The sequence below is a fragment of the Paraburkholderia ginsengiterrae genome, assembly GCF_001645125.1.
GTDB classification, from domain to species: Bacteria; Pseudomonadota; Gammaproteobacteria; order Burkholderiales; family Burkholderiaceae; genus Paraburkholderia; species Paraburkholderia ginsengiterrae.
Genome location: NZ_LXKA01000349.1, coordinates 57,672 through 115,342, shown reverse-complemented (window position 1 = coordinate 115,342; position 57,671 = coordinate 57,672). Strand labels below are relative to the sequence as shown.

Sequence of the window (57,671 nt, the reverse complement as noted above, 5' to 3'; positions counted from 1 at the left end):
GCCGGCCGAACATCCGCCCGCCTTGCCCGAATTTGCCGTTGTCGATGTTAAAGCCGTTCTCCAGCCGGAATTGCGCTTTCAGGCCACCGCCCAGATCTTCTGAGCCGATCATCCCCCAACGCGGCCCCGATTCGTTGCCGCTGGTCGCTTCCCATGCCGAATGGCCTTGCTGGTTGTTCGTGTAGGTCTCGCCGGTATCGACGACACCGTACAAAGTGACGCTGGATTGAGCATTGGCCGCGCCCGGCAGCGTCAGAGCCACGCCGAGACCCATGGCTGCCCGCTTCCAGTTTCTGCTCACTTTGCCGCTTAATTTGCTGATTACTTTTCCGCTTTCGTTGTTGCTCACCTGTGTCTCCTCCACCTTCTGTCTGACTATTGATGTCGTTATCGGATTTGTCTGCGTACTGCGACGGGTGCGTCGGCACCGCGCCGTCAGTGGAGAAATGTTATATAGACAACTTCATATTCAAAAATGAAATGTTTAACTGAGACCCAGTGGAAAATCGAATAGCATTGAAGGCGTCGAGTTGTCCGCATGCAGGACATGCTCATGTAAGCAAAGCGTAGGGGTTTCAGTTCATGCGGGCAGCGCGAGATTGCCAGCCGGTTCCATGCGTGATACAAGTCGGCCAATACATTCGGACATCGAATAGTTCAATGGCAAACAGTGAAAAAACGAGTGACAAGGCGAGTGCCAAAAACAGTGCAAAGGCGCGTAGGCCGCTGTTCGATCTGGATCTGCTGAAGGCGATTGTGATGGTCGCCGATTGCGGCACATTCACCGCCGCGTCCGCGCGGCTCCATTCGACCCAGTCCACCGTGAGCCAGAAAGTGCGGCGACTGGAGGAGATGGCCGGACACAAACTGCTTGATCGCGGAAGCCGCGACGTGCGCCCGACCGATGCCGGAGAAACGCTGCTCGGCTACGCGCGCCGGATGCTCGCGCTTAACGATGAAATGATCGAAGCATTGTCGGGCGCGACTGTGGGTCTGACCGTCCGGCTCGGCGTGCCGGAAGATTTCGTGGGCGGACCCACGACCCATGCGCTCGCAATGTTCAGCCGCAAACACCCGCAAGTAAAACTCGAAGTGACGAGCGGCTTGAGCCGCGACCTGGCCAATAGCTACGATCGCGGCGACCTCGACCTGATCCTCGTCAAACAGCGGCGCAACAGCCGGGAAGCCGTCGCGACCTGGCCCGAACAGCTGCGCTGGATCGACAGCGCGAAAAACCCTTCGATCCAGCTCGATCCTGTTCCACTCGTCGCGTTCCCGCCGCGCGGCTTGTACCGCGACGACATGATCAATACGATCGAGGCGCTCGGACGCCGCTGGCGGATCAGCTTCATCAGTTCGAGTCTGAGCGGCATTCAGGCGGCTGTCGCCGACGGACTCGGCATCAGTCTCCTGCCCGCCCGCGCGGTCACGGCGGAGCACGTCGTCCTCACGGCGAAAGGCGGGCTGCCGCCCATCGAGACGATGGACATCGCGCTCCTGCATCGTCCGACCGCCGATCCGGTCGTCAAGGAACTCGCGCGCGCTCTGTCACGGATGTTCGGCCCGCAGCGCCGCTGAGCAATTTCGCGCCGCTGTTGGCCAGCAACATCACCGTCACGTTCACCGCGAGGCACAGCAGCCCCAGGTTCACGCCGCCCAGGTCGACTTGCCGGGCATAGAGAACGATGGCCAGCACTTGTCCCGTGAGAATGCCGACCGCAACCGCCGCGGCTCGAACCCGCAACGACAGCAGAATGATCAGAACGCCGGGAAAGAACTGCGTGACGCCGTAAAGCGTGGTGTTCACGAGCGTCAGCATCAGGTTCGGTGTGAGCAGCGTCATGACGATCGACGCCAGCAGGTACATCGCAATCACCACCTTCGCCGTGCGTTTTTGCCGGTTTTCCGGCAACCGCGGCAGCAGGTTGCGGGTGACGATCGGGCCAATGGCCAGGCACAGACCGGCCAGCACCAGCAGACCCGACAGCGACGCCGCCGCGGCCACCAGACCCAACAGCCAATCCGGCAGCAACCGGGTAGTGGCCGCGAAGAAGGCTTCGTTGGGCGAGGCCAGATGCAGGTTCTGACTCAGCGCGTAATACGACGCCAGTACGAGGAACGGGTACATCAGCATGTAGAGCGGCATCACCATCTGCGTACGCCGGATCGTGTCGCCGCTTTTTGCGGTGAAAAAGAACTGCACGCCGACAGGCAACATGTAGAAGCCGAGCGACTGGAACAGAATGGTGCTCATCGAGAACGTCAATTGGCGGGTGGTCATGGTGTTGCTCACCTGCTGACTCGCTGCATGGAACACGTGCACGACGCCCACCTGCCAGGCCACCGCTGCGCCGGTCACGACAATCGCCACGACCATCAGGATGTCCTTCAGGATTGCTATATAAGTCGAAGACCTGACACCTGAGATCGCCACATAGGTAAACGCCAGCAGCCCCGCGATGAGAATCAGATAGACGGGTGGAAAATTCCAGCCGAGTCCCTTGAACGCGGCCACGAGGCCGGTGAATTGCAGTTCGCCCCACGGCAGCAGGAACAGGATCGCCGACACGGCAACCACCAGTTCCAGCACACGGCTGCTGTAGTAACCCTTGAACAGGTCGGGCAGCGTGATGGCGTTGTAGCGCTTGCCGGCGCTCCAGATTTTCGGGCCGATGAAGTAACCCAGCGGATAAGCCAGCAGGATGTATCCGAGAAACCAGACGCCATACGTCGGTCCCTTCGCGTAAATGCCGCCTGGAAAACCGACCATGGTGCCGATGCTGTAGATCTCGCCGGCAGTCAGGAAAAAAACCAGGCACGCGCCGAACTGGCCCGAGGCCACGAAGAAATCGTGTACGTCCTGCTTGCCATGCCCCTTCTTCGAGCGCACGGCGAGATACAGCGAAAACAGAATGAAACCGAGAAAGACTGCGGTGGCCATTGTGCGTCTCCTCAAAAGGCACGCATTCAATATGCGCGTGCCGATTCGGACGCGGTTAGTGCCAGTTGCCGCGGATCAATGAGTCCACTTGTTCACGACGTGTCTGGTGCAGGCGAAGATCGCAGCCGCGATTGCAATGAGTCAATGGCCCCCCGGCAATGTCGCCATGCTGCGCAACGGCGCGCGCGGCATCCGCGAGAGCGTTATGTGACGCGGGATTGGGCGCGCTTATGCGGGATCACCATACTGCCGATGAACGTGGCTGGCAACCCGGCCGGGCATTCACCGTCGTGCCGCTTTCATTAGAAATTCCACTGCCGGCTATTCGAATATTTAAAGGCCACACCAGCCTGAACGCTGTCTTCCGTAGACGGCAAACGTCTGACCGTATAGCCGCTATACTCGACAGCATCAAATCATGGGGACGGCATGGAATCGATCCATGTGTCCGCTGGTCCATTCCGCTCACGAATAGCAGCTTGCCGATGAAAGCGCCCTCCCCCTCCTCTCGCGACCCGCTGCCTACCGACAGCGAAGCCACATCAATCGAATTCGACGACCCGTCTATCGACAATCTGAATGCGGGCTACCCGCCTGCCGGCACGACCACACCACATTCTTCACGCGCCCGCAGTCTCGCACTGGCCGCGAGCCTCGCGTTAATCGCCTTTTCGTTGCGCACGCCGATTACGAGCGTCGGGCCGATCCTTGTCGAAGCCGTTCGCGCAACCAGCCTCAGCCCCGCGGGTGCGAGCGTGCTCACCACGCTGCCGTCGTTGTGCTTCGGCCTGTTCGGTCCGCTTGCGCCGCTGCTGGCCCGCCGCGTGGGCAGCGAACGGGCCCTGCTCGTCCTGCTCGTGTTGCTGACAGCGGGCGTCGCAATGCGTGTCGTGCCCTCATGGCAGGCGCTCTACGCGGGCCAGATTCTTGCGTGCTTCTCGATCGGCTTGATGAACGTGCTGATGCCCGGCGTCGTCAAACGCGACTTTCCGCAGCATGTTGCCTTGATGACCGGGATCTATAGCGCCGCGATGTGCGCGGGCGCAGCGGCGGCCGCCGCGGCGACCGTGCCGGCCGCGCGCGCGGCGGAGCAGCTCGTGGGCAGCGGGGCCAATGGCTGGACATGGGCGCTCGCGCTGTGGGCGATTCCCGCCGCGTTGGCCACACTGGTCTGGACACGCCATATTCCGCCGCGCGGCATGCACGCCGGGCGGCGCATACACACGGTCCGCGGCTTGTGGCGCGACCCACTGGCGTGGCAGGTCACGTTGTTCATGGGCTCGCAGTCATCGCTGGCGTACATCGTCTTCGGCTGGCTCGCGACTGTGCTGCGCATGCGCGGGATGAGCGCGGTCGATGCGGGTCTGATGCTGTCGCTGAGCGTGATCGCGCAAACCGTGCTGTCCATGCTGCTGCCTCTGCTCACCGCACGCCTTCGCGATCAGCGCGCGGTGAGTGTGCTGGGCTTGTTGCTGACCGGGGTGAGCCTGCTGGGCTGCTTCTTCGCCCCGCTGTCGACCACGTGGATCTGGGTCCTGCTGCTGGGCGCCGCGCAACGCACATCGTTTACGATGGCGCTCACGGTTATCGGTTTGCGCTCATCCGATTCGCACGTCGCCGCGCAGCTGTCGAGCATGGCGCAAGGCGTCGGCTATCTGATTGCCTCGTGCGGTCCGTTCGTGGCCGGATCACTGCTCCATGCGACCGGCTCGCTGTACAGTATCGCCGCGCTTTGCGTGGCCGTCTGCCTCGTGTCGGCGTGGTTCGGCTATGCCGCGGGCCGGCCCATGCACGTCAACGCGCAGATCGAATGACACGTCGGGTGGGTATCCGGTCTCTCCGGCGAAACCGGATACCCACCGCCGCCAATACGCCGCGAAGATAACGCCCTCAGAGGAACCAGCGGTACTCGCGCGCGCTGACCTCGTTCATGAAGTCCAGGTGGTCCTGGCGTTTGTTCTCGCAGTAGACCATGACGAACTCCTTGCCCAGGCCTTCGCGCACCGCCGGATGATCCTGCATGGCGGCCACGGCCGTCAGCATGTCTCTCGGGAAATCGATTCCGCTCTTGCGGTCCACGTTGAGCGGCGCAATCGGTTCGCGTGCCACGTCCAGGCCGTGCTCCATGCCGGTCAGAATCGCGGCCAGCACCAGATAAGGGTTCGCGTCGGCGCCTGCCAGACGGTGCTCGATCCGCAGATTGCGATCATTCGATTCAGGAATGCGAATAGATGCGTCGCGATCCTCGTAGCCCCAACTCGCCTGGCTGGCCGCATTCGTCGTCCAGCCATAGCGGCGAAAGGCATTGTGATTGGCCGCGAACACCGGCATGCAATGCGGCAGCAGCGCGAGGCATCCGGCCACCGCGTGACGCAACGGGCGTTGATTGTCGGCCGCCAGCAGATTGTTGCCGGCCGCGTCGTACAGGCTCACATGCACATGCATGCCGCTGCCCGGCGCGTGCAGATAGGGCTTGCTCATAAAGCTGGCACGGTAGCCGTGCTTCATCGCCACGCCGCGTGTGCTGCGGCAGAACAAGGCGGACCAGTCCGCCGCGCGCATGGCGTCTTCGTTGTGGCCGAAATTGATCTCGAACTGGCCCGGGCCCAGTTCAGCGGTGATCACGGTGGCATCCACGCCCTGCTCGCGCGCGGCTTCGACCATCTCATGCAGCACACCGGAAAAGCGCGACAGCCGCTCGATGTGCATGTTCGGCTGATCGTCGCTATCGCCGCACAGCGGATCTCGTGGACATTGCGGCAGACCGTCCCGCAGTGCTGGGTCGAACAGGTAGAACTCCAGCTCGAAGGCCACCGTCGGGCGGATGCCGCGCCGCTCGAAGCGCTTGAGCACCTGGGCCAGCACTTCGCGGGGTTCGAACTCGATGGGCGCCTCCGTGCCGTCCGAGCTGATCAGCATCTGCCCCAATGGCTCGCTTTCCCAGCGCACGGGTTTAAGCGTGCCGGGTATCAGACGGCGCGGCGCATCGGGATCGCCGTCGTTGAAGCAGTAGTCGCCGATCGGGTACAGGCCGCCCTGCGTGCCCAGCAGAATGCAGTTCTGCGGCAACTTCAGGAGACTGCCGGCGGCGACCTTCTCGAGCATCTCCACCGGGTAGCGCTTGCCGTAGAAATGCCCGGGGATGTCGAGGCAAATCAGGTCGACGTAGCGGACTTCGGGATACGCCGCGCGAAAAGCGCGCACTTCGTCGAGCAGGTCTGTGGAAACGGAAGCCACGGTGCGGTCCTTCTCAAGAAAAGAGTGATGGTGAAAAATTTAGCAATCCATATTTTTAAACGCAGCATCGTCCGATGCTTCGCGTGCCATGCGAACGCTAGGTGAACACCCAGAGCACCCGCGTCGGCTCGTCTGAAAGGTTGGCATAGCGAAACTGCGCGTGCGCCGGCACCTGGAAACCGTCGTTAGGACCCAGGGTGACCGGCTCGTCCTCGCTTCCCAGCCAGATGGTCAGCTCACCTTCGAGCACGAAGCCGCCCTGCTCGTCGCTGTCGTTCAACGGCCTGTCGCCGCTGCTGGCGCCCGGCGCCAAATGGCTTTCCAGCATGGAAAAGCCCGCCGACATATTCGGCGACACCAGCACGTCCGTAATGCCCTCAGCGTAGTAAAGGGTACGGCGTTCATCGGGCCGCGTGACCCACGGCAGCGCGCGCGGCTTGCTCAGACTGTAGAAATAGGTCGTCGGCGCACCCAGCGCTTCGCCGATGGCGGTCAGATCGCCCACTGTCGGGCGCGACAGGCCGCGTTCGACCTGGGACAGAAAACCCACCGAGCGGCCGATCTTCTTCGCCAATGCGCCCAAAGTCATTTTCTTGTGTTTGCGAAGGTCGCGAATCAATATCGCAAGACCTTCCATCTCTTCCTGCTGGTTCATTTTTCGCCTCTTTTCTCACACCCTGTCGCGCAGACGATACCAGGTCTTCCCCAGCACCTCCAGCGGCGCGGCCAGCAACTCGCCGCCAGGAAAAGGCGGATTGTCGATGGACTGGTACAGGTTCAGCAATTCGTCGTCACCGAGGATGGCGTCGGCCACGGCGCGTGCGGCGGCGAGCGTAGGCAGCACACCATGCCCTGAAAACCCTTGCAGCCAGTAGCGCGCGTTCTGCCGGCCGACATCCGGCGTGCGCTTCATGCTGATGTCGATATGGCCGCCCCACGCAAACTCCAGTTTCACTCCGCGCAGTTGAGGAAACGCGCGCTCCAGATACGGCCGGGTGGCCGCCACGATGTCTTTTGGAATGCCGCCCGCGTACGTGCAGCCGCCGCCGAACAGCAGCCGGTTGTCCGGACTGAGGCGGAAGTAGTCAGGCACGAACTGATTGTCGATCACGCAACTATTGCGCGGCAACAGCGAACGGGCCAGATCCGGCGTGAGCGGCGACGTGGCCACCTGATACGTGCCGACCGGCAGCATGCGACGCGACAGCTTGCGGTCGAGCCGGTCGATATACGCGTTGCAGGCAAGCACCAGCACATCCGCCCGCACCTCGCCCTTGTCGGTACGCGCGACATACCCGCCGGGCGTTTCGCGGTAGTCGAGCACGCGGCTCTGTTCGAAGATGCGCCCACCCGTCTGCTCGATAGCCGCGGCGAGGCCCTGGGCCAGCTTCAGCGGATTCAGGTGGCCCGCTTCGGGATCGTAAAGCGCCGCCTGGTAGCGCTCGCTGCCGATCCAATGGGGCATCTCCTCGCGCGGGATGAAGCGCATCAGGTCGTAGCCCCACTTCTCCACCGCCTCGCGCTGCGCTTCCTGCAGCAGGGCCACGCGGCGCGGCAGCACGGCCGCCCACAGGCTGCCGGGGCGATAGTCGATATCGAAGCCATGGCGTTGCGGCAACTCGCGTATCTCCCGCGCCGCCCAGCGCATGCTGTCCCATAGCTGGCGCGCTCGCTCGAGGCCAAGCGCCGCCTCCAGCGGAGGCATGTCGCACGACCAGCCGAGCAGCGCCTGCCCGCCGTTTCGCCCCGATGCCGCCCACGCCACCCGGCTTGCTTCCAGCATGACCACGCGCTTGCCCGCGAGGCTCAGGCGCAATGCAGTGTGCAAGCCACTGAAACCCGCGCCGATCACCAGCACGTCTGCGTCTTCGCGGCTGCTCAGGGCCGGGCGCAACGGGATCGGCGCCGGATAAGTGCCGGCGTAATAGCTCGCGACATGCTGGTCGGACTGGACGAACATAAGGGTTCCGTGAAAAATTCGACTGGTAATTTCATGAAAATTATCATCAAATTTTCATGACCGCAAGCTGGGAGTTGCACGCAGATGGACCTGAACGGTCCATGGCATCGCGCCCGCCTTCCCAATCAGCCGGACTACTGAGCATTCAAGTGGCCATTCGCATCGGGGTTAATTACGAATAACAAACGGCATTGCACACATCATCAATACAATAATTACATTTAGCCAACACATCGAAATTCGCTGTTATTCCCTATGAAATTCGCTCCAGGGATTAACACGGATAAACGTGCGTTCATTCATGCAAGCGTTTAACAGTCGGCGTACACTCGCTCGGAGCCCATGCCACGGGGCTTGCGGGACTACGGAGCCGCTCGTCGTTCAAGGCGGGCAATCGCAGACTCAGGAGAACAATCAATGAGCTGGACACGGGAACAGAGAAACGTCACGATCGCCGCCTACCTGGGATGGACACTCGACGCATTCGATTTCTTTCTCATGGTGTTCGTGTTGAAAGATATCGCGCAGGAGTTCAATACAAATATCCCGGAAGTCGCCTTCGGCATCTTGCTCACCCTGGCGGCGCGTCCGCTCGGCGCATTGATTTTCGGCTGGCTCGCCGACAAATACGGCCGCCGTCCCACGCTGATGGTCAACATCGCGTGCTTCTCCCTGCTCGAATTGCTGTCCGGCTTTGCGCCTAGTCTGACCATCCTGCTCGTGCTGCGCTTCCTGTTCGGTATCGCGATGGGCGGCGAATGGGGTGTGGGCGGCGCACTGACCATGGAAACCATCCCGCCGAAGTCGCGCGGCATCGTCTCGGGTCTGCTGCAGGCCGGCTATCCGAGCGGCTATCTGCTCGCCTCGGTGGTATTCGGCTTGTTCTATCAGTACATCGGCTGGCGCGGCATGTTCTTCGTCGGCGTGCTGCCGGCGCTGCTCGTGCTGTATGTGCGGGCGCATGTGCCGGAGTCGCCGGCCTTCAAGACGCTCGAAAAGAAACCCCGCCTGGGTCTTGTCGCCACGCTCAAGCAGAACATCGGCTTGTCGCTGTACGCGATCGTTCTGATGACGGCGTTCAACTTCTTCTCGCACGGTTCACAGGATCTTTATCCGACCTTCCTGCGGGTGCAACATCAGTTCGACGCGCACACGGTGTCGCTGATCACGATCACGCTGAACATCGGCGCGATTTGCGGCGGGCTGTTCTTCGGCTGGGTGTCGGAGCAGATCGGCCGCAAGCGCGCGATCTTCATCGCCGCCCTGATCGCGCTGCCGGTGCTGCCGTTGTGGGCCTTCTCGAGCACGCCGGTGCTGCTCGCGCTTGGCGCCTTCCTGATGCAGATCTCGGTACAGGGCGCGTGGGGCGTGATTCCGGTGCACCTGAACGAAATCTCGCCCGATGAAATTCGCGCGACGTTCCCCGGCCTCGTGTATCAGCTCGGCAATCTGATCGCGGCGGTGAACGGCCCGCTGCAGGCGAAGGTCGCCGAAGCGCAAGGCAACAATTACGCGCTGGTGATGGCCGCGGTAATCGGCATCGTGGCGGTGGTGATCGCCGTACTGATTCCGTTTAGCCGCGAGCGCCGCGGCATCGACATGACACAGACGGCGAAAGAGGTTGCGACCTAGCTTTAAGCGTTCGAACTAAACAGCTATTGTGCCCGCGCGTTATCGGGCACAATAGGCACAAAGGCGGCTCGAACCGCCGCGGCGCGAAGCACACGCCATCAAGCAAACGCAGGGCCAAACACAGGTAGCACGCCATACGAGGCCGTTCCGATTTCGATCGGAACGGCCTTTTTTTATTTCCGCGCGGTTTGACGTCCCGCGAGCATCGGAAAGCGGACCTCCGTCGGGTCTTCTAGAGGAGTTCGTCGACACCGCCCCCTTGATCGCACGCATCATCCTTCTTATCCTGAAAAAAACGGCTGTTTCAAATAATCATTTGAATCGCTTGTTTGCGAGCCGGGCGACCGGCAACTGGGAGACGCAATATGGCAGTTCGCACAACAGGCCGGCATGCCGGCGATACGAAGTCCCGCATCCTCGACGCTGCTGAAACGCTGTTCATCGATTGCGGCTATGAAGCGATGTCGCTACGGCAGATTACTTCGCGCGCCGAAGTCAACCTCGCGGCGGTCAACTATCACTTCGGCAGCAAGGAGTCACTGATCCACTCGATGCTGTCGCGCCGCCTCGACCGGCTCAACCAGGAGCGGCTCAAGCTGCTCGACCGCTTCGACACGATGCTCGGCGACCGCCTGACCTGCGAGCACGTGCTCGGCGCGATGTTCATTCCCGCGCTGCGCCTGTCGCGCGATCCGCGCGTGGGCGGCAAGGCATTTCTGCGGCTGCTGGGCCGTGCCTATACCGACCCGTCGGCCTTCATTCGCGACTTTCTGAACGTGCACTATGCGTCGGTGGCGGTGCGCTTTTTCGACGCGTTCCAGCGCGCGTTGCCGCATCTGCCGCGCGAGGAACTCGGCTGGCGCCTGCACTTCGCGATCGGCGCGCTCTCGGGCGTGCTGGCCGGCACCGATACGGACAGCCTGATCTCGGAGTTCTCGCAGGGCAAGTCGATGAACGACCTGCAATTGATCGCCCGCCTCGCCTCGCTGATGGTGGCCGCGCTCAAGGCGCCGCTGCCGGACGGCACGCAACTGGCCGCGTTCGCCGCGGTGCTGGGCGATGCTACCGAAAGCGGCACGGACTGTGCCGTCGACGGCAGCGCGCAAGGCACGGGGGTTGCTGCACCGGGGGAACACGGAGCGGCGCCGGCAGTGTCGGAAGGCGAACGTCATGGCGGCAACCTGCAGGCGGGTCCTGTCGAGCACGCGTTGCACGGCACGGCTTAGAAACGAAGCGAACAAAGACAAGGAAGCCTTGCGGGCGGCGCCTTCATCAACCGTCCGCAACATGAAGGCCGCCAACCCGGGCGGCCCATCCTGATCGCACACCTGGGCGGCGCGGCAGTTCAGCCACCCGACAAGAAGATCAACCGAACATAGAACGCGAGCCGTCCGTGCCCCGTGGATGCGTTCGCACGCCTTATCGAAACAGGAGGAGACGTCATGCTGTGGTTCACCCTGGTCCTCGTCATTGCCGCTTTCGCGCTCGTCTATAGCCGGGCGCGCGCTTCATGGTGGCTCGCTTTCATGATCGTCTGGGTGGCGGCCGCGCATGCGACCGGCGCGACGGGTCCGGTGGCCACCGCACTGCTCGCGATCGTGTTCGTCCTCCCTGCCCTCGTGCTCACGCTCAAGCCGCTGCGCCGCGCATGGCTGACCAAGCCGGTGCTCGACCTGTTCCGCAAGATCCTGCCGGAGATGTCGCCGACCGAGCGCGATGCGATCGAAGCCGGCACGGTCTGGTGGGATGCCGAACTGTTCTCGGGACGCCCGCACTGGGACACGCTGCTCGGCTACGGCCCCGCCACGCTGACGGCCGAAGAGCAAGCCTTCCTCGACGTCGAATGCGAGCAACTGTGCGATCTCGCGAACGACTGGGAAACCACCATGGTGTGGCAGGACCTGTCGCCGCAAACCTGGCAGTACATCAAGGAGCGCGGTTTTCTCGGCATGATCATTCCGAAGCAGTACGGCGGCAAGCAGTTCTCCGCGTACGCGCACTCGCAGGTCATCATGAAGCTGGCCACGCGCTGCTCGGCGGCTGCCGTCACGGTGATGGTGCCGAACTCGCTCGGCCCCGCCGAATTGCTGATGCACTACGGCACCGAGGAGCAGAAGAACCACTATCTGCCGCGCCTCGCGCGCGGCGAGGACATTCCCTGCTTCGCGCTGACGAGCCCTTACGCCGGTTCCGACGCGGCGGCAATTCCGGACGTCGGCATTGTCTGCAAAGGGATGTTCGAAGGCCGCGAGACGCTGGGTTTTCGCGTCACGTGGGACAAGCGCTATATCACGCTCGGGCCGGTCGCGACCGTGCTCGGCCTCGCGTTCCGCGCGCTCGATCCCGACCGCCTGCTCGGTGCGAGCGACGAGCCCGGCATCACCTGCGCGCTGATTCCGACCGACCATCCGGGCGTGAATATCGGCCGCCGCCACTGGCCGCTCAATGCCGTGTTCCAGAATGGCCCGAACTCCGGCAAGGACGTGTTCATTCCGCTCGACTGGGTGATCGGCGGGCGCGCGCAGGTCGGCAACGGCTGGCGCATGCTGATGGAATGTCTCGCGGCGGGCCGGGCGATTTCGCTGCCGTCGTCGAATGTGGGGATGGCGAAGATCGCCGTGCGCGGCACCGGTGCCTATGCCGCGATTCGCCGCCAGTTCCGCACCGCCGTCGGCAAGTTTGAAGGCGTGCAGGAAGCGCTCGGCCGCATGGGCGGCAACCTGTATGTGATGGATGCCGCGCGCCGCCTGTCGGCGCAGGCGGTGGATCTCGGCGAAAAGCCCTCGGTGATTTCGGCGATCGCGAAGTACCACATTACCGAACGCGCCCGCATGGTCGTCAACGACGGCATGGATGTCACCGCCGGCAAGGGCATCTGCATGGGCCCGTCGAACTTTCTCGCGCGCGCCTATCAGCAGGTGCCGATCGCGATCACCGTGGAAGGCGCGAACATTCTCACGCGCTGCCTGATCATCTTCGGCCAGGGCGCGATCCGTTGCCATCCGTACGTGCTGAAGGAAATGGCCGCGACGCGCGAAACGGATCGCGCCAAGGCGCTGCGCGATTTCGACGCGGCATTCTTCGGTCACCTGAGCTTCACGCTCTCCAACGTGGTACGCAGCTTTGCGGACGGCATCACGGGTGGCGCGTTCATCGCCAAACCGCGCACCGCGTACGCGCCGCTGCATGCGTACTACCGCGCGGCCACGCGCCTGTCCACTGCGTTCGCGCTCCTCGCGGATGTCTCCATGTTCGTGCTCGGCGGCGATCTGAAGCGCCGCGAACGCCTCTCGGGGCGTCTCGGCGACGTGCTCTCCCACCTCTATCTGATCTCGGCCACGTTGAAGCGTTTCGAAGACGAAGGCCGTCAGGAAGACGATCTGCCGCTCGTGCGCTGGGGCGTCGAAGATTCGCTGTACCAGGCGCAACAGGCGCTCGACGGCGTGCTCGCGAACTACCCGAACCGCTTCGCCGCCGGTCTCGTACGCGTGCTCGCGTTCCCGTTCGGCCTGCCTTACCGCAAGCCGTCCGACCGCCTCGGCAGCGAGATTGCCGAGCTGATGCAAACGCCTGGCGCCGCGCGTAACCGACTGGTGTCCGACTCCTATGTGCCGCATCCCGACGTCGATGCGCTAGGTTACGGCGAGCTGGTGTTCGAGCTGAACCCGCGCGTCACGCAGATCGACCAGAGACTGCGCGATGCGGTGAAACAGGGCCTGCTCGAACCGATGCCGCAAAGCCTGCCGCAACTGGCCGCATGGACGGATACCGCGCAGGCAAAAGGCCTGATCGACGCCGACGAACGCCGCGTGCTCGACGACTACGCTCGCTATGGCGCGCAGGTCGTGCAGGTCGACGATTTCCCGGCCGATTTCGACATGCTCGCCAGCTTGCAAAAACGCAAGTCGGCGCTCGACAAGGCGCTGGAACTCGCGGCCTGAGCGGAGCGCGGGGCGTATGAAAAAACATCCCGGTGAGGCGTGCCACACGCGCCAAACCCGGTGCACACTGACACACGTCCGGCGTCCCCTTGGGGACGTCCTCAGGGCGCCCCCCAAGGGGACTTCTTTCGGGCGCAGCCAGCGGAGCAACGAATAATATGAACGACTCTTACCTGAACTTCGTCAACTCGCCCTTCGGCGCGCGCCTCGCGCGCTCGCTTGGGCTGCCCAAACCCGAGGTGCTGCGCCGCTATCGCGCGGACCGGCCGGAGTTCGACGGCATCGTGGCGATCGGCGCGGGCCGCGAGCCGCATCTGCTCGACGCGCTCGCCACGCTCGTCGGCGGCATCGGCGTAACGAGCGTGGCGCATGCCAGCGCGGGACTGTGGGTACCGCTCGCGAATCGCCACGGCCTCATGACAGGCCGTTTCGAGGCGGCCGACTCCGGCTCGTCGAGCAAGCTCGCAGCCCTGCTGTTCGACGCAAGCGGCATCGAAGACAGCAGCCAGCTCGAACCGCTGCACGCATTCTTCCACGACACGCTGCGCTCGCTCGGCAAGTGCGGACGCATCGTCGTGCTGGGACGGCCGCCGCAGACCTGCGTGAATCCGCGTCAGTGGACCGCGCAACGCGCGCTCGAAGGCTTCACGCGTTCGCTCGGCAAGGAAGCGCGGCGCGGTATCACCGCGAATCTCGTGTATGTCGAGCCAGGCGCCGAGAGTGGTATGGAAGCGACACTGCGCTTTTTCCTGTCGCCGCGTTCGGCTTACGTGTCGGGTCAGGTCGTGCATATCGCCGCACAGGTCGGCGATGAAACCGGCGGCGAAATGGATGGCGAAACGGGCGGCAAAACGGGCAGCAAAGCGTCCTCCACGTTCGACTGGGCGCAACCGCTGGCCGGCTTGCGCGCGGTCGTGACGGGCGCCGCACGCGGCATCGGCGGGTCGATTGCGAGCGTGCTGGCCGCCGAAGGCGCGCACGTGATCGGCATCGATATTCCCTCTGCGCGCGACGCGCTCGACGCCACCATGCGCCAGCTCGACGGCACCGCGCTCGCGTTCGACATCGCCGCGCCGGAAGCCCCCGCGCAGATCGCCGCCGCGCTTGACGAACAGGGCGTAGATATCGTCGTGCACAACGCCGGCATCACGAAAGACAAGACCATCGCGAAGATGACCGAGGCCGCGTGGCAAAGCGTCATCGACATCAATCTGTCAGCGCAGGAGCGCATCGACGACGCGTTGCTCGCCGGCGGCATTCTGCGCGACGGCGGCCGCATTATCGGCGTGTCGTCGATCAGCGGCATCGCGGGCAATCTCGGCCAGACCAATTACGCCACCTCGAAGGCCGGGGTGATCGGCCGGGTGCAAAGCATGGCACCGCATTTGCGCGCACGCGGCATCACGATCAACGCCGTCGCGCCGGGCTTTATCGAAACGCAGATGACCGCGAAGATTCCCCTCGCGATCCGCGAAGCCGGCCGCCGCATGAACTCGATGAGCCAGGGCGGCCAGCCGGTCGACGTCGCGCAGACCATCGCGTGGCTCGCGCATCCGGGATCGGCCGGCGTGAGCGGCCAGATCGTGCGCGTGTGCGGACAAAGCCTGATTGGAGCGTGACCATGCGCGAACCGGGTGATCCGTTCGGCGGCATGCAGGTTGCGAGCGCGGCGCGGCCGAAGACCGTCGTCATCGACACCTTGCCTGCGCCCGCCAAGCTCTATGCGCGCGCGCTGTCGGGCATCATCAAGCGCGGCCGCGAGACGCATCTGCCGCCGCTGCGTCTGGTACGCCCCGCCGTCGCCATCGACCCGGGGCCGGTGTGGCGCTATGCGCGCGTCTGCGGCTTCATCCCGGAGCACGGCGTGCCGCTCACGTATCCGCACCTGCTCGCCTTTCCCCTGCATCTGCTGATGCTGACCGATCCGGCCTTCCCGTGGCCGGCGCTCGGGCTCGTGCATCTGGCTAACCACGTGCGCCTGCGCCGCCCGCTCACCTACAAGGACATGCTGCGCGTGGAGGTGGAATTCGGCGCGCTGCTGCGTCACGACAAAGGCCAGGCGTTCGTACTGCATACGCGCATGTACCGGCGCGGCGAAGCGGTATGGGATGGCGACAGCGTCTATCTGAAGCGCGGCGTGGCCGCCGGCGGCAGCGCGCTCGATCCGCTCGAACTAGGACCGCTCGAACTGCAACGCACCGCGCGCTGGCAACTGCCGTCGCAACTCGGCCGCGACTACGCGAACGTCTCCGGCGACTACAACCCGATTCATCTGAGCGCGCTCTCCGCGAAGGCGTTCGGCTTTCCACGCGCGATTGCGCACGGCATGCGGGCGCTGGCGCGCGCCGCCGCCGCGCTGCAACCGCCGAAACCGCTGGCCGAAGCCACGCTGTGCGCCGAGTTCAAGCTGCCCATGCACCTGCCGGGCGAGGTCTCACTATGGAGCGCGTCGCCTTCGCTGATCGAACGCGACATCGAAGTGCGCGATCTTGCCGGGCAGAAACCGCATTTGCGCGGCCGCATGCAGTGGCGGCTGCAATAACCAGAACCAGAGATCGACCCAAAGGAGCCATGCATGTCCAACCCGCAGCCAGCCGTACGCCGCGTCGCCATCCTGGGGGGCAACCGCATTCCGTTTGCCCGCTCGAACACCGCCTACGCAAGCGCGTCGAACCAGGACATGCTGACCTTCACGCTGCAAGGCCTGATCGACCGCTACAACCTGCACGGCGAACGTCTGGGTGAAGTCGCGGCCGGCGCGGTCATCAAGCATTCGCGCGACTTCAATCTGACGCGCGAAGCCGTGCTGTCCACCACGCTCGCGAAAGAGACACCCGCGTATGACGTACAGCAGGCTTGCGGCACCGGGCTCGAAGCGGCGATCCTCGTGGCCAACAAGATCGCCCTCGGGCAGATCGAGGTGGGCATCGCGGGCGGCGTCGATACGACCTCCGATGCGCCCATCGGCGTCAACGAGAAGATGCGCAAGATCCTGCTCGAAGCGAACCGCGGCAAGAGCACGGGCCAGCGCGTCGGGGCGCTGGCCAAGCTGCGCCCCGGCATGTTTTTCAAGCCGCTGCTGCCGCGCAACGGCGAGCCGCGCACTGGCCTCTCCATGGGCGAGCATTGCGAACTGATGGCCAAGCGCTGGAACATTTCGCGCGAGGCGCAGGACGTGCTCGCCTTCGACAGCCACCGCAAGCTCACCCAGGCGTACGCGCGCGGCTTCGTCAACGACCTGATGACGCCGTACCGCGGCCTCGCGCGCGACAACAACCTGCGCGCCGACCTGACGCTCGAAAAGCTCTCCACGCTGAAACCGGTGTTCGACCGCGACGCCGGCACGCTGACCGCAGGCAATTCGACGCCGCTCACCGACGGCGCCTCCGCCGTGCTGCTTGCAAGCGAAGACTGGGCGGCGAAGCACGGGCTGCCGGTGCTTGCGTATCTGAGCTGGTCCGAGACCGCCGCCGTCGACTTTTTCGACAAGAAGGAAGGCCTGCTGATGGCGCCCGCCTACGCCGTGCCGCGCATGCTGGCGCGCGCCGGCCTCACGCTGCAGGACTTCGATCTGTACGAAATCCACGAAGCGTTCGCCGCCCAGGTGTTATGCACGCTCGCGGCGTGGCAGGATGACGAGTATTGCCGCACGCAACTCGGACTGCCGGGCCCGCTCGGCACGATCGATCGGGCAAAATTGAACGTGAACGGCAGCTCGCTCGCGACCGGTCATCCGTTCGCGGCGACCGGCGGTCGCATCGTCGCCAGTCTCGCAAAAATGCTCGCGCAACTCGACAAACCGGCCGGCACGGCGCGCGGGCTGGTCTCGATCTGCGCGGCGGGTGGCCAAGGGGTCGTCGCGATTCTGGAGCGTTGACCACGTCCAACGTTGCGGCGCTGGATTCGCCGTATGCTTTTGCTTCACACGCTACATGCTGCACGCTGCACGCGGTCCAACCCGCCGCGTCGATTGATTCAATGACTGGCCGCAAATCCGGCACACTAACAGAGGAAGCCACGGCTTCAGGAGACGACCGATGACCCAGCCCAACCACGACCCGCTCCCGCCCGGCGCAGTAGCCGCGGCGCCGAATCGCGCGCCCAACACCGACGGCATCTGGTACGCGTCGTATCCGGCGGACGTGCCGCGTGAAATCGACGTTGCGCAATACGAATCGGTCGTGCAGTTCTTCGACGAATGCATCGAGAAGTTCCGCGAGCGCGTCGCATATGTGAGCGTGGGCGCGAACCTGACCTACGGCGAACTGGGCCGCAAAGCCACGGCATTTGCCGCGTATCTGCAAAGCATCGGCGTGAAGCCGGGTGAGCGCGTGGCGATCATGCTGCCGAACACGTTCCAGTATCCGGTGTCGCTGTTCGGTGTGCTGAAGGCCGGCGGCGTGGTGGTCAATGTGAATCCGCTCTACACCGTGCGCGAACTCGCGCATCAGTTGAAGGACAGCGGCGCGCAAACCATCATCGTTTTCGAGAACTTCGCGAAAACTGTAGAGGATGCGCTACCTGGCACCAAGATCCGCAACATCATCGTGACGGGGCTGGGCGACCTGCTCGCCGACGGCTTGAATCCGAAAGGACGCCTGCTCAATTTCATGCTGCGGCACGTGAAGAAGATGGTGCCCGCGTACAACCTGCCGCAGGCGGTGCCGCTTCTCAAGGCGCTCGCGACCGGCTACACGCGGCCGCTCACGCCTGTGCGCCTCACCCACCACGACATCGCGTTCCTGCAGTACACCGGCGGCACGACCGGCGTCGCCAAGGGCGCGATGCTCACGCACAAGAACATCATCGCCAATCTGCTGCAGGCCAAGGCGTGGTCCGAAGGGCAGTTGAGCGGCGACATCGAAACGGTGCTCACGCCGCTGCCGCTCTATCACATCTACTCGCTGACCGTGAACGCGATGATCTTCATGGGGCTGGGCGGACGCAATATCCTGATCGCCAATCCGCGCGACATGAAGCGCGTGATGATGATCATCCGTCACGAGAAATTCACCGGCATGACCGCGGTGAATACGCTCTACAACGCGTTCCTCGAAAACGAAGAGTTCTGCAAACGCGACTTCTCGAACCTGAAGCTCGCCATGGCGGGCGGCATGGCCACGCAGAAAGCGGTCGCCGAGCGCTTCAAGGCGGTCACCGGCAAACCGATCATCGAAGGCTACGGGCTGACTGAATGCTCGCCGATCGTATCGATGAATCCGGTCGACCTGAGCAACATGCGCGACTTCGAGGGCTCGATCGGCCTGCCCGCGCCCTTCACCCAGGTGCGCTTCAGGAAAGACGATGGCAGCTGGGCCAACATCGGCGAAGCGGGCGAATTGTGTGTGAAGGGCCCGCAGGTGATGAAGGGCTACTGGAACCGTCCGGAAGAAACCGCCAAGGTGATCGACGAGGACGGCTGGCTCGCCACCGGCGACATCGGCGTAATGGACTCGGCCGGCTTTATCCGTCTGATCGACCGGAAAAAGGACATGATCCTGGTGTCGGGCTTCAACGTCTATCCGAATGAAATCGAAGACGTGATCGCGGCCCATCCCGACGTGCGGGAAGTCGCGGCAATCGGCGTGCCCGACGCGGCGCAGGGCGAGAAAGTGAAGGTGTTCATCGTCAAGCGCAATCCAGCGCTCACCGCGGAACAGGTGATCGCGCATTGCCGCAAGAATCTCACGGGCTACAAGGTGCCGAAGCTCGTGGAGTTCCGCGACGAGCTGCCGCAAACCAACGTCGGCAAGATCCTGCGCCGCGCGCTGCGCGACGAGGAACTCGCGAAGCAAAAGCCTGCCTGACAGACAAGGCGCTTCGCTTCGCGTCGTCTTACGGAGAGATTCATGACGTACCGCATGTCCGCACGCTCGCGCCGCACGCCATCGAGCAGATTCCTGAGCGCCGCCCTGCTCGCGGCGTCGGGGGCGTTGGTGGCTTTTGCGGCCATCACCGCGCCCGCGGCCTTCGCGCAAAACGACGACACGCCGCCCGCGCTCGACACCGCCAGCGCCGTCAAGCCGCCTGCCACGCCGGCCAAGCAGGCCGGCAAGCTCACGCTGGATCAGCAGGTCAAATGGCTGCGCGCCGCGCAACAGAGCGGCGCGCTGGAAAAGCTCGACGACGAGCAACTGGTCGCGCTGTTCCAGTCGCTCGATCCGCTCGCGTTGCCGCGCTATATCAAGGAAGGGCCGAACGGCTACCCGTCGTACGAGTTCACCATGGCGCGCTCGGAACGCATTCACGGCCAGTGGCCCGACAAGCCCGATCACATGCTGGTGCGCCTCGCGCACGAGCCGCTGCGCATCTACGCGAAGTGGCTGCCCGACGGCGCGCACGCCGGCCAGGAAATCATCTACGACGAGTCGAAGCGCACCGACGAAATGTATGGGCACCTGGGCGGCATCATGAATGTCATGCCGCTGTGGACTTCGCTGAACGGCGCCCTCGCCCGCGCGCAATCGAACCATCAGGTACGCGATCTCGGCACCGAATACATTGCGAACCAATACCTCGCGGAGGGTAAGAAATATATCGAAGCCGGTGTGCCGCGTTCGACCCAGGTGGATGTCAGGACGGTGGACGGCGTGCGCGTGGTGGCCTTCACGTTCGAGTCGCCGACCGGTCAGCCGCAGTTCTACGCGAAGAAGGAAACACTCGGCCTCGATCTGCGGCATCCCTATTTCCGCACTGTCGAGTCCTACGGCAACGACGGCAGGATCTTCGAGAAGATCGTCTTCGAAAACATCACGCCGAAAGCATTCGACGACTCGACCTTCGATCCGCAAAACAAGGCCTACAAGTTCTAACCCAACGCGCGCGGTCCGAATGCAAAGGCGACATGCGCGAGTTGCGAGCCGGAAGCCGCACTTTGCACAAGGCAGTGTTCGACCCGGTGTCCCGCACCCGTGGCGAGCTGTTCGAGAACGAAGTAATCGGAGGCCCGCGTAAGGCCTATCAGGGCCGCCGGCATGGTTGCCGCCCCGGGCGTGGCGCGAAGCAGCGGTGCAAGCGCCATGTACCAGAGCGCTCCGATGTCGTCGCCGGCTTCGAGAACAGTCCATCGCCATTGCGCGGCATAGCCGGCGAACGCCGCGCCCTTAGCGAGCGTGGAGTCGATCACCGCCACCGCAGGGCGACTGAGCGAAAAGCCTTCAAGCCACGGCCACGCGCAGGCGGCCGCGCCTGGCACGCATACGGCGGTTGTCATGAAAGTTCGCCGGTCCATGGCTCTCTCCTAATGCTACTGTCGCCCTGTCGCGCGCGCCGCACGCGCTCAGGTGTAGCCTCGCCGGTCGCGCCATGCCGCCGGCCAGATGCCCTGCTTGCCGGGCGCCAGAATGCCGTTCGGGTCCAGCGCGTCCTTGATCGTTTCCGACAGCCGCAGCAAGGCGCCGTCGTTGAAGCTGTACTGGGCCGCGGCAAAGTCCATATACGCGAGATGCGCGCGATATTCGCCGTAACCCGCCGCGCGCGCGTCGCTCATCAGCGAGCGCAGCAGCTGGCCGGCCTGCTCGACCTGATTCGCGTCGCCGCGGTCGAAGATCGCCGCGAAAATGTGGTGCAGATGGCGCTCACCCGCCGTAAAGCCACCGTAGTAGTCGAAGCCGTATTCCGCGGCGCGCGTCTTGACCATCGTGTACTGGCGCAGCGCGTCGCGCCCGGTCGCCGGACACACCGGGGCAAAGTCCACATGCGCGCCTGCGCCCCCGCGCCAGTCGAGCATGCGAAACGCGCTCATCGCCGGAATGCCGGCGAGGTTGCGATCGCCGCCCGCGGTGGGTTGCGCATCGCTCGCTGCATTGCCCGCTGCATCGCCCATCGCATTGCCCGCGTATCGCTTCGCAAAGAACCGCGCCTGAGGCACGCGCGCGAACGCGCGCTGCACGATCGCCAGGCGCGCGTCGATCAGTTCGGGCGTGCCGTATAGCGCGAAATGCAGATTCCAGCGGCCGACATCCAGCTTCTCGAGCATCGCCGCCACCGCGCGCTCGGGCATCGCGCCGGGGCCCTCGTACCATTGCGCCCGCGTCGACAAACCGGCGGCGCGGCGCAAGCCGCCTTCGATCACCACGTGGTTGCGGATCGTTTCATCGAGCCGCAACGGCCGCAAGATCTCCACGATCGCTTCGAGATCCGCCTCGTGCTGAAACTGGATTTCGCCAAGCAGATACGCGGGCGGCGCGGGCATCAGCCAGACCCCCAGTTTCGTGACGATGCCGTAGTTCGACTGCATGAACATCGCATCGAACGAAGGTCCGTAACCGGGCTGATAGAGCTGCCACGCGGTGCCGATTTCGATGCCGCCCATGCCCGTGCGCAGCACATCGCCGTTGGCGAGCACCACCTCCATGCCGCACTGCTTCGCCGCATGATCGCCGTACGCGGTATAGCCGAAGCCGCGCTCGAGCGTATTGCCGACCACGCTGCCCCAACCGGCCGCGGGCGGATCGACCCACAGCTTGTGGCCGTGCTCGCGCAGATACGCGTGCAGATCGAAGTAAGTCACGCCCGGCTCGACCAGCGCATACGCGAGCGTCTCGTTGACCTCGATGATGCGGTTCATCCTGTGCAGATCGAGCACGACCGATCCCGGCAGCCGCGGCGCGGCGCCGCCGTACGCGAAGTTGCGGCCGGTCGAGACGGTCCAGAGAGGAATGCGATATTGATTGGCAACGCGCAGCACCGCGCGAATTTCGTCGACGGAACCGGGCAGCAGCGTGGCGCTCGCCGAAAACGCTGCGCGCTCGCCGGGCGCGAACGGATCGAGATAGGTGGCGAGCCCGGCCGCCGAGGTCACCACTTGCGGCTCGCCAACAATGGAGCGCCAGCTGGCGAGCGCGAGGTCGAACTGCGCGGCGGACAGGTTCGGCGGCAGGCTGCGGCTCACGACACCTCCCTCGCCACCGCGCGTGCGGGCGGCAGCGTGTTAGCGATGCATGCCTCCACCACCGCCGTGCAGCATGCCACTCGAGCCGCCCCACATGTGCATGGACGACCCGCCGTGCCAGCCGCCGTGCCCGCCCATGCCAGACGATCCATGCACGAAATGCACATGATCCATGTGATGGTGATGATGAAACCGGTCGATGAAGACGATCGACACGCCGCCGCCGAACACCACCGGCGGCCCCCAATACCATGGATCGTAGTAGTAGACAGGCCCATACGCCAGATATTGCGCGGCGGTATCGTCCTCGGCGATCTGCCAGCTGCCGTCCGGCTGCAGACAGGCGCGGCCGGTGATCTGCTGCGTGACGCCGTCGATTTCCGCCTGCCCCGCCACCAGCCGGCAGGTCGGCTCGCCGGGGCCCGGCGCGCTCAGGTCCGCTTGCGCGGCGACCGGCGGCGCCTCGACCGGCGCCGCGCAAGCGGCGCACAGGCACGCACAGGCCACGCCGCCACACAGCCCGGTGCCGAAATGATGAAAGTTGCGCATGATTGTGCTGCCTCGACGCGCCGGCGTAGCGACTCGCAAGAAGCGTGTCGGCACCGTGAAGACATCGTCGGTTTGCCTTGCTCGACACCCTGCCGTGAGCGCGCGAACGCGTGGGGACGGCGTGATCCAGCACACAGTAAACGCGCCGCCGCGCAACGCTATTCCGCCTGGACGGCGGCGGCACGAGGCGTTTCTGTTACCGGCTGTTGCAGAGCCGGCGCACTACTGCCACGTCTCCGGCTTGCCGCCGAGCGCGCTGCATACTTCGATGGCGATCGAGCGCAGCTTGCCTTCGGCGATCGGCCCGGACAACGCATACCCCATGCCGTCGCTGACCCAGTAGAAGGTGCTCCGGTTGCCGTCGCGCAGCAGCCGGAACGCGGTTTCGTCGCGCGCCGTGCCGCTCACGTAGAGCGTGAGCCGCGCGCCGCCGCTGTTCTCGTACATGAACTGCGCCGCCGGCCCCGCCTCGCCGGGCAGGAGCCGCCCGCCCACCAGCGAATAACCGTATTCCTGCAACGACGGCACGGACAGCGGCCGGTTGAGCCGTTTGGAGAGCCAGGTGATCAGATGCTCTTCTTCGCTTGCCGCGACCTCCACCGGATGCCGCCGCTCAGGCGTGTAGACCGCGTAGGCAATATCCGCGCGCTGGGCGAAGCTCGGCGGCCGGTTCGTCAGACCGTCCCAGGCGCCGCCGGTCAGGCGCGGCGCGAGCGGCCCCAACGCGAGCACGAGCCCCGCGCCGGCCGCCAGCCAGCACGCCGCAAGGCCGGCCCGCTGCCACCACGGCGCAAACCGGCGCACCACGATGAAGGCGGGTTCGGCGGCATCGTCGAGCGCATTGCGCCCGTTATGCTCGCTGCGCTGCGGCGCGCCGCACAGCGCGCGCAACGCGGCTTTCTGCGCGCGCCACGACGCCACACGCGCGGCGGCCTGCGGGTCCTCTCCGAGGCGCTCCTCGATCGCGGCGCGCTCCGCGCCCGGCAATTCGCCGTCGACAAACGCCGACAGCGCTCGCAGATCGAGCCCGTCGGGCAGGCTGGAATCGTGGTCGTCGTTATTCATCACGGATTTCTCACTACTTTCAACGGTGGCGCTTTACGCGCCGCCCCTTGCCCCTGAACCGGTCCTTCAGTCAGCAGTGCGCGCAAGTGTTCGCGCGCGCGCGACAGCCTCGACATCACCGTGCCGATCGGCACCCCGAGGGCGCTCGACGCTTCCTGATAGGTCAGTTCCTCCACGCAAACCAGCAACAGCACTTCACGCTGTTCGACCGGCAGACAATACAGCGCGCGCTGCAGATCGCGCAGCACCAGACCGTCGACCTCCCCCTGCGGCGCTTCGAGATTGCGCCACGGCGCGCTCTCGTCGTCGACGGCGATCTCGCGGCGGCCGCGCAGCTGGTCGATGTACAGATGCCGCAGGATCGTAAGAAGCCATGCGCGCAGGTTGCTGTTCGGCCGGAACGCGGCCCAGCGCGCGAGCGCCCGCTCCGCCGTATCCTGCACGAGGTCGTCGGCCCACGCGCGGTCACCCGTCAGTGCGCGCGCATAGCGGCGCAACTGCGGGAGCCACGAAATCACTTCCGCTTCGAAACTCACCCGGCGTGCTGCGCTCAGTAGCCGCCGCCGCTGCCGCTTCCGCCGCTGGAGCTGGAGGCGCCGCTGTCGGTCGTGGAGGTGCACCCGCTGGTGGCGAGCGAGCCCAGCGCGAGCGCCAGCATGACGAAAACGGCGGAAAGAATGCGCGATACCTTCATGTCGAATCTCCTGAGGAGCACCCGGACGCTTCGCGCGGCCGGAAAGGCGGTCGGCGACGCGCACCATGCAGCGTCGCCATGCCTGAAATAACGCGGACCGGCGGCGCTTTATTCCGCCAAAGGCGCGGCGGCGCGCTATCTTTTTCCGCCATCGGCACCGGGAAGACCTGAGCGTGGCGGAAGAATACGGCATTCGTCCGCAGATTCGTAACTCAACGTTACATCCAATAGTTATCTGGTGCTTATGTGCCCGCAAGCCGTTATAGTGGACGCAGTTCGCCCGTTGGCGCGTTCTGCCCCCACACAGGGTAGAATCGCGGCGAACAACCGTTTTTCTAACCTGAATTGTCCATGGCTTCCGCAGAATCGCATCCGCAAAACGACTTCATGAACGCTGCGCGCAAAGAACGAAAGCGCGTTGAGATTTACCTTGTCAACGGCATTCGCCTGACCGGGTGCATCGAGTCGTTCGATCAGTACCTGGTGATGCTGCGCACGCCTGTCGGCCTGCAAGGCATCTGCAAGCGCGCGATCTCGACGATCCAGCTCGACACCGGCACGCGTCCGGCGCCGCGCGCGGGGCGCCCCTCGCACGGCGAGCACACCACGCGTGGTCCGCACGGTTCGCGTGAACCGCGCGAGCATCGTGAGCCCCGTGAACCGCGTGAGTCGTATGGCGCGCCGTCATCGGACCGTCCTGCGCCCGATCGTAGCAGCGGCACGTCGGACGGCCCGGTAGTCGTCACGCGTCGCCGGCGTCTGTTCGGCACGGGTGGCGACGGCGGCAATCACGGCAACCATGGCGGCAACGAGTAAGCCGCCGCCGCGGCGCTCGGCTACTCCGCTGGATGGCCGAGCCGCTGCAAGATCTTTTCCAGACGCCTTACCTGCAAGTCCGTCAGCTCGAATCCGCATTTGACCGCCAGCAGGCGGCGCCGCCAATAGCCGGCGTCCAGCATGCGCTGCGCCGGTTGCTTCGTTGCCCAATCCAGGTGTAACAGCTCTGCTTCTACGACGTGCGAAGCGTTGAAACGCTGCGCGCACGCGAGTTTGTTTCCGTTCATGTTGTTCGCTGCCTTGTGATCGCGGTTTCTACTTGCGCTCTCCCCGAGCGGGTCGCTGCCGGTCCACTGCGCGCGGCGTCTTGGGACGGCCCACGCGGCCGACGTCTGTTATTTTTGTCGCACACCGTGTTGCGGTGACACACGGAAAACGAATCGATGCGCGATGGATTGAAGATTGTTAAGTCTGGTTAGCCAGCACGCATTCTTCGCGCCCGATCTGTTGGAACTCGCGGTTTTGAAGCAAATGCTTACGGCGCGTGGCCGCGGTCCATCCGTCCGTCATTCGGTGGTGTCGACTTTGCGCTATGCTGAATTGCCGACTCTCTTCCAACGGAGTACGTCATGACCAGCAAGAAGCAATCCACCCCTCACCCGACGCAAACGCAGGGGTCCGCCGAATCCGCGGAAAGCCGCCTCGACGAGGCGCTTGACGAAAGTTTTCCGGCCAGCGATCCGATCGCCGTCGACACGACCGACCCGCATCACTCGCCGGCGAAGCAGTCGTCTTCTGAAGGTAAAAAGCGCAGTTAGAACGGAGGTTTTTTCTTACGGCAGCGTAAGAAAAAATGGAGGCAGCCCACGCTGTGGCCTGGTGGCCCGCGCGGTGCGTCTGGAAGAATCTGGATGTATTTGGCTGCGTCTGCCAAGTGGCAGATCAGGAATGATCGTTACGGGACAAAGTGCCGTGTAAAGCACTAAGCCGGAGGCGAACTCAGAGGGGGCCAATGGCGCAATGCCATGCCCCCCGCCCTGTCCACCTGGCGCTCTTCAGACCCACGCGCTCAACGTGTGGCTCAGTGTGTGGGCAAGCCGCTTTCCAGCTGACGCTGCAGTTCGCGCACCTGACGCTGCGCGGCACGCAACTGGTCTTGCGCAACAGCCTTCTGCTGAGCCAGCGCCGTTGCTTCGGCGCGGGACTGCTGCTGCTGGCTCGCCACGATGTTCTGCTGCTGGCGCGCGACGTCGAGGTCGGCCTGCAGGCGGTTGGCGCGGTCCTGCGACAACGCGACCATCCGCTCCGTGAACGCCTTCTGCGCCTCGAGCTGCGTGCGGCGAATCTCGACGTCGGAGAGCTGCAGCGTCTGACGCACGAAATCCTTGTAAATCATGTCGGCGCGCGTCGCGTCCTGCGTTTTGATCACGCGCCAGAAATTTTTCTGCTGGAACAACGCCACGTAGTACGTCATTTCCTTGCCGTAAAACAGCAAGCTCGCGCCGTAAGTACCGTTGTATGTCGTGCGCAATTCGCTCAGATCCGAGCCATGGATCATCTGCTGCAATTCCGCAACATTCCCCGCGGCGGACTGCTTCGCCTCGTCCGGCGTCAGCGCATTGGTTTGCGCCTGCCCCGCCTGCGAAGTAGCCGGCAACGCCGTGGTCGTGCCTGGTTGTGAAAGAACGCCAGCGCTCGCGCCATTGTCCGGCAGAGCCTGAGCATTCACGCCTTGCGCCACCCCCATCGCGATAACTGCTGCCAGCACTATCTGTCGTAGTTTCGACTTTCGGTCCATGTAAATCCTGCTTGAACAGTTTTTGTTTTAGTACAGCCGTCCCATTATTACTCAGATTCGCGCGTTTCGGGTTCTTCGTCGAAAATTTGGTACTTGCGCATCTTCTCCCACAACACCTTGCGGCTGATGCCCAGATGGAGCGCCGTATCCTGGCGGCGCCAACCGTTTGCGTCAAGTGCGGCGAGCACCCGATTGCGCTCGGCCATGTCCCATTTGCTGCGGTCCACCAGCACTTCGGCCACGCTCTCGACCGGCACCGGCTGGCTGGTGCGCGCGAGCGCGAGGAGCCGCTGCAGGCGCGCCGCATCCCAGGCGCCGATCTGCCGCACCGTCACGCCGATGCGCTCGGCCAGGTTGCGCAACTCGCGCACGTTGCCGGGAAAATACGTGTCGGCGACGGCGTCGGCGAGCCAGTACGGCAGATCGGCCAACGCGGCGAGCTTCTCGGCGCCGACCACCTGCGCAATGAACGCCTTGAAGATCGCAATCTTGTCGACCGCGCCGCGCTCTTCCAGCGAAGGGATCTTCAGCTCGATCACCGCGAGCCGGTAATACAGGTCGGCGCGGAAGGTACCCTCCTTCACCAGTTGCGGCAGATGCTTGTTGGTCGCCGCCACCAGCCGGAACTCGAGTTTCACCGGCGTGGCCGAGCCGATCCGCGTGACCGCGCTGTCTTCGAGCACACGCAGCAGCTTGACCTGCTGGTAGAGCGGCAGATCGCCGATTTCGTCGAGGAACAGCGTGCCGCCGTCGGCCTGCTCGAAGTAGCCCTTGTGCGCGACCACCGCGCCGGTGAACGAGCCTTTCGAGTGGCCGAAGAACAGCGACTCGAACAGCCCGTCCGGAATCGCGCCGCAGTTCACCGCGACAAACGGGCCTTGCCCGTAGCGGCTGTGTTTTTCGTGCAGCAGTTGCGCGATGCGCTCCTTGCCGACGCCGGTCTCGCCGTGCACGAGCACGCTCGTGTCGCAGTCGGCGAAGGTGTCGACCTCGTGCAGTAGCGCCTGCATGCACTCCGAGTTGGCGATCATCGCGTCGGACTCGTGCGTCTTGGCGCTGTGCGCGCGCATTTGCAGCACGAGCTTGGTGACCATGCCGCGCAGTTCGGCGCAGGTAAAGTCGAGCGGCAGGATGTGCGAGTACTCGGACGGATAAGTGGCCGGATCGTGTTCGCGCGGCGCGGCGCCGACCCACACGACCGGGATGCCGTGCGCCGCCTGCCAGTCGCGCAGGATCAGCGCGCCGCTGTCGATCACCGAGACGCTGATGATCGCGAGCGACGGTCTGAGCGCGGTCCGCTCGGGCGAGATCGCGATGTCGTCGGCACGGATAACTTCGACGTCGAAGCTCGCCATGCAGCGCGCGACCCGGTCGACGATGTCGGCCTTGCCCTCCCAGACGTAGATATCGAGTTCCTCGATTTTGGTGGTGGTTCTCATCTTGTCTTGGTTAGCTAGTTGACCAGTTGCGAGACGCCGCATGTCAGCGACATGTTGTGGACGGTGGCGGTGCCGACTTGTACGCCCAACAGGGAAAGGGTTGGGACGAGGATGGTGTCGAGCAGGCTAAATACGGCTTGAAGGATCGGTGTCAACGTGATCGTCACGAGGCTAAGAATCGGTGTCAGGAGCGCGGACAGATCGTAGCTGCCAAAAACCGAAATCTGCAGCGCAGTAGGCAATGCGGCCAGCAACGGCGTGGTCAAGGCAGCGGCATCGGTGCCGACGGCGTTGGAGTTGGCGCTCTGCGTCGCGTCGAAGCTGCCCGAAGAACCGTTGAAGACGATCGGGGTCGCGCCGGGCGTCAGCAAATATGGCCCGAGCTTATTCAATTGAACGCTCGCGACATTGCCGAATAACGGCACCGAAATGTTCGCCACTGTGATGGGCCCGTCGCAATTCGTATCCGTGCCAACGCAAAACCCTGCAATGCTGGGCGTTACTTTAATCGTGGCGTTGGTGGCGGCCTTGGTGCTTTCGCAGTCGACCGAGGTCAGGTCGGCCTTGCCCGCTGCGACGTTCAGGTTCAGCACGATTGGTGTGCTGAGCGCCGAAATCGTCGCAACGCCGAGGTACAACGTTGGCAGCGCCGGCAGCAGCGTCACTGTCGCGTTGATCGCCGCCGTACGCGCCGTTGTGCGATATGTCCCGCCAGGCAACGTGCCGCCCTCGCCCACCGCCAGCACCGGCGGATGAATAATCTGCAGCGAAATGCCGGCCACTCCCGCCAGCCCGGCCGAAACATTAATCACCGGCGCGTTGCCCTGGGTTCCATCCGGACTGCGCTGCGCGATCTGCGCGGCGACCAGCAGCGCGTCGAAGGCGTTGATCGTGGCGGTCGTCGCGGCGTTCGGATTGGCGAGCCCGAGCGCAAGCAGCCCGGGCGCGGACGGACCGCCATCGCCCACGGTGACGTTCTGACCGCCCGGAATCGCCACGGCCACCTTCTGCAGGATCGCCGCGTTGATCGTGTCGCCGCCTGCCTGCAACGCGCTGACCATGGCGAGCATCAACGACTGAAAACTCACCGTGGTGCCGAGCAAACCCTGCATCGTCGACGCGCCCAGCGCCACCATCAGATCTTCGAGCTTGATGTGCGCGGTCGCGAGGCTCTGCGTGTCGCCCACGCTCAACGACACGCTGGTGCCCAGCAAGCCGCCGAGAATCGCGTTCAGCAGCGCCGATTGCTGCGTGTTGATCGTCGCGATGCCGGTGCCGAGCGAGAACGCGTCGATGTTGGACGCGAACGCGGTGGCCGTTGCGGTGATGTTGCGGGTCGGCCCAAGAAAGAAATACGGCACCATCTGGGTGGTCTGAACCTGCACCGCATTCAGCGGATTGCCGCTCGTGCCGAAGTAAGTGCTGGTGCTCGTATCCCAGCGGCCGCACGTGGTGCTGATGGTCGTGTTGGCGCCGGCCGTAAAACCGTTGGCCGACGCATTCTGCTGCGCCGCCGTGGTGGCGCTCGCGCAACCGCCCGAGGAGCCGATCACCTGCACGCCCGCCATCGCGGCGAGGTCGGCCGTGCGCTGCAACTGCCGCCGCGCGAAATACACATTGCCGACGTCGATTGCCCCGAGCGCCGCGATCGCGATGCTCAGCCAGATCGCCGCCGGTACAGCGACGGCGCCATGCTGACGCGGCGCGCCGGGAACGGGCCGCACCCGCAATGGGCGTGCGTCGCGAGCGGCGAGAGCCGGGCCGGATGGCTGTTTGCGCATGTCAGTTCGAACCGCCGCTGCCGCCGATACCGCCCGTGGCGGGCATCGCGCCACCGTAGCCGCCGTTGCCGGTGTTCAATGCGGAACCATACAGATCGGGAATCTTGCTCTTGAACGATTCCATGTAGCGGCGGTAGGCCAGTCCAGCTTCGGCGCCGAGCATCGGCACCGCCGGCGCGGCTTGCGTGTTGCTGCTTTGCAGGTCGAGCCAGCTCCGGGTCGCGTGCCCCACTTCGCTTGCCCGCACCTCGGGCTGGGTGTTCTGGGCCGCGGGCGCGGCTTCGCTCGTCTGCGCGACAGCGGGCGCGCACGGTCCCAGCAGCGCACCGGCCGTCACTGTCGCCGCCGCGCCGAAGTACAGCATCGACGCTCCCCAACCCCGCGTGGTCGTTTTATTTGTCATTCTTGCTCCGTCATTGCCTGATAGGTCGCCGTGCGCTCACTGCGAGAAACGCTGCAACAGGCGCGGCGCGGGTTCGATGCCCTGCGCGCTCGCGACCGTGCGCGCGTCCGTGGCCGCCGCTCCCGATGGTGGTTGCTGTGAAACCCCGCGCGCTTGCCCGCGCTGCGCGGCGGCCACCTTCGCCGCGTCGCCGCGAATCGCCGCGCGCACGTCCGGGGCGAGCTTCTGCTGATTCATCACCGCCAGCGCCTCGCCCTGGTCGCCGTTGGCGAGCAGATAGAGCGCCACGTTGCTGACGATCTTCGGATTGGTCTGGTCGAGCTCAGCCGCCTTCATCAGCGGCACGCGCGCGCCGTTCACGTCGCCCGCGCGCAGCCGTGCATAGCCGAGGTCCGACAAAGTCACGGCATCGGTCGGCGCGAGCTGGGCGGCCTGCTGCAGCTCCTGCGCGGCGCGCTCGAAGTCGCCGGCCGCGCCGGCGATCAGGCCGAGGCCGCGGTAGCCGCGTGTGGCAAGCGGCGTTTTCAGCAGCTGTCCATACGCATCGGTCGCCGCCGCCGGCTGATCGGTCATGCGCAGCGCGTCGGCACGCAGCAGAATCGAGTCGGGGCTTGCGCCGTACTGCTTGTCGTACGCGTCGATATGCGCGAGCGAAGCGAAGTACAGTCCCTGCGATTGCATCTGGTCGATCAAACCGAGGTACATGCCGGGTGTGTCCGGCGCGGGGTCCTTGCCGGCCTGCTGCGCCAGCACCGCGCGCTCGGCCTGCGGTCCGACACCGTAACCGGTGAGATTGCTGGAGGCGCACGCGCCGAGCAGCGCGAACACAGCCAGCGCCGCCGCGCAGCGGGCGCCATGTGTCAGGACATCGAACGAAATGCGATGAGTCATGGCCATTCCTTAGTGCTTCACAGTGCCCAACGAATGCTGGACCGCCAGCACACCCGGGCCGGCGGTGACGATCATCAGCGCGGGCAGCAGCGTAATGATCATCACGCCCGTCATCTTCACCGCGAGACGGCCAATCCGTTCGCGCAGCATCGCGCGGCGCGTCTCGCGCAGACGGTCGCCAAACTGCTTGAGCGGTTCCTGCACGGCGCCGCCGTGGCGGTCGACCTGCACCAGCAGGCGCATGACCGCGCGCAGGTCTTCGTTGTCGTAGCTCGAAGCGAGCCGGTTCAGCGACTGCTCCCGTGTGCGGCCAGCGGAGAACTGACGCTGCGCGATTTCCAGTTCGCCCGCGAGCACCGGCAACATGCCGTGAAAATCGTTGACCACCACTTGCAGGCTTTGATCGAGCGACAAGCCAACGCCTTGCAGAAGCCGCAGCAGATCGACCAGCAGCGGCAACTCGTCGACGACGGCATTGCGCCGTTTGCTGGCGCGGCGCCTCAGCACGATCTTCGGCACCATGAAGCCCGCCATCATCGAGCTGATCACCACCGCCACGTAACGCGGCCCGTCGACAAAGCGGCTCGCCACCATGCTGGTCAGCACCGGCAGCACGAGAGCGCCCACGATCCGGGTCACCAGGAACAGGCCACGCGTGCGGGTATCCACGAAACCGCACTGTTCGAGCAGCCGGCGATCTTCCTCGGCGACGATCTGGCGGCCGAACGGCGTATCGAGCCAGCGAATCCCGGCATGTGCGAAACGGTCGAGCAGCGCCTTGAAGCCCTTGGCCTGCGCGCTGCGCGCCACCGCCTTCGCGCCGCCTTGAACCCCTTCCCCATTGCGCGCGCCGGCGAGCGCCGCGGCTTGCAGCGCGCGCTCGTCGAGCGCATGGCGCAGCGTGCGTTCGCTGCGCCATGCGGCAGCCACGCGCGTGAGCACCAGACCGGCGATCAGCAGCACGCCGAGCGCGGCCAGAGCGAGTGCGAGCGCGACGAGTTGTTGGGCTTGCATCGTCAGTTCCTCAGGCTCGCCATGCGGTAAAGCAGATACGCGCCCAGCAGTTGCAGTCCGAACGCCAGATAGATGAGCTGCCGGCCGGACGGGTCGAACCACATCGAAGCGAAATAATTAGGATTGGAGAGAATCAGAAAACCGCCGGTGCCGACCGGCAGCATCGCCAGCACCCAGGACGACAGGCGCGTTTCCGCCGACATCGCCACCAGCTCGCGCTCGGCGTGCTCGAGGTCACGCATGAACGAGGCCATGCGCTCGAGCATCACGTCGGCGCGGCCGCCGTATTTGACCGACAGACGCAGCACGGCGCCGACCAGTTCAAGTTCGCGCACGCCATAGATCAGTGCAACCTGGGAGAGCGCGCGATCGATTTCGACGCCGGTGCGCAGCATCCGCGAGACGTAGTCGAGACATTCGCGCAGCGGCGCTTCAGTCGATTGCAACGCGGCCTGGAAGGCGGCGGGCACACTGTTGCCGAGCGTGATCAGCCGCACGATGCCATCGAGAAACAGCGGCAGTTGCCGCACGATCTGCTGACGGCGTTTGTTCACCCGCACCGTCATCAGGAAATAGAAAAACATCGCGCAGGCGATCAGCGTGGCGCACGCCGCGAGCACGCCGCCCACCAGCGCGGCCCAGCCGCACAGCAGCACGACGATCGCGCCGGCGACCAGCGCGGGCCCTTTTGCTTTGGCAATGCCGGCACGCGCCAGGGCGTGCTGCACCATGAAGCGCGCGCGTGCTTGCAGGTAGCGCACGTACTCAAGCCAGTCGGAGCCGGCAGGCGGTGCTTGTGGCGCAATCACCGTCTGCGTCGCCGCCGTGCGCGCGGATGCGGCGCGAGCGCCACCGGGTATGCCACCCCCTGCGCCGCCAGGCATGCCACTCACGGCCGCGCCGGCCGCCATCACCGCCCCTTGAGGAGACGCCACACGGCTGTCGACATATCGTTCCGCAATCACCTGGCCTCTGCGTTGCGTGCCGCGCTGCCACAGCAGCAACGCGAGCGCCGCGCAGAGCAGCGCGAGCGCCGCAAAGACCAGCACCACGCTAGACATTGAAGCCTCCGCCGAAGCCGCCACTGCCACCAAAGCCACCGCCCGAACCGCCAAAACCACCGCCGAAGCCCGCATTGCCGAACGCGTTGCCTGGCTCGTTGCCGCCGCCGAGCGCCTGACGGAACCGCGCCAGTTTGGGCGAGTGCGGATGAATGCCGAGCGACACCCAGTTGTCGAGCTCATCGCCCTCGGCCGTCACTACCGGCTCGTAGCGATACAGCTCCTGAGTCGCAATGATGTTGTCCGACAGCCCCGTCACTTCGGTAATCGACAGAATCCTCCGGCGACCATTGGAGAGGCGGCCGATCTGCACGATAAAGTCGATCGCGTTGGCGATCTGGCGGCGCAGGCTGGACTCGGTGCCCTGGAAGCCGGCGAAGCCCGCCAGCATTTCAAGCCGGTACAGACACTCGCGCGGCGAGCTGGCGTGCACGGTGCCCATCGAGCCGTCGTGGCCGGTGTTCATCGCCTGCAGCATTTCGAGCACCTCGCCGCCGCGCACTTCGCCGACGATGATGCGGTCCGGCCGCATCCGCAAGGTATTGCGCAGCAGGTCGCGAATCGTCACGACACCCGCGCCGTCGAAGCCGCCAGGACGGCTTTCGAGCCGCACCACATGCGGGTGGTTCAGCGACAGTTCGGCGGTGTCTTCGATCGTCACGACCCGTTCCGGCTCGGGAATGTGAAAAGCCAGCGCGTTCAGCAGCGAGGTCTTGCCCGAGCTCGTGCCGCCCGAGACCAGCACATTGCAGCGCGCCGCCACGGCCGCTTCCAGCAATGCGCCGATTTCCGGGCTATAGGTGCCGTTGCCGAGCAGGTCGTCGGGCCGCATCGGATCCTTGCGGAACTTGCGGATCGAGACGATCGGCCCGTCGATCGACAACGGCTCGATCACCACGTTCACGCGGCCGCCGTTCGGCAGGCGCGCGTCGACCATCGGATTCGATTCGTCCAGACGCCGGCCGATCGGCGCAAGAATGCGCCGCACGATCCGCAGCAGATGCGCGTTGTCGGCAAAGCGCACCTGAATGCGCGTCAGAATGCCGTGACGCGACACGTACACGTCGTTGTAGCCGTTGATCAGAATATCTTCGACGGCCGGATCGGCGAGCAGGTCCTCGATCGGGCCGAAGCCCGCGAGCTCCTTGGTCAGCGCCTCGGCGATCAGGCGCACCTCGCTCTCGTTGATCGGAATCCGGCGCAGCCTGACGAAGCTGTCCATCTCCAGATCGACGAACTGGTTGATCGCGTTGCGCGACCAGCGTCCGAACTCGGAGCCGAGCTCCTCGATACGCGTGAGCAGATGCTCGTGCGCAGCGTTCTTGATGTCCTGGAACTGCTGGCTATGCGCGAAAGAAGGCGCGTCGTCGGCAAATTCGATTTCTTTTGCCATCGTCTATGACCGCTTGTAAGTGGTTGGAATGAAGCGCTTGAGCGCACCGAGCGCCGCTTTGCCGCGAGTTTGCGCGGCCGCGCACTGGGCGCCGCCGAGCCGTTCGATCAACGGTTCGAGCGCGCGCGCATACGGATCGCGCGCCGCGACATCGACCAGCAGATGCCCCTGATTGACCGCCTGGCCGAGCGCGATACGCCGCTCCGGCAAGGTGGCGAGCAGCCCAATATCGAGCCGCTGCGCGATCTGCGCGGCGGCGAGGCCGAGATCGGCGTCGAACTTGTTGACGATCAACAGGACCTTCGAGGTATCCACACCCTCTTCGCGCAGCGCGTCGAGCACGCCGACCGCCGATACGATCGAGGCCACGCCCTGATCGCACAGCAGCCAGGTTTCATCGGCGTCCTGCACCACATGGGCGATGAACTCGCTATTGGTGAAGCCGCCGAGATCGACGATCTGCTGGTCGAAGAACGCGCGCAGGCGGTTCAGCAGACCGATCGACGACGAGTACGAGACCTCGCGCATGTCGCTCAGATTCGGCGGCAGCGTGGTGAGCGCGAGGCCGCTCGCGTGATGCGACAGCGCGGTATGCACGAAGGTCTGATCGAAGCGGCGCAGATTGCGCACGGCTTCGACGAAATTGAATTCGCAGCGCGCGTTCAGCAGGAGCGAACCGTCGCCGGCCGGCAGGCCAAGGTCGAGCAAGGCCGCTTGCCGGCCCTGTGCGACGTCGCGCCGCTGCAGCGACACCGCGAGATTTGCGGCCAGCGTGCTCACACCCATGCCGACCCGCGCGCCGAGCAACGCGGTGACGTGGCCGTGACGGCTCACGGGCTCGACGATGTTGTCGAGCACCTGGCGCGTGATACGCAATGCGTCCTCGCAAGGCGCCGAGAGATCGATGAAATCGCGCACCCCGGCGCGCAGCGCGGCCAATGCGCTTTCGGGCTCGGCGAGCGAACCCAGCGCGACGATCTGCATGCCCGGATACGCGGCGCGCACGGCGCTCGCGGCCGCGCTCGCCGCCGCGGCACGGCCGCCGGAAAAATCGACGAACACCAGCGCCGGATTCGGCGCGGCGATGCGCTGCATCAGCATCGACGGATCGAGCGTGGCCGCATCGACCGCGCCGACGCCCACCAGCGTATCGGCGAGCCAATGGACATGTTCGGCGGCTAGCGACGCGAACACGAAATAATCGGTGACCGCCCTTTCAGTCAATGAATGCGTTCTCGCGTTCATGTTGAACATCCTTATGCGGCATGGGCTGCAAAGCCGCCGCGTCGACCTGCTTGCCGGCGGGCGCACGCGGTTCGCGCGCACGCAGGCTCACTTCTGTATTCATCCGGCGCGCCACACGGGCGCCTGCCGGCTTCACTTCGAAAACCCCGGCGACGCATCGCGCGATGCCACGCCGCCGATCAGCGAACGCCATACCGGCCCGTTGCGCTGCTCGGACTGCTCGCCCGGCGTCGACGGCAAGGTCGCGCCCTTGGCGAGCGGCGAGACCAGATGCGGCGTCACGATGATCACCAGTTCCTTCTCGTTCTGCTGGTAGTTCAACTGCTTGAAGAACGTGCCGAGCACCGGCAGATCGCCGAGCAAGGGCACCTTCGACACATTCGACGCCGTCTCGCGGTCGATCAGCCCGCCGATCACGAAGCTCTCGCCATCGCCGAGTTCGACCGTGGTGTCGGCGCGCCGCGTGGTGAACGCGGGCACCGACACGCCGCTAATCGTCACGGCATTGGAGAAGTCGAGCTGGCTCGCTTCCGGCGCCACCTTCAACGCGATGCGTTGCGGGCTCAGCACGGTCGGCGTGAGCGTGAGGCCTACGCCATACGGCTTGAATTCGATCGAGGTGGAGCCGAGCGCCTGCGGCACCGGAATCGGCACCTCGCCGCCCGCGAGGAAGCTGGCGCTCTGTCCGGACAAGGCCACGAGTGTCGGCTCGGCCAGCACGCGCGCGAGGTTGTTGCTCTCGAGCAGACTCAGGTTGGCGAACAGGCCGTGCGTGGCGGAGTTGAAGATCAGGTTGAACGCCGACGAAATCGGCGTCACGCCCGTCAGATTGGGCGCCTGCCCCGCCGTGGCCGACACCGAGGTCAACGCCGACGGCGCGAACGAACCGAACGTGAAGCCGTTGTTCTGCTTGAAGAAGTTAAAGCCCACCTCCTTCAATACTGAACGGCTGAACTCGACCACGCGCACATCCACCTGCACCACCGCGCGGCTCGCCACCGTCGAGGTGTCGAATACCGCTCCGTCCTTGCCGAGCGAACCTTCGGCCGCGACTACGGCGCGCTGGTGGGCTTCCATCGTCGATGACGTGCCCGATACCACCGCGGTGCCGCCAAGCACCTTGACCGTTGGCGTGCCGGCCCCAAGCAGCGATGCGGCCGCGGGTGTGGTCACGTTGACGGTGTATTGCAGCGGCGCGTCACGGTCGCGCGCCCAAAGTATGAGACTGGTGGTGCCCGCCGCCTTGCCGACCAGCAGCACGCCGCCGCGCTTGTCGCCTTTGATGATCAGCACGTCGGCCACCGCCGGATCGCCGATCGCCACGCGCTGCAGCGTGTGGCCGACAGCGAGCTGCTGCTGCGCGCCGACCGTCAGGTCGATGGTCTGCGACGGCGCCGCAAGCGCTGCCTGAGCCGGCTGGGCCGACTGCAAGGCCTGCCCGCGCTGCACCGGTCCGGCCGCATCGGTCGCCGCCGATACGGCCAGCAAGGCCAGCCCGAGCCACGCCGTTTTCCTGAAAGCAAAAATCCGTTTTTTCATGTAGTTATGGAGGCGACTGGCCGCCCGCTCCCTGAAACCGCTTACCAGGCGACCGTCTCGGCACGCCCACCCCGTATCACTTCGATTCCGCTCGTTGCATTGTTGGTATTACGTACGACGCGCACCGGCGTCGGCGGCATCGGCATGCGCGGCAACGGCGGCAGCTTCGCGGCAGCACCGGCGGCGCCCGCATTGGCGCTACCCGACAAGGTGTCGAGCGCAATGCCGGCCGCGGCACGCGTTGAATCCTGCAGCGGCTCGGCGGCACCAGCATGCGCCGCCGTCTTCAGCACGCCCGGATAGACCGGCAACACGCTTTGATCGACTACTTCGGCATCCTGCGGATTGCGCAACGCGAAGATCAGACGCCCGGCACTCTCGGCCAGCGTCAGGCGATCGACATCGGCAACCGGCACCGCCAGCACCGCCGTGCGCACCATGCCATTCGGATCGTTCGAACTGTCGCCGCCCACGGTGGCGTTGCCGAATGCCAGTACGCGCACCTTCGACATCAGCAAACGCGCCTGGGTCTGGTCGATTTCGGCGCCGTTGCTGATATTGCCGTCGCGCTTGAGCGTGAAGAACACATCGACGAAATTGCCGGGACGCAGCCGGTTGCCGACCGCATTGCCCTCGTCCACGCGCACGGCGAGCGCCCGCTCGCCCGGCTGGATGCGCTCGGCGAGCCCCGACGACAACTGCGTTTCCAGCACCGGCGCATCCGCGCCGATGTCCGCGTTCGGCACGCGTCCGGCGAGTTGCCCCGGATCAGTGAAGGCGCCGTTCGGGTTGATCGGCAGACTCTGCACACGCAGTTCGTCGACTGTAATGGGTTTGCCCGCCTGCAACGGACGCGTCGCGACCACCACCGGAAAGCTCGCTTGCGCGGCAGGCGTAGCGACAGCAGGCGCCGGCCGGCGCGACACTGTCCAGGCGAGCAGGCCAAGCAGGACCGCAACCGCGATTAATACGCCGGCAAGAATTTTGGTCAGATTCGGCATGACGATGTGCTGCTTCGGTTAAACGATTCCATGCCGTGCACGCATGCACGGATAACGAGGCCGGGAGCCGGTGCGCGCATCACTGAATGTTCTCCGGATTGAGTTGCACCGTCGCGCTGCTCGACAAGGTGGTCGGCACCGCGTAGCTCAGAAGCGGCAAATTCGGCACCAGCGGATTGGCCTGATAGTTGTACGTCAGCAACACGTTCACGCATTGCATCGCGCCGCCGGGCCCGCACGTCGTGGATGAAGGCGTGCATTGCGTGGACTTCACCAGCGTCGCGACCACCGCCTTCGCCGCCGTGCAGGCCGCGTTGCCACGATTGGTCAACGCGCTTTGCATCGAGGTGTTGCTTTGCCAGTTCAGCGCCGCGCGCGCGCCCTCCTCCGCTGCCATGGTCAGATTCTGCTGCGCCACGAGAATCAGGCTGAAGGTGACAATTGCGTACAGGACAGTAAAAAACAGCGGAAACACCAATGCAAACTCGACGGCCGTGGCGCCACGTTGTGCGCGCTGGTTAGCGCGTGAGCACTGCAAGTGCGTACGTTGCATCGCGGCGGGCTTCATCGCCATCCTCCAGCGGTTCCGTGCAGCACGAGCCAGACGCTTGCAGCCACGGTAAGACAGGCGGCATACGGCGTGGATGCCTTACCGGCCACTTCAAACGTTGCCCCGGATTGACGGAACAGACCCGCGAGCCGCGTGCGGGTCGTGACCAGGAGCCAGAGCGCGTGCGCACCGGCAGCGAGGCTCGCCGCCATCCACAGACCGGGCAACGCGCGCAGGCCGCACCACGCGCCGAGAACGGCGAATACTTTGACGTCCGCAGCACCCATGACACCCAGCGCGAAAAATGGCAGCAACGCGAACAAACCCGTCAACGCACCGATGCCCGCCTGCGCTGGCGAAATTCCGAAAGGCCCGCATTGAAGAAATGCGCAACCGAACGCTGCCACCAAACCAGCGACAGCAATCGAATTGGATATGCGCCTCCAGCGGCAATCGCAAATTGCGACGACCGCAGCCCAGGCGATAAACAACAACGTACCAGCGGGACCATTCATTTCGCACTCGACAGGCGTAGCTGCGCCATGCGAATTGCATAGCAATCCGCATTAGCTCATTCAGCGATGCGTTAAAGCGTCTGCGAAGCGAGCGGCCGACAGACCGCCGGCCACCTCGCAGAACGTTTGACGATTTGCCTTTTACGCGCCAGGAGCGACGATCAGGTTCGCGACGTCCTGCAAAACGGTCGAGATATGCGTGCCCAGCGACGTCACCGCAGTGGCGATGACAAGTACGACCAACCCCGCGATCAGGCCATACTCGATCGCCGTGACGCCTTGGTTATCTCTCAGGAAGCGTTGTGTGAACTTTTTCATTTTTGACCCTCGGACTTCATATATTTCGTTGTATACGTGCCACGTTTTTTTGGTGAACTCATGCAGTACTCCGGCCGTTGGTCTCTCATTCCCGGTCCGGTTTGTTGCATCGCAGTAGCCTCACCCTGCGGCGACCTTCAATAAAACGGTTGCTCATGAGTTGTCTGTTCGATAACCCACCTCCCTCGGCAATCCGTGATGATTTCGGGTTTTATATCCGAACAATCTTAATTAAGCAATTGTTCTTGGCCCCGATGCTCATACCATATGGTCTTTAAACCTCACAGCCAGATTAACGGCACTTCGTGCGTTGCAGCACATAGGAATAACCATGAGTTAGATTCGCTGCACTAATTATTTGTTTGAACAGAACGTTTCAATCGCGCGGCGCCGTTTCGCGCACCTGCGTTACGCATTACATCGTAACGGCGCACCGGGCTCGTTACGTTACGCAGCCCGCGTAACCACCCCGCACATTCCGCTTGGCGGGCGCATCCTGATTCACCGCACGCTTCATCGACTCCTCTCAAAGCCTTGTCGCATAAGGCTCGGCGTCATGCGCCAAAAAAACTTCCGAATTGCTCAGTCGAAATGGCACGGCTCGTGCAGAGGTAGGCACGCAGCAACATCCAACAACACATGCGATTCGAGGGCGACATGAACATTCAAACGGCCAACACGACAGTACGAGCAACCCTGATTGCAGCCAGCGTGGCTGCGATGCTTTCTCTCGGTGCTTGCGGAGGCTCCGGAAGTCTGAGCTCCGGCACCGGCAGCAACGGTAGCGGCTCCGCCGGTGGCACTCTCACCACCAGCGGCGGCAACGGAAGTGGCAGCGGTTCGATGGGTTCGGGCGGCTCGGGTACGGGTTCGGGCACCACCACCGCCAGCAGTGGTTCGGGCACGTCCGGCACGGGGACCGGAACCGGATCGGGTACGGGCACGGGTAGCGCCGCTGTGGCCAACGCGCTCGGCACGGTGGCGGGCAATACCGGTGGTGTCGTCAGCGACGTCGGCTCGACGGTGACAGGTGTCGGCACGGTGATCGGCTCACAAACGCTGCCCGGTGTCAGTTCGCAAACCACGCAGTCCGCCGGCGGCATCGTGCAGCAAGTCGGTTCAGCAGTGTCGACGCTCGGCGGCGGCGTGTCGCAAGGGCTCGGCCAACTCGGCACTGGCGGCAATGCCGTCGGCACGACGGTCTCGAGCCTGGGCGGCGTCGTGAGTCACGTCGGCGGCGCCGTGACGGATGCAGGCAGCCTCGTGACGAGCCTCGGCAGCGGCCCGCTCGCGCCGCTGGCCGCACTCACCACGCCGCTCGGCGGTGTGGTCAACACCCTCGGCGGCGCGATCACCAACGGCGGCGGCACGCTCACCACGGCCCTCTCGACGGGCCCGGTCCAGCAAGTCACGCAAACCCTCAGCACCGCGATCACGCCGATCACGTCGATGGTCGCCGCGACCACGCAAACAGTCGGCACCACCACGGGCCTCGGTGCGCCGCTGAATGGCTTGCTCTCGACTGTCGGCGGTGGACTCGGCAAGGCTGGCACGCTGTTGAGCGCGACCGGCGGCAATCCGGTCACGGCCGCGCTCGGCCATACGGTGACCGACACCGGCACCGTGGTTGCATCGGTAGGCGGCCTGCTGACGGGCGGCAACGGCGGCAATCCGCTGGCTCCGCTCACCAGCGCACTGGGCGGTCTGACCGGCGGCGCGACCAGCGGTCCGCTCGCACCGCTGACCGGCGTGCTCGGCAGCGTAACGGGAGGAACCAGCGGCGGCGCCGGCAGCAGCCCGCTCGCTCCGCTCACGAACGTACTCGGCAGCTTGACGAGCGCCGCAGGCGGTGCATCGGGCAGCGGCAGCCCGCTCGCCCCCGTCACCGGTGTGCTCTCGACTTTGACTAGCGGTCTCTCGGGCGCGACCGGCGGCAGCAGCAGCCCGCTCGCGCCGGTCACCAGCGCTCTCGGCAGCGTAACGGGCAGCCTGGGCGCCGTGGGTGGCGCATCGGGCAGCGGCAACCCGCTCGCTCCTGTCACCGGTGCGCTCTCGAGTCTGACAAGCAGCCTCTCCGGCGCGGCAGGCGGCAGCAGCCGCCCGCTCGCACCGGTCACCGGCTTGCTCTCGACGATCACCGGCGCGCTCGGCAGCGTCGCCACCACCGCCACGCCAGGCGCGACGACGACCACCGCCTCCACCGGCTCCGGCGCAGGCCTGTCGCTGTCGACCACGGCCGGCAAGGGCACCGCAGGCAGCCCGCTGGCACCGGTGACGTCGCTCGTCGGCGGCTTGCTCGGCGGGTTGAACAAGAAGTAAGCAGCACGCTCGGGAACGGCGCGCAAGGTTCGTTACGTTCCGCAAGCACCCGGCCGGAGCGCGGTCCGCCAGCCGCGCTCCGGCCCTGCCCGACCCTTGCCTGAATCGGGTCGCGCCGCGCCGGCGCCTGTTGCAACGGCGCACTGACACAACCGCACATGGCATCCAGAAGACACAGAGGAGCACACATGTCCAACCATCGTTTTTTTTCTCGCCCTGCGGCGTGCGTGACCGTGTCGTCGTTGCGCGCACCGTTGATCGCCGTGGCGGTCGCCGGCTTGCTCGCGGCCTGTGGCGGCAACACCGTCAGCGCGCCGCCGACCGCGTCAAACACGGGTAGCGGCAGCGGCTCGGGTTCGACCGGCGGCGGCACCACCACCGCCACCGCGGCCGGCACCAGCGGTGTCGCCACCACCGTCGCGCAAACCACGAGCGATCTCGGCAAAACGATCGGCTCGCAGACGATTCCCGGCCTCAGTCCGCAAGTGACCCAAGGGCTCGGCAATACGGTGTCGGGCACGAGCGGCACGCTGAACGCGCTGGCGAACGCCGTGAGCAGCGGCGTCGGCCAGACCGGCAACATCGCCAATCCGGTCGGCACCACGGTCGCCGGTCTCGGCTCCGTGGTCAGCTCGACGAGCGGTGTCGTACAAGGGTTGAGCACCACGGTCGGCGGACTCGGCACCGGCAATCTCGCGCCGCTGTCGCCGCTCACGACGCCGTTGGCCAGCACGCTCTCCACCGCCGCGGGCGCACTGAACGCCGGGGGCGCGACGCTCGGCAACTCGCTGGCCTCCGTCCCGGTGCAGCAGATCACCCAGCCGCTCAGCACCGCAATCACACCGATCGTAGCGACCGCCGGACTCGTCACGCAGACGGTCGGCACCCAGACCGGCCTCGGCGCGCCGGTGGGCGGCATGCTCGCGCAGGTCGGCGGCGCATTGAACACGGCCGGCTCGCAAGTGGGCGCGACCACCCAGAACCCGGTCGGCGCCGATGTCGGCACGCTGGTCAGTTCGCTCGGCAACACGGTGACGAACGCAGGCGGTCTCGTCAATCCGAACGGCCCGAATGGTGCGAACCCGATTCCCGGACTGATCACGAGCCTCGTCGGCAGCACCAACACGAACGTTGCCAATGGGCCGCCCGCCAGCAGCAATCCGTTTGGCCCGCTGCAAAGCTCGCTCGCGAGTCTCGGTCTCGGCAGCAATCCGCTCGGCTCGCTGTCGACACTGCTCGGCGGCACGCCGCTGGCCGGTCTGACGTCGGCGCTCGGCAGCACGCCGCTGGGTTCGCTCACCTCCGGATCGACCGGGTCGCCGTTGAGCTCGCTGACGTCGGGCCTGGGCGGCACGCCGTTGGGCTCACTGACTTCGGTACTCGGCGGCACGCCGTTGAGCTCGCTGACGTCCACGCTGGGCGGCACGCCATTGGGCTCGCTGACCACGGCACTGGGTGGCACGGGCGGTAGCGCATCGAATCCGCTGTCCACGCTGACCGGCGCGCTTTCCGGCGCCACGAGCGGCACGTCGGGCGCCAACGGCCAGGTGCTCGCGCCGGTGACCGCGCTGGTCGGCCAGTTGACCGGCACGCTTGGCGCGGCGGCCGGCTCGACCGGCGGCTCAGGCAGCGCGACCGGTGGCGTGTCGACTCTGCTCGGCGGTTTGTTGCCGGTGAGCCACAAGTAGTTAACCCGAGCGCTTCATCGCTGTCGCATTCAACCGTCATCTGGCGGGACGTGCCGTACACCGTCTCGCCAGATAGCGCATGAAACAGCGAGTTAAGCAGTACGCATAAAAAAACCAACTCATCACGTGCTTCGCGCGGGTTCCCACAGCATTCAAGCCCCGCGGAGCAGGTGACGTAATACATGCAAGCATGGCAGTATGCGTCGAGCCAAACATAAGCGAGCGCAACCCGCCCGGCCAGGCGGCACGCCCGCAACACAAGAACGGCATACGAGGAAAATCCGATGAAACTCGGGTATGGCAGTAAATGGACCTTCGCGCTCGCGGCGCTCGCAGCGAGCGCCATGCAGATGGCAGCACACGCACAGTCCCGCCCAGCCGCGGCAGTCGGCGGTAATCCCATGGATTCGCTGCCGCAGATCAAGGCACCGGACAAAGGTCCGAACGTGACCGTGCAAGTCGCGCCGCAAGCACCCCAGCTCGAAGCACTGCTCGCCCGCCACGTCACGCCAACGCGCGTGCAGGTCGAGGGCGTGAAATCCATTCCGTTCGATGAAGTCGCGCAGCGCTTCACGCCGCTCGTCGGCAAGGACACGACGATCGGCGATCTGATCCAGGTCGCCAACGGCGTCACGAAGCTCTATCAGGATCGCGGCTTCGCGCTCTCTTTCGCATTCATTCCGGCGCAAACCTTCGAAGGCGGCGTCGTGCGCGTGACGGTGGTGGAAGGCTACGTATCGGCCGTCAAGGTCACGGGCAAGGCCGGCGCCGTCGAAGACAAGATCCGCGCGATCGCCGATCACATCACCGCCGACCGCCCGTTGCGGCGCGCCACCTTCGAGCGTTACGTCAACGTGCTCGGCTTGCTGCCAGGGGTGAAGGTCGCGGCCAACGTGCCGCCGCCGCAGAACACGGACGGGGCCACCACGCTCGAACTGAACGTGGACCGCAAGCCGTTCGACGTCAGCATGGGGATCGACTTCAATCATCCTGGCGTGCAGGGCTTGCTGACCGCCACCGAAAACGGACTCACTTCGTTCGGCGAACAGTTGAGCGTATCGGCCTTGCTGCCGAAGGGTCGTGACAACGTCACCTATCTCGCCGCGCACGGCGCGGTGCCGATCGGCAGCAACGGGCTGGTGGGCAAGATCGACGCCACGCACTATCGCGGCAATCCGACCGACAATCCCGGCCTGGACCCTTCGGTGCAACGCACGGTCATCAACGACAAGGTCAGCGGTTCGCTCGCCTATCCGATCCTGTTGAGCAACACGCGGAGCGTGATCGGCACCGCCACCGTCTACGCGTCGCACGACGAGGACCGCTATAACAATCAGCAGACCGGCGCCCAGATCGGCTTGCGCTCGCAAGTGCGCGTGATGCAGTTGCAGGCCGACTACACCAGCGTGGAAACCGGCCAGGTACGCCGCGCGAGCATCAATGTGGCGAAGGCATTCGACATCCTGGGCGCGTCGAAATCCGGCGACTCGAACGTGCCCGGCTCGCCGGTGACCAATCCGGCGTCGATCAACTTCGTACGGACCGGGGCAACTTTCTCGCAAACCAACGAATGGCCGCTGAAGATCGGCACCGCGGTCTCGCTCACGGGTCAGTACAGCCCCGTGTCGCTGCCGACCTCGGAACAGATTTCGTTCGGCGCGCAGCGCTTCGCACAGGGCTATCAGCCGGGCGAGGCGTCGGGCGATTCAGGCTGGGGCGCGATATTCGAAGTCAACCGTGCGTTCACGCAGGGCTTCACCTATCTGCGCACCCTGACGCCGTACGTCTCGTTCGACATGGCACGCGTTTACCTGCATGCGGGCACACCATCGCCTTCGAAGCTTTCCTCGATTGCTTTCGGCTTCCGGATTTCGGACGCGAAGTATTACAGCCTGGATCTGTCGGTGGCCAAAGCAATCGGCGACGCACCGGTGGAAAGCGCGTCGCGCAGTCCGCGCATCAACGCGACGTTCTCGTACCAGCTGAACTGATTCGCCAGCGCGCCGCATCCTGATTAGAGGTTCCACTATCAAACGGCGCGCGAAGTTTCACGTATTCTGCGCTGACGATGCACGACGGGCGGCGCGCAGATTGCAAGCCGCGGGTCGAACACAAGGTAGGACCTGAGGGGCCACACAGGCATTACGGCGGCGGCAGTCCAACGCCGCCCGAGATGCCGATAACGCCGCGCGACCACGATCGCGCTGTCTTTAATCAAGGAGGAAGACAATGATGCAATTCACGCAACGCGCGCGCGCAATCGCGCTTCGCACAGCCAAACATGCCGCCGTAGCCGGCGTACTGCTCGCCAGCGCCGTGACGGCCATGGCACAGGCCGACAGCCCGATCGGCACTTGGCAAACCATCGACGACAGCACCGGCCAGCCCAAGGCACTCGTGCAGATTTCGCAGGACGGCAGCGGTGCGCTCAGCGGCAAGGTTATCAAGGGACTCGGCGCGAATGACCAGCCGGATCGCCGCTGCACCGCGTGTACGGACGCGCGCAAGGATCAGCTGATTCTCGGCATGACGATCATCAACGATATGAAAAAGGATGGCGACGCCTGGGACAACGGGCAAATTCTCGACCCGGAGAACGGCAAGGTCTACAAGTGCAAGATGCACCTGGAAGAAGGTGGGAGCAAGCTGGTGGTGCGCGGGTATATCGGCGTTTCGCTGCTGGGCCGCTCGCAGACGTGGATTCGTCAGCAATGACGCGCGACTAGTGCAGGGGTGATGTGCGGGGGTGACTCCGCTATGCGCCTGCCAAGGCGGACTCGGTTCCGCCAAGGCGCCGCGGCGATTGGCATAAAGCCCGCGACAACGTCAGAACAAACGGCCGGCGATTACAATCGACCGGCCGTTTTTTTGTGTGAAGACGTGAGTTTGGAACGGTCATGCCGCGTTTTTGAAGGGCGAGTTGAACGCGAACGGTGACGACGGAAGCGGTTTGGCCGGCGGCAGGCTAAATACCGCGGGCGCCGCAACCGGAGCCTTTTCTGCGTCAACACTCTTCTGTTCCACGGCCACGTGCGTACGCATGCGCGCTTCCATCAGGCTGCACAGTTCCACGCTCGCTTCGCCAAACAACTGCTCCATCACGCGCTTGAGCACGCCGGATTCGTACCATGCCTTGAAGCGGCGATGGCAGGTTTGGTAGGACGGGTATTTGCGCGGCATGGCGGACCACGTGGCGCCGCTAAACATCACCCACAGCACGCCGTTGAGCACCGAACGGGTATTGGCGAGCGGGCGGCCGCGCAGCTCGGAGCGCGGACGCAATTCGGGAAGCAGCGGCGCGATACTTTGCCATTCGTCGTCACTGATATCACGGTAGGGATTCATGGTTTCTCCTTCGTCAGAACCTTGACAAAAGATATCCAGTCGTCCGCAGCCGGAATATAAGACCAATCCGAATCTTGAAAATGCGTTGGTCGACGGCGCCTCGTCGGCTATCGGAATGTGATCTATCGCAAAAGCACTGCCGGGCGCGTCACGCGGCCGCTCAGGTCAGCGACGTGTCAACGATCCGGCGCGGCGCATCGAGGTATTCCTTCGATTGCATTTCGACGATGCGCGACACCGTGCGCGTGAATTCGTTGGCCATGGGACCGTCGAGGTACAGTTGCTCGGGCGGCACCGCGGCGGACATCAGCAATTTCACCTTGTGGTCGTAGAACACGTCGATCAGCCACGTGAAGCGGCGCGCTTCCGAAGCCATGCGCACCGACATCTGCGGCACGCTGGAGAGAATCACCGCGTGAAAGCGGCTCGCCAGTTCGAGGTAATCGTTCTGCGAGCGCGGACCGCCGCACAGCGTGGCGAAGTCGAACCATACGACACCGTCAGCGCGGCGCAACGCTTTCAACTCGCGCTTTTCGATATGCAGGATCGGACTTTCGTCGGGGACCGCGGCGAGGCGCGCAAACGCGTCGCGTAGCGCCTTGTCGGCAACTGCACCAAGCGGTGTGTGATACACCTCCACCTGGGCCAGCGTGCGCCGCCGGTAGTCGATGCCCGCGTCGACGTTGATCACGTCGAGTTTGTCCTTGATGAGATCGATGGCCGGCAGCATCCGGTCGCGGTGCAGGCCGTCCGGATACAGCGTGTCCGGATCGTAGTTGGACGTCATGACGAACTGCACGCCGTTCTCGAACAGCTTGTCGAGCAGGCGGTACAGGATCATCGCGTCGGCGATGTCCGAGACGTGGAATTCATCGAAACAGATCAGCCGGTAGCGTTTCGCGATCTTGCGCGCGAGTTCGTCGAGCGGGTCGGCCTGGCCTTTCAGTTCTTCCAGTTCCCGGTGCACCTCGCGCATGAACTCGTGGAAATGCAGACGCGTTTTGCGCTGCACCGGCACGATCATGTAGAAGCTGTCCATCAGGAAGCTCTTGCCGCGCCCTACGCCGCCCCACATGTACACGCCGCGCGGCAGGTCTGGGTGAATCAGCAGTTTCTTGAACGCATTCGAGCGGCGCGATTTGTACTCGACCCACTCTTCGTAGCACCGCTGCAGGCGGTCGACTGCCGCGCGTTGCGCCGGGTCCGATTGGTAACCCCGCGTCTGCAGTTCTTTCTCGTAGTATTCGGTGACGTTCATCGTGTTGCTGCAAAAAGAAAGGCGGGAGGGAATGAACCCGCCCGCCTTCGTGGTGATGCCAAAGTTGCGTTCAGTCAGGCGTGCGCGTGATTACATGTTCAGCGCGCGCTTGTCGACGGCGAGTGCCGCCTCGCGCATGACTTCCGACAGCGAAGGGTGCGGATGGCAAATGCGGCCGATGTCTTCCGACGCCGCCTTGAATTCCATCGCCACCACGGCTTCCGCGATCAGGTCTGACGCGTTGGCCGAGATGATGTGCACGCCGAGCAGTTCGTCGGTCTTCGCGTCGGCGATCATCTTGACGAAACCATCCGCCTTGTTGATGCCGAGCGCGCGGCCGTTCGCCATAAACGGGAACTGGCCCGTCTTGACTTCGCGGCCTTCAGCCTTCAGTTGCTGTTCGGTCTTGCCGACCCACGCGATTTCCGGTTCCGTGTAGATGACCCACGGCACGCAGTTGTAGTCGATATGCGGTTTCTGGCCGTCGATGATTTCGGCCACCAGCACGCCTTCGTCTTCAGCCTTGTGCGCGAGCATCGGGCCGCGCACCACGTCGCCGATCACGTACACGTTCGGCACAGCCGTCGCGCAGTGGTCGTCCACGTCGATGAAGCCGCGTTCGTTGGCCTTCAGGCCGATCGCTTCGAGACCGAGGTTGTCGGTATTCGGCACGCGGCCGATCGACACGATCAGGCGGTCGGCTTCGAGCGTCTGCGCGTTGCCGTCCTTGTCCGTGTAAGCGATCGTGACGCTGTTGTCGGTCGTCGTCACCGCGCCGACCTTCACGCCGACTTGAATGTCGAGACCCTGCTTCTTGAACTGCTTGGCCGCTTCTTTGGCGAGCGCCTGGTCAGCCGCGCCGAGGAATTCCGGCAACGCTTCGAGCACGGTCACTTCCGCGCCCAGACGGCGCCACACCGAGCCCAGTTCCAGACCAATCACGCCTGCGCCGATCACAGCCAGCTTCTTCGGAGCCGTGTCGAAGCTCAGTGCGCCTTCGTTGTCCGCGACGATCTTGTTGTCGACCGGAATGCCCGGCAGGTGGCGCGCCTTCGAACCCGTGGCGATGATCACGTTCTTGGCCGTGACCACTTCGGTTTCGCCTTCGCCGCTGACTTCGATCTGCACGCCGGCGTCCGTCTTGCCGGTGAACTTGCCATGGCCCTTGAGCCACGTGATCTTGTTCTTGCGGAACAGGAACTCGATGCCCTTGGTCATCTTCTCGACGATGCCGTCTTTGCGGGACATCATCTTCGCGATATCGACCTTCACGTTTTCCACGGAGATGCCGTGGTCGGCGAGGTGATGCGATGCGTTTTCAAATTCTTCCGACGACGCGAGCAGCGCCTTCGACGGAATGCAGCCCACGTTCAGGCACGTGCCGCCGAGCTTCAGCGTGCCGGCCGGGTTCTTCCATTTTTCGATACATGCGACGGTCTTGCCGAGCTGCGCTGCACGGATGGCAGCGATGTAACCGCCAGGGCCTGCGCCGATCACGACGACGTCAAATTCTTTGGACATGACAATCCTTTTGATGGCGGAACGGCGCGCGGCCACGCTTCGTGGCGCGCGGGGTTCCAGTACTACGGAATGCGAAAGACGTTGTGCCTGCTTATCGCTGGCTTGATGCTCCGGGCTTGGGACTTATATGGCGCCGGCTTGAAGGCCAAGCCGGCGCGGGCCAAACCGGGGCTTACAGGTCGAGCAACAGGCGAGCCGGGTCTTCCAGCGCGTCCTTCATGGCGACCAGCGACAGCACTGCTTCGCGACCGTCGATGATCCGGTGGTCGTAGGACATCGCCAGGTAGTTCATCGGGCGGATCACGATCTGGCCGTTTTCGACCACAGCGCGTTCCTTCGTGGCGTGCACGCCGAGAATCGCCGATTGCGGCGGGTTGATAATCGGGGTCGACAGCATCGAGCCGAACACACCGCCGTTCGAGATCGAGAACGTACCGCCGGTCATTTCTTCGATCGACAGCTTGCCGTCTTTAGCCTTCTGGCCGAATTCGGCAATCTTCTTCTCGATGTCTGCGAGGCTCATCTGATCCGCGTTGCGCAGGATCGGCACCACCAGACCGCGCGGCGAACCGACGGCGATACCGATGTCGAAGTAGCCGTGATAGACGATGTCGTTACCGTCGATCGACGCGTTCACCAGCGGGAACTTCTTCAGCGCGTGCACAGCCGCCTTCACGAAGAACGACATGAAGCCGAGCTTCACGCCATGTTCCTTTTCGAACTTGTCCTTGTACTTGTTGCGCAGATCCATCACCGGAGCCATGTTCACTTCGTTGAACGTGGTCAGGATTGCATTGGTTTGCTGCGACTCGAGCAGGCGCTCGGCGATACGCGCACGCAGACGCGACATCGGCACGCGCTGTTCCGGACGGTCCTTCAGCCATTGCTCGGCCGATGCCGGAGCCTTGACTTCCGGCAGCGACGGCTTGGCAGCCTTCGCGGCGGCCGGTGCCGGTGCGGCCTTGGCAGGCGCCGGGGCGGCTTGACCAGCGGTCAGCACGTCGCCCTTGGTAATGCGGCCGTCGCGGCCCGAGCCTGCGACGTCGCCCGACGACAGGCCTTTTTCTGCCATCAGCTTGCCGGCAGCCGGCGAAGCGACGGTGCTCGCACCCGTTGCGGATGCGGCTTGCGCGGCAGGAGCCGCGGCCGGTGCCGGAGCGGCGACCGGTGCGGGCTTCACTTCGGCTTCGACGGCAGCGGCGCCTGCCGTGCCTTCGGTGTCGATCTTCGCGATCACCTGATCTGCAACGACGGTGTCACCGTCGTTCGAGATGACTTGCGCGAGCACGCCGGCCGAGGGTGCCGGCACTTCGAGCACGACCTTGTCGGTCTCGATTTCGATGAGAATTTCGTCTTGAGCAACAGCCTCGCCCGGCTTCTTCTTCCACTGCAGCATGGTGGCTTCCGAGACCGACTCGGAGAGCTGGGGGACTTTGACTTCAACAATAGCCATTATGAGTATCCTGAATACGTATCGGGTGGCGGCGCGCGATCTATCGACCCGACGACCGCCTGCGAACCTCGAATGCCGCGCCTGATCCGTCAGACGCGGCATGGGAAAGCGCTGTGCGCTTTCCCGATCCGGTTGTTATTTAGCGATCGACGAGCTCTTGAGACGGCCGAAAGCGCCTTCGACCAGCGCCTTCTGCTGTTCGTAGTGCTTCGCGTAGTAGCCGACTGCCGGGGAGGCCGAAGCCGGACGTCCGCTGTATGCCAGCTTCTGACCGTCCTTCATGCCTTCCTTCAGGTGGTGCTCGATGTAGAACCACGGGCCCTGATTCTGCGGCTCGTCCTGCACCCAGACCACTTCGGTCGCGTTGTCGTACTTCTTCATTTCCGCTTCGAACTGCTTATGCGCGAACGGATAGAGCTGTTCGATACGGATGATCGCGACGTCGTTCGACTTGGCTTCGCGGCGATGCGCGACGAGGTCGTAGTACACGCGGCCCGAGCACGCGATCACGCGCTTGACCTTCTTCGCGTCGATGGCGTCGTCCACTTCGCCGAGGATCGGCTGGAACGCACCCTTCGCCAGCTCGGACAGATCCGACACGGCTTCCTTGTGACGCAGCAGCGACTTCGGCGTAGCGACGATCAGCGGCTTGCGGAACAGGCGGATCATCTGACGGCGCAGCAGGTGGAAAATCTGCGCCGGCGTGGTCGGCTGAACGACCTGCATGTTGTGGTCTGCGCACAGTTGCAGGAAACGTTCGATACGTGCCGACGAGTGCTCCGGACCCTGGCCTTCATAGCCGTGCGGCAGCAGCATGGTGAGACCCGAAACACGGCCCCACTTCACGTCGCCCGACGAGATGAACTGGTCGATCACGACTTGCGCGCCGTTCACGAAGTCGCCGAACTGCGCTTCCCACGCCACGAACGTATTCGGTTCCGCCGTCGAGTAGCCGTATTCGAAGCCGAGCACCGCTTCTTCCGACAGCACCGAGTCGATCACCGTGAACTTCGCCTGACCTTCGGCGATGTTCTGCAGCGGCACGTACGTGCCGTCGTTCCAGCGTTCACGGTTCTGATCGTGCAGCACCGCGTGACGGTGCGTGAACGTGCCGCGGCCCGAGTCCTGACCGGTCAGGCGCACTGCATAGCCCGAGGCGACCAGCGACGCGAACGCCAGGTGTTCGCCCATGCCCCAGTCGAGCTTGGCTTCGCCGCGGCCCATCGCGCGACGGTCGTTGATGACGCGCTCGACCAGCGGGTGAACCTTGAAGTTTTCCGGAATCGTGGTGACGCGCTCGGCGAGGCGCTTCAGCTCCGCCAGCGGCACAGCCGTGTCGGCCGCGTCGGTCCACTTGCGGTTCAGGAACGGCACCCAGTCCACCGCGTACTTGCTCTTGTAGTTCGAGAGCACCGGGTCGACCGTGTGATGGCCTTCGTCCATCGCCTTGCGGTAGGCCTTGACGAATTCGTCGCCCTCTTCCGCCGTGATCACGCCTTGCTGCACCAGCTTTTCAGCGTACAGCGCGCGCGTGCCCGGGTGCTTGGCGATCGTCTTGTACATCAGCGGCTGCGTGACCGCCGGCGTGTCCTGCTCGTTGTGACCCAGCTTGCGGAAGCAGACGATGTCGACAACGACGTCCTTGTGGAACTGCATCCGGAAGTCGATAGCCAGCTGCGTAGCCAGCACGACCGCTTCAGGATCGTCACCGTTCACGTGCAGCACCGGCGCTTCGATCATCTTGACCACGTCCGAGCAGTACAACGTGGAGCGCGAGTCGCGCGGGTCCGACGTCGTGAAGCCGATCTGGTTGTTGATGACGATGTGCAGCGTGCCGTGCGTGCCGTAACCGCGCGTTTGCGCGAGGTTCAGCGTTTCCATCACGACGCCCTGGCCCGCGAAGGCCGCGTCGCCGTGGATCTGCACCGGCAGCACTTGCAGGCCGGTGTCGTCGCCGCGACGGTCCATACGGGCCTTGGCCGAACCTTCGACCACCGGGTTGACGATTTCGAGGTGCGACGGGTTGAACGCGAGCGACAGGTGAACCGGGCCGCCTTCGGTCGAGACGTCCGACGAAAAACCCTTGTGGTACTTCACGTCGCCGGCCGGCAGATCGTCGTGGTGCTTGCCTTCGAATTCGGCGAACAGGTCAGCCGGCATCTTGCCGAGCGTATTGACCAGCACGTTCAGACGACCACGGTGGGCCATGCCGATGACGATTTCCTGAACGCCGTTGGCGCCGCCGTGACGCACGACTTCGTCCATCGACGCGATGAAGCTTTCGCCGCCTTCGAGCGAGAAACGCTTCTGGCCGACGTACTTGGTGTGCAGGAAGCGCTCGAGACCTTCTGCGGCCGTCAGGCGATTCAGGATGTGCTTCTTCTTCTCTTTCGAGAAATTCGGCGTGGAGCGGATCGATTCGAGCTTCTCTTTCCACCAGCGCTTCTGTTCCGGATCGCTGATGTACATGTACTCGGCACCGATCGTGCCGCAGTACGTGTCGCGCAGGGCCTGAACGATCTCACGCAGCGAAGCGCGCTCGAAGCCGAAATACAGATTCGTTGCGCTGAACTCCTGGTCCATATCGGCTTCAGTGAAGTCGTAGAACGCGGGTTCGAGTTCGGGGATAGCGGGACGTTCGCGGCGCTTCAGGGGATCGAGATTGGCCCATTGCGAGCCGAGGAAGCGATATGCGCCGATGAGGGACTGCACATAAACCTGCTTGCGGGAGGTCGCGAGATCTTCGCCGCCGGCCGCCGTGCGCGGGATGAAGGCGTTAGCCTTGGCCCGTTGAGCAAACGATTCGACGATCGGGCCATGGGCCACGTCGTTGGCATTGCTGCCATCCGATGCAGGGACGTTCTGCAACGCGTCGAAATAGCTGCGCCAGTTCTCGGGCACTGACGCCGGATTATCGAGATACGCTTCGTACATTTCTTCTACGTACGGAGCATTGCCGCCGAACAGATAAGAGTTCGACTGGAATTGCTTCATCATTTTTACGCTCACCTTTCTTCGAGCTTCTCGAGAAATAGCGGGTTACAGAACCTTCCGCGACACGGCCTGACCGTTTAGCGGATTGCGCGAATCAAGTCTTGCTTGGAAGGACCTAAAACTTTGCACCCGGGGAGCATAGCACAGAACGGATAGTGCAGATAGCAGACGGATTGCCGCTCAAGCCCGCCGCATCGGGCTTTCGGGCGACGTTCGCGACTTGCAACAGTGTTCTGCGGGAAACGGGGCCAAACGGGACAAAACAGAGCGGGACCCGCCGCCAACGGCTTGCTACGCTGCTTGCGCCCAGAAACGGCAAAAGCCGCCCGGAGGCGGCTTTTGCACGACTGACGGAGCGCACCGGCGCGAGCCGGCGCCTGCTTATCAGTCCACCGCGCCCTTGCGGCTCGCGCTGCGGCGCTCGTGTTCCTTCAGATAGCGCTTGCGCAGACGAATCGACTGCGGCGTGACTTCGACCAGCTCGTCGTCGTCGATGAACTCGACCGCGTATTCCAGCGACATCTGGATCGGCGGCACGAGGCGCACCGCTTCGTCCGTACCCGACGAACGCACGTTGGTCAGCTGCTTACCCTTGATCGGGTTCACGACCAGGTCGTTGTCACGGCTGTGAATACCGATGATCATGCCTTCGTACAGCGGCTCGCCCGGCGACACGAACATACGGCCGCGATCCTGCAGCTTCCACAGCGCGTATGCAACTGCCGCGCCGTCGTCCTGCGAGATCAGCACGCCGTTGCGGCGCTCGCCCACTGCGCCTTCCTTGACCGGCTGGTACGAATCGAACGTGTGGCTCATCAGGCCCGTGCCGCGCGTGAGCGTCAGGAATTCCGACTGGAAGCCGATCAGGCCACGCGCCGAAATACGATACTCAAGACGCGTACGGCCACGGCCATCCGACGCCATGTCGAGCATTTCGCCCTTGCGGCGGCCCAACTCTTCCATGACACCGCCCTGGTGGCCGTCTTCCATATCGACGGTCAGGTTTTCGTACGGCTCGTGCTTCACGCCGTCGACTTCCGTCATCACCACGCGCGGACGCGACACGGCCAGCTCGTAGCCTTCACGGCGCATGTTTTCGACCAGAATGGTCAGGTGCAGCTCGCCGCGACCCGCTACTTCGAACGTGGTTTCGTCGCCCGTTTCTTTCACGCGCAGCGCGACGTTGTGGTTCAGTTCCTTCATCAGGCGGTCGCGAATCTGACGGCTCGTGACGAACTTGCCTTCGCGGCCGGCCAGCGGCGACGAATTGACGAGGAAGTTCATGGTCAGCGTGGGTTCGTCGACGGTGATCATGGGCAACGCTTCCGGCTGTTCCGGTGCGCAGATGGTCACGCCGATACCGATTTCTTCGATACCGTTGATCAGCACGATGTCGCCGGCTTCAGCCGAGTCGACCTGCACGCGCTCCAGCCCCTTGAACGACAGGACCTGATTGATCTTACGGTTCAGGATCGCGCCGTCGGGACCCGAACGCACGGCGACTGCCATGCCCGGCTTGATCGTGCCGCGGGTGATGCGGCCTACGCCGATACGGCCGACGTACGACGAGTAATCCAGCGACGTGATCTGCAGTTGCAGCGGCGCTGCCGGATCGGCCGGGCGGACCGGCACGTGTTGCAGCACGGCTTCGAACAGCGGGCGCATATCGCCTTCACGCACGTCCGGCGTCAAGCCCGCATAGCCGTTCAGACCCGACGCGTACACGATCGGGAAGTCCAGCTGCTCGTCGGTTGCGCCCAGCTTGTCGAACAGGTCGAAAGTCTGGTTGATCACCCAGTCGATCCGCGCGCCAGGGCGATCCACCTTGTTGATCACCACGATCGGCTTCAGACCGAGCGCCAGCGCCTTCTTGGTCACGAAACGCGTTTGCGGCATCGGGCCTTCGACCGCGTCCACCAGCAGCAGCACCGAGTCGACCATCGACAGCACGCGCTCCACTTCACCGCCGAAGTCGGCGTGGCCCGGCGTGTCGACGATGTTGATGTGGGTGCCTTCGTACTCGACCGCGCAGTTCTTCGACAGGATCGTGATGCCACGTTCCTTTTCAATGTCGTTCGAGTCCATCACGCGCTCGACAACCTGCTGGTTGTCGCGGAACGTGGCGGTCTGGCGGAGGAGCTGGTCGACGAGCGTGGTCTTGCCGTGGTCGACGTGAGCAATGATGGCGATATTGCGTAGGGCGCGGGTCATAGGAAACCTGGAGACAGTTGGAGTGCGCCGCTTGCTTACCGCTTGCGTATGCCGGTTATTGGCCGCTTATGGGCCAACTACTGAGTTCAACCACGACAAGCCCAAAGCGCACTTTTGGGAACCCAATATTGTAGCACGCACAAATGAAGCTATCTGGTATTCCCTGATGGAGCGGCCTTACCTTGCCTCGTGACGCATGCGAAATAACGTCGAACCATGTCGGCGAAACCCTACGCGAAAACGCA

Annotated in this window: 49 protein-coding genes and 1 pseudogene (1 of these 50 only partly in view); 17 read left to right on the top strand and 33 right to left on the bottom strand. The window is 64.3% G+C overall.

The features are described from left to right. Window positions 1-274, bottom strand: partial view of a porin gene (locus tag A6V37_RS30545; RefSeq protein WP_064286666.1) — the start only. 812 nt of this gene lie to the left of the window's left edge; only the first 274 of its 1,086 coding nucleotides appear in the window; the start codon lies at window positions 272-274; the stop codon falls past the left edge of the window. A gap of 386 nt (window positions 275-660) precedes the next feature. On the opposite strand from A6V37_RS30545, the gene A6V37_RS30540 reads away from it, so the two are divergent. Continuing rightward, window positions 661-1,578 (top strand): LysR family transcriptional regulator, encoded by a 918-nt coding sequence (locus A6V37_RS30540; RefSeq protein WP_064269733.1) that lies wholly within the window; start codon window positions 661-663, stop codon window positions 1,576-1,578. Here A6V37_RS30540 and A6V37_RS30535 read toward each other — a convergent pair. Next, window positions 1,526-2,941, bottom strand: coding sequence for a sodium:solute symporter family protein (locus A6V37_RS30535; protein WP_064269732.1), 1,416 nt, complete (start codon window positions 2,939-2,941; stop codon window positions 1,526-1,528). The genes A6V37_RS30540 and A6V37_RS30535 overlap by 53 nt on opposite strands. Window positions 2,942-3,029: 88 nt before the next feature. Here A6V37_RS30535 and A6V37_RS42920 point away from each other — a divergent pair, with 88 nt between their 5' ends. Further along, window positions 3,030-3,152 (top strand): hypothetical protein, encoded by a 123-nt coding sequence (locus tag A6V37_RS42920; RefSeq protein ID WP_279616168.1) that lies wholly within the window; start codon window positions 3,030-3,032, stop codon window positions 3,150-3,152. Between the two features lie 274 nt (window positions 3,153-3,426). Next, the gene (locus A6V37_RS30530; RefSeq protein ID WP_082904883.1) at window positions 3,427-4,755 is read left to right on the top strand and encodes a CynX/NimT family MFS transporter; all 1,329 of its coding nucleotides are present in this window, start codon (window positions 3,427-3,429) and stop codon (window positions 4,753-4,755) included. 76 nt (window positions 4,756-4,831) lie between these two features. On the opposite strand, the gene A6V37_RS30525 is transcribed toward A6V37_RS30530, so the two are convergent. The 3 genes from A6V37_RS30525 to A6V37_RS30515 form a co-directional block, all read right to left on the bottom strand. Continuing rightward, the gene (locus A6V37_RS30525; RefSeq protein WP_064269731.1) at window positions 4,832-6,178 is read right to left on the bottom strand and encodes a glutamine synthetase family protein; all 1,347 of its coding nucleotides are present in this window, start codon (window positions 6,176-6,178) and stop codon (window positions 4,832-4,834) included. A 97-nt stretch (window positions 6,179-6,275) separates the two neighbouring features. Continuing rightward, complete coding sequence (locus A6V37_RS30520; RefSeq protein WP_064269730.1) at window positions 6,276-6,833, bottom strand: helix-turn-helix domain-containing protein; 558 nt, start codon at window positions 6,831-6,833, stop codon at window positions 6,276-6,278. Window positions 6,834-6,848: 15 nt separating this feature from the next. Continuing rightward, window positions 6,849-8,138, bottom strand: coding sequence for an NAD(P)/FAD-dependent oxidoreductase (locus tag A6V37_RS30515; protein ID WP_064286665.1), 1,290 nt, complete (start codon window positions 8,136-8,138; stop codon window positions 6,849-6,851). A 417-nt stretch (window positions 8,139-8,555) separates the two neighbouring features. Here A6V37_RS30515 and A6V37_RS30510 point away from each other — a divergent pair, with 417 nt between their 5' ends. The 8 genes from A6V37_RS30510 to A6V37_RS30475 all read left to right on the top strand — a co-directional run bounded on the left by A6V37_RS30510 (window position 8,556) and on the right by A6V37_RS30475 (window position 20,523). Further along, on the top strand, window positions 8,556-9,770 hold the full coding sequence (locus A6V37_RS30510; RefSeq protein WP_064286664.1) for an MFS transporter: 1,215 nt from the start codon (window positions 8,556-8,558) through the stop codon (window positions 9,768-9,770). A gap of 365 nt (window positions 9,771-10,135) precedes the next feature. After that, the gene (locus tag A6V37_RS30505; RefSeq protein WP_064269727.1) at window positions 10,136-10,996 is read left to right on the top strand and encodes a TetR/AcrR family transcriptional regulator; all 861 of its coding nucleotides are present in this window, start codon (window positions 10,136-10,138) and stop codon (window positions 10,994-10,996) included. Window positions 10,997-11,212: 216 nt separating this feature from the next. Continuing rightward, on the top strand, window positions 11,213-13,711 hold the full coding sequence (locus tag A6V37_RS30500) for an acyl-CoA dehydrogenase (RefSeq protein WP_064269726.1): 2,499 nt from the start codon (window positions 11,213-11,215) through the stop codon (window positions 13,709-13,711). A 158-nt stretch (window positions 13,712-13,869) separates the two neighbouring features. After that, a complete protein-coding gene (locus tag A6V37_RS30495; RefSeq protein WP_064269725.1) occupies window positions 13,870-15,330 on the top strand; it encodes a 3-oxoacyl-ACP reductase in 1,461 nt (486 codons plus the stop codon). Between the two features lie 2 nt (window positions 15,331-15,332). After that, entirely contained in the window at window positions 15,333-16,253 is a 921-nt protein-coding gene (locus tag A6V37_RS30490) for a MaoC/PaaZ C-terminal domain-containing protein (protein ID WP_064286663.1), read from the top strand. Window positions 16,254-16,286: 33 nt separating this feature from the next. Further along, the gene (locus tag A6V37_RS30485) at window positions 16,287-17,588 is read left to right on the top strand and encodes an acetyl-CoA C-acetyltransferase (protein WP_064269723.1); all 1,302 of its coding nucleotides are present in this window, start codon (window positions 16,287-16,289) and stop codon (window positions 17,586-17,588) included. A 160-nt stretch (window positions 17,589-17,748) separates the two neighbouring features. Next, window positions 17,749-19,518 carry an AMP-binding protein gene (locus A6V37_RS30480; protein ID WP_064286662.1) on the top strand — a complete coding sequence of 590 codons (1,770 nt, stop codon included), beginning with the start codon at window positions 17,749-17,751 and terminating at the stop codon, window positions 19,516-19,518. Between the two features lie 42 nt (window positions 19,519-19,560). Then, window positions 19,561-20,523: a DUF1571 domain-containing protein gene (locus A6V37_RS30475; protein WP_064269721.1), complete on the top strand. Its 963-nt coding sequence runs from the start codon at window positions 19,561-19,563 to the stop codon at window positions 20,521-20,523. Here the strand turns inward: A6V37_RS30475 and A6V37_RS30470 are convergent. From A6V37_RS30470 to A6V37_RS41575, 6 genes are all read right to left on the bottom strand, one after another. After that, window positions 20,520-20,942, bottom strand: a complete 423-nt coding sequence (locus tag A6V37_RS30470) for a hypothetical protein (RefSeq protein ID WP_064269720.1) — start codon at window positions 20,940-20,942, stop codon at window positions 20,520-20,522. The genes A6V37_RS30475 and A6V37_RS30470 overlap by 4 nt on opposite strands. A gap of 48 nt (window positions 20,943-20,990) precedes the next feature. Continuing rightward, on the bottom strand, window positions 20,991-22,604 hold the full coding sequence (locus A6V37_RS30465; RefSeq protein WP_064269719.1) for an FAD-binding oxidoreductase: 1,614 nt from the start codon (window positions 22,602-22,604) through the stop codon (window positions 20,991-20,993). A gap of 39 nt (window positions 22,605-22,643) precedes the next feature. Next, entirely contained in the window at window positions 22,644-23,153 is a 510-nt protein-coding gene (locus A6V37_RS30460; RefSeq protein ID WP_064286661.1) for a hypothetical protein, read from the bottom strand. A 222-nt stretch (window positions 23,154-23,375) separates the two neighbouring features. Further along, the gene (locus A6V37_RS30455) at window positions 23,376-24,218 is read right to left on the bottom strand and encodes an anti-sigma factor (protein WP_064269717.1); all 843 of its coding nucleotides are present in this window, start codon (window positions 24,216-24,218) and stop codon (window positions 23,376-23,378) included. Further along, window positions 24,218-24,754 (bottom strand): sigma-70 family RNA polymerase sigma factor, encoded by a 537-nt coding sequence (locus A6V37_RS30450; RefSeq protein WP_064269716.1) that lies wholly within the window; start codon window positions 24,752-24,754, stop codon window positions 24,218-24,220. Before A6V37_RS30450 ends, A6V37_RS30455 begins: the two co-directional genes overlap by 1 nt. 14 nt (window positions 24,755-24,768) lie before the next feature. Beyond that, entirely contained in the window at window positions 24,769-24,912 is a 144-nt protein-coding gene (locus tag A6V37_RS41575) for a hypothetical protein (protein WP_167361451.1), read from the bottom strand. Between the two features lie 351 nt (window positions 24,913-25,263). Here A6V37_RS41575 and hfq point away from each other — a divergent pair, with 351 nt between their 5' ends. Next, a complete protein-coding gene (gene hfq / locus A6V37_RS30445) occupies window positions 25,264-25,728 on the top strand; it encodes an RNA chaperone Hfq (protein ID WP_064286660.1) in 465 nt (154 codons plus the stop codon). A gap of 20 nt (window positions 25,729-25,748) precedes the next feature. Here hfq and A6V37_RS30440 read toward each other — a convergent pair whose 3' ends face one another. Next, entirely contained in the window at window positions 25,749-25,976 is a 228-nt protein-coding gene (locus tag A6V37_RS30440; RefSeq protein ID WP_064269714.1) for a hypothetical protein, read from the bottom strand. A 342-nt stretch (window positions 25,977-26,318) separates the two neighbouring features. Here A6V37_RS30440 and A6V37_RS30435 point away from each other — a divergent pair, with 342 nt between their 5' ends. Then, complete coding sequence (locus tag A6V37_RS30435) at window positions 26,319-26,507, top strand: hypothetical protein (RefSeq protein ID WP_064269713.1); 189 nt, start codon at window positions 26,319-26,321, stop codon at window positions 26,505-26,507. A 263-nt stretch (window positions 26,508-26,770) separates the two neighbouring features. Here A6V37_RS30435 and A6V37_RS30430 read toward each other — a convergent pair whose 3' ends face one another. From A6V37_RS30430 to A6V37_RS30365, 15 genes are all read right to left on the bottom strand, one after another. After that, the gene (locus tag A6V37_RS30430; protein ID WP_064286659.1) at window positions 26,771-27,487 is read right to left on the bottom strand and encodes a DUF2968 domain-containing protein; all 717 of its coding nucleotides are present in this window, start codon (window positions 27,485-27,487) and stop codon (window positions 26,771-26,773) included. 47 nt (window positions 27,488-27,534) lie between these two features. Continuing rightward, the gene (locus tag A6V37_RS30425) at window positions 27,535-28,926 is read right to left on the bottom strand and encodes a sigma 54-interacting transcriptional regulator (protein WP_064286658.1); all 1,392 of its coding nucleotides are present in this window, start codon (window positions 28,924-28,926) and stop codon (window positions 27,535-27,537) included. A 14-nt stretch (window positions 28,927-28,940) separates the two neighbouring features. Further along, window positions 28,941-30,707: a TadG family pilus assembly protein gene (locus tag A6V37_RS30420; RefSeq protein WP_082904882.1), complete on the bottom strand. Its 1,767-nt coding sequence runs from the start codon at window positions 30,705-30,707 to the stop codon at window positions 28,941-28,943. A gap of 1 nt (window position 30,708) precedes the next feature. Further along, the gene (locus tag A6V37_RS30415) at window positions 30,709-31,110 is read right to left on the bottom strand and encodes a DUF3613 domain-containing protein (RefSeq protein ID WP_064269709.1); all 402 of its coding nucleotides are present in this window, start codon (window positions 31,108-31,110) and stop codon (window positions 30,709-30,711) included. A gap of 36 nt (window positions 31,111-31,146) precedes the next feature. Beyond that, complete coding sequence (locus A6V37_RS30410; protein WP_157447911.1) at window positions 31,147-32,001, bottom strand: tetratricopeptide repeat protein; 855 nt, start codon at window positions 31,999-32,001, stop codon at window positions 31,147-31,149. Window positions 32,002-32,010: 9 nt separating this feature from the next. After that, the gene (locus A6V37_RS30405; protein WP_064269707.1) at window positions 32,011-33,015 is read right to left on the bottom strand and encodes a type II secretion system F family protein; all 1,005 of its coding nucleotides are present in this window, start codon (window positions 33,013-33,015) and stop codon (window positions 32,011-32,013) included. Between the two features lie 2 nt (window positions 33,016-33,017). After that, window positions 33,018-34,076: a type II secretion system F family protein gene (locus A6V37_RS30400; protein WP_064269706.1), complete on the bottom strand. Its 1,059-nt coding sequence runs from the start codon at window positions 34,074-34,076 to the stop codon at window positions 33,018-33,020. After that, window positions 34,069-35,469, bottom strand: coding sequence for a TadA family conjugal transfer-associated ATPase (locus tag A6V37_RS30395; RefSeq protein WP_064269705.1), 1,401 nt, complete (start codon window positions 35,467-35,469; stop codon window positions 34,069-34,071). The genes A6V37_RS30400 and A6V37_RS30395 overlap by 8 nt, the downstream gene beginning before the upstream one ends. 3 nt (window positions 35,470-35,472) lie before the next feature. Continuing rightward, window positions 35,473-36,714, bottom strand: a complete 1,242-nt coding sequence (locus A6V37_RS30390) for a hypothetical protein (RefSeq protein ID WP_064286656.1) — start codon at window positions 36,712-36,714, stop codon at window positions 35,473-35,475. Further along, window positions 36,686-36,817, bottom strand: a complete 132-nt coding sequence (locus tag A6V37_RS42915) for a hypothetical protein (protein WP_278185291.1) — start codon at window positions 36,815-36,817, stop codon at window positions 36,686-36,688. The genes A6V37_RS30390 and A6V37_RS42915 overlap by 29 nt, the downstream gene beginning before the upstream one ends. Window positions 36,818-36,846: 29 nt before the next feature. Beyond that, window positions 36,847-38,253, bottom strand: a complete 1,407-nt coding sequence (locus A6V37_RS30385; RefSeq protein ID WP_082902778.1) for a type II and III secretion system protein family protein — start codon at window positions 38,251-38,253, stop codon at window positions 36,847-36,849. Between the two features lie 41 nt (window positions 38,254-38,294). Next, entirely contained in the window at window positions 38,295-39,254 is a 960-nt protein-coding gene (cpaB, locus tag A6V37_RS30380; protein ID WP_064286655.1) for a Flp pilus assembly protein CpaB, read from the bottom strand. Between the two features lie 79 nt (window positions 39,255-39,333). Next, a complete protein-coding gene (locus A6V37_RS30375) occupies window positions 39,334-39,822 on the bottom strand; it encodes a TadE/TadG family type IV pilus assembly protein (RefSeq protein ID WP_064286697.1) in 489 nt (162 codons plus the stop codon). Continuing rightward, on the bottom strand, window positions 39,819-40,319 hold the full coding sequence (locus A6V37_RS30370; protein ID WP_064269702.1) for an A24 family peptidase: 501 nt from the start codon (window positions 40,317-40,319) through the stop codon (window positions 39,819-39,821). The genes A6V37_RS30375 and A6V37_RS30370 overlap by 4 nt, the downstream gene beginning before the upstream one ends. Window positions 40,320-40,460: 141 nt before the next feature. Continuing rightward, a complete protein-coding gene (locus A6V37_RS30365) occupies window positions 40,461-40,637 on the bottom strand; it encodes a Flp family type IVb pilin (protein ID WP_064269701.1) in 177 nt (58 codons plus the stop codon). A gap of 657 nt (window positions 40,638-41,294) precedes the next feature. Between A6V37_RS30365 and A6V37_RS30360 the strand changes: the two are divergent. From A6V37_RS30360 to A6V37_RS30345, 4 genes and pseudogenes are all read left to right on the top strand, one after another. Next, window positions 41,295-42,680: pseudogene (locus tag A6V37_RS30360) on the top strand (collagen-like triple helix repeat-containing protein); the annotation flags it as partial. A gap of 464 nt (window positions 42,681-43,144) precedes the next feature. Further along, on the top strand, window positions 43,145-44,644 hold the full coding sequence (locus tag A6V37_RS30355) for a collagen-like triple helix repeat-containing protein (RefSeq protein WP_064286654.1): 1,500 nt from the start codon (window positions 43,145-43,147) through the stop codon (window positions 44,642-44,644). A gap of 284 nt (window positions 44,645-44,928) precedes the next feature. Then, entirely contained in the window at window positions 44,929-46,635 is a 1,707-nt protein-coding gene (locus A6V37_RS30350) for a ShlB/FhaC/HecB family hemolysin secretion/activation protein (RefSeq protein WP_064269699.1), read from the top strand. A gap of 238 nt (window positions 46,636-46,873) precedes the next feature. Next, window positions 46,874-47,359, top strand: coding sequence for a DUF2147 domain-containing protein (locus A6V37_RS30345; RefSeq protein ID WP_064269698.1), 486 nt, complete (start codon window positions 46,874-46,876; stop codon window positions 47,357-47,359). 180 nt (window positions 47,360-47,539) lie between these two features. On the opposite strand, the gene A6V37_RS30340 is transcribed toward A6V37_RS30345, so the two are convergent. The 6 genes from A6V37_RS30340 to typA form a co-directional block, all read right to left on the bottom strand. Beyond that, entirely contained in the window at window positions 47,540-47,989 is a 450-nt protein-coding gene (locus tag A6V37_RS30340) for a transposase (protein ID WP_064269697.1), read from the bottom strand. A 160-nt stretch (window positions 47,990-48,149) separates the two neighbouring features. Then, window positions 48,150-49,247, bottom strand: coding sequence for a cell division protein ZapE (zapE, locus tag A6V37_RS30335; protein ID WP_064269696.1), 1,098 nt, complete (start codon window positions 49,245-49,247; stop codon window positions 48,150-48,152). 90 nt (window positions 49,248-49,337) lie between these two features. Beyond that, a complete protein-coding gene (gene lpdA / locus A6V37_RS30330; RefSeq protein WP_064286653.1) occupies window positions 49,338-50,768 on the bottom strand; it encodes a dihydrolipoyl dehydrogenase in 1,431 nt (476 codons plus the stop codon). 172 nt (window positions 50,769-50,940) lie between these two features. Further along, the gene (odhB, locus tag A6V37_RS30325; protein WP_064286651.1) at window positions 50,941-52,221 is read right to left on the bottom strand and encodes a 2-oxoglutarate dehydrogenase complex dihydrolipoyllysine-residue succinyltransferase; all 1,281 of its coding nucleotides are present in this window, start codon (window positions 52,219-52,221) and stop codon (window positions 50,941-50,943) included. Window positions 52,222-52,356: 135 nt separating this feature from the next. Further along, window positions 52,357-55,218, bottom strand: a complete 2,862-nt coding sequence (locus A6V37_RS30320; RefSeq protein ID WP_064286649.1) for a 2-oxoglutarate dehydrogenase E1 component — start codon at window positions 55,216-55,218, stop codon at window positions 52,357-52,359. Window positions 55,219-55,599: 381 nt separating this feature from the next. After that, the gene (gene typA / locus A6V37_RS30315; protein WP_064269692.1) at window positions 55,600-57,426 is read right to left on the bottom strand and encodes a translational GTPase TypA; all 1,827 of its coding nucleotides are present in this window, start codon (window positions 57,424-57,426) and stop codon (window positions 55,600-55,602) included. Between the last annotated feature and the right edge of the window lie 245 nt (window positions 57,427-57,671).

Coding starts and splice junctions, on each gene's coding strand:
- A6V37_RS30365 (WP_064269701.1), bottom strand. CDS start 40,637: ATGAAAAAGTTCACACAACGCTTCCTGAGAGATAACCAAGGCGTCACG.
- A6V37_RS42915 (WP_278185291.1), bottom strand. CDS start 36,817: ATGAATACAGAAGTGAGCCTGCGTGCGCGCGAACCGCGTGCGCCCGCC.
- A6V37_RS30430 (WP_064286659.1), bottom strand. CDS start 27,487: ATGGACCGAAAGTCGAAACTACGACAGATAGTGCTGGCAGCAGTTATC.
- A6V37_RS30530 (WP_082904883.1), top strand. CDS start 3,427: ATGAAAGCGCCCTCCCCCTCCTCTCGCGACCCGCTGCCTACCGACAGC.
- A6V37_RS30375 (WP_064286697.1), bottom strand. CDS start 39,822: ATGAAGCCCGCCGCGATGCAACGTACGCACTTGCAGTGCTCACGCGCT.
- A6V37_RS30515 (WP_064286665.1), bottom strand. CDS start 8,138: ATGTTCGTCCAGTCCGACCAGCATGTCGCGAGCTATTACGCCGGCACT.
- A6V37_RS30320 (WP_064286649.1), bottom strand. CDS start 55,218: ATGATGAAGCAATTCCAGTCGAACTCTTATCTGTTCGGCGGCAATGCT.
- A6V37_RS30540 (WP_064269733.1), top strand. CDS start 661: ATGGCAAACAGTGAAAAAACGAGTGACAAGGCGAGTGCCAAAAACAGT.
- A6V37_RS30390 (WP_064286656.1), bottom strand. CDS start 36,714: ATGAACGCGAGAACGCATTCATTGACTGAAAGGGCGGTCACCGATTAT.
- A6V37_RS30345 (WP_064269698.1), top strand. CDS start 46,874: ATGATGCAATTCACGCAACGCGCGCGCGCAATCGCGCTTCGCACAGCC.
- typA (WP_064269692.1), bottom strand. CDS start 57,426: ATGACCCGCGCCCTACGCAATATCGCCATCATTGCTCACGTCGACCAC.
- A6V37_RS30340 (WP_064269697.1), bottom strand. CDS start 47,989: ATGAATCCCTACCGTGATATCAGTGACGACGAATGGCAAAGTATCGCG.
- A6V37_RS30355 (WP_064286654.1), top strand. CDS start 43,145: ATGTCCAACCATCGTTTTTTTTCTCGCCCTGCGGCGTGCGTGACCGTG.
- A6V37_RS30475 (WP_064269721.1), top strand. CDS start 19,561: ATGACGTACCGCATGTCCGCACGCTCGCGCCGCACGCCATCGAGCAGA.
- A6V37_RS30510 (WP_064286664.1), top strand. CDS start 8,556: ATGAGCTGGACACGGGAACAGAGAAACGTCACGATCGCCGCCTACCTG.
- A6V37_RS30420 (WP_082904882.1), bottom strand. CDS start 30,707: ATGCGCAAACAGCCATCCGGCCCGGCTCTCGCCGCTCGCGACGCACGC.
- cpaB (WP_064286655.1), bottom strand. CDS start 39,254: ATGCCGAATCTGACCAAAATTCTTGCCGGCGTATTAATCGCGGTTGCG.
- A6V37_RS30385 (WP_082902778.1), bottom strand. CDS start 38,253: ATGAAAAAACGGATTTTTGCTTTCAGGAAAACGGCGTGGCTCGGGCTG.
- A6V37_RS30415 (WP_064269709.1), bottom strand. CDS start 31,110: ATGACAAATAAAACGACCACGCGGGGTTGGGGAGCGTCGATGCTGTAC.
- A6V37_RS30410 (WP_157447911.1), bottom strand. CDS start 32,001: ATGACTCATCGCATTTCGTTCGATGTCCTGACACATGGCGCCCGCTGC.
- A6V37_RS30395 (WP_064269705.1), bottom strand. CDS start 35,469: ATGGCAAAAGAAATCGAATTTGCCGACGACGCGCCTTCTTTCGCGCAT.
- A6V37_RS30435 (WP_064269713.1), top strand. CDS start 26,319: ATGACCAGCAAGAAGCAATCCACCCCTCACCCGACGCAAACGCAGGGG.
- A6V37_RS30490 (WP_064286663.1), top strand. CDS start 15,333: ATGCGCGAACCGGGTGATCCGTTCGGCGGCATGCAGGTTGCGAGCGCG.
- odhB (WP_064286651.1), bottom strand. CDS start 52,221: ATGGCTATTGTTGAAGTCAAAGTCCCCCAGCTCTCCGAGTCGGTCTCG.
- hfq (WP_064286660.1), top strand. CDS start 25,264: ATGGCTTCCGCAGAATCGCATCCGCAAAACGACTTCATGAACGCTGCG.
- A6V37_RS30480 (WP_064286662.1), top strand. CDS start 17,749: ATGACCCAGCCCAACCACGACCCGCTCCCGCCCGGCGCAGTAGCCGCG.
- A6V37_RS30460 (WP_064286661.1), bottom strand. CDS start 23,153: ATGCGCAACTTTCATCATTTCGGCACCGGGCTGTGTGGCGGCGTGGCC.
- lpdA (WP_064286653.1), bottom strand. CDS start 50,768: ATGTCCAAAGAATTTGACGTCGTCGTGATCGGCGCAGGCCCTGGCGGT.
- A6V37_RS30400 (WP_064269706.1), bottom strand. CDS start 34,076: ATGTCTAGCGTGGTGCTGGTCTTTGCGGCGCTCGCGCTGCTCTGCGCG.
- A6V37_RS30505 (WP_064269727.1), top strand. CDS start 10,136: ATGGCAGTTCGCACAACAGGCCGGCATGCCGGCGATACGAAGTCCCGC.
- A6V37_RS30535 (WP_064269732.1), bottom strand. CDS start 2,941: ATGGCCACCGCAGTCTTTCTCGGTTTCATTCTGTTTTCGCTGTATCTC.
- A6V37_RS30495 (WP_064269725.1), top strand. CDS start 13,870: ATGAACGACTCTTACCTGAACTTCGTCAACTCGCCCTTCGGCGCGCGC.
- A6V37_RS30440 (WP_064269714.1), bottom strand. CDS start 25,976: ATGAACGGAAACAAACTCGCGTGCGCGCAGCGTTTCAACGCTTCGCAC.
- A6V37_RS30520 (WP_064269730.1), bottom strand. CDS start 6,833: ATGAACCAGCAGGAAGAGATGGAAGGTCTTGCGATATTGATTCGCGAC.
- A6V37_RS30485 (WP_064269723.1), top strand. CDS start 16,287: ATGTCCAACCCGCAGCCAGCCGTACGCCGCGTCGCCATCCTGGGGGGC.
- A6V37_RS30370 (WP_064269702.1), bottom strand. CDS start 40,319: ATGAATGGTCCCGCTGGTACGTTGTTGTTTATCGCCTGGGCTGCGGTC.
- A6V37_RS30470 (WP_064269720.1), bottom strand. CDS start 20,942: ATGGACCGGCGAACTTTCATGACAACCGCCGTATGCGTGCCAGGCGCG.
- zapE (WP_064269696.1), bottom strand. CDS start 49,247: ATGAACGTCACCGAATACTACGAGAAAGAACTGCAGACGCGGGGTTAC.
- A6V37_RS30455 (WP_064269717.1), bottom strand. CDS start 24,218: ATGAATAACGACGACCACGATTCCAGCCTGCCCGACGGGCTCGATCTG.
- A6V37_RS30350 (WP_064269699.1), top strand. CDS start 44,929: ATGAAACTCGGGTATGGCAGTAAATGGACCTTCGCGCTCGCGGCGCTC.
- A6V37_RS30425 (WP_064286658.1), bottom strand. CDS start 28,926: ATGAGAACCACCACCAAAATCGAGGAACTCGATATCTACGTCTGGGAG.
- A6V37_RS30405 (WP_064269707.1), bottom strand. CDS start 33,015: ATGCAAGCCCAACAACTCGTCGCGCTCGCACTCGCTCTGGCCGCGCTC.
- A6V37_RS41575 (WP_167361451.1), bottom strand. CDS start 24,912: ATGAAGGTATCGCGCATTCTTTCCGCCGTTTTCGTCATGCTGGCGCTC.
- A6V37_RS30500 (WP_064269726.1), top strand. CDS start 11,213: ATGCTGTGGTTCACCCTGGTCCTCGTCATTGCCGCTTTCGCGCTCGTC.